Annotated in this window: 45 protein-coding genes (1 of these 45 only partly in view); 25 read left to right on the top strand and 20 right to left on the bottom strand. The window is 71.4% G+C overall.

Going from position 1 to position 57,146, the window contains the following annotated elements:
- Positions 1-175: 175 nt before the first annotated feature.
- Positions 176-721 carry a DUF2058 family protein gene (locus G4D86_RS53040; RefSeq protein ID WP_240360421.1) on the bottom strand — a complete coding sequence of 182 codons (546 nt, stop codon included), beginning with the start codon at positions 719-721 and terminating at the stop codon, positions 176-178.
- A gap of 534 nt (positions 722-1,255) precedes the next feature.
- Here G4D86_RS53040 and G4D86_RS22920 point away from each other — a divergent pair.
- From G4D86_RS22920 to G4D86_RS22910, 3 genes are all read left to right on the top strand, one after another.
- The gene (locus G4D86_RS22920; RefSeq protein WP_163996126.1) at positions 1,256-2,293 is read left to right on the top strand and encodes a hypothetical protein; all 1,038 of its coding nucleotides are present in this window, start codon (positions 1,256-1,258) and stop codon (positions 2,291-2,293) included.
- Between the two features lie 202 nt (positions 2,294-2,495).
- Positions 2,496-3,023, top strand: coding sequence for a hypothetical protein (locus tag G4D86_RS22915; protein ID WP_163996125.1), 528 nt, complete (start codon positions 2,496-2,498; stop codon positions 3,021-3,023).
- 149 nt (positions 3,024-3,172) lie between these two features.
- Complete coding sequence (locus G4D86_RS22910) at positions 3,173-3,538, top strand: hypothetical protein (protein WP_163996124.1); 366 nt, start codon at positions 3,173-3,175, stop codon at positions 3,536-3,538.
- A gap of 19 nt (positions 3,539-3,557) precedes the next feature.
- Here G4D86_RS22910 and G4D86_RS22905 read toward each other — a convergent pair whose 3' ends face one another.
- Positions 3,558-5,078 (bottom strand): gluzincin family metallopeptidase, encoded by a 1,521-nt coding sequence (locus G4D86_RS22905; RefSeq protein ID WP_163996123.1) that lies wholly within the window; start codon positions 5,076-5,078, stop codon positions 3,558-3,560.
- A gap of 191 nt (positions 5,079-5,269) precedes the next feature.
- Here G4D86_RS22905 and G4D86_RS22900 point away from each other — a divergent pair, with 191 nt between their 5' ends.
- On the top strand, positions 5,270-6,208 hold the full coding sequence (locus tag G4D86_RS22900) for an RluA family pseudouridine synthase (protein ID WP_163996122.1): 939 nt from the start codon (positions 5,270-5,272) through the stop codon (positions 6,206-6,208).
- Position 6,209: 1 nt separating this feature from the next.
- On the opposite strand, the gene G4D86_RS22895 is transcribed toward G4D86_RS22900, so the two are convergent.
- Positions 6,210-7,865, bottom strand: a complete 1,656-nt coding sequence (locus tag G4D86_RS22895) for a DUF255 domain-containing protein (protein WP_163996121.1) — start codon at positions 7,863-7,865, stop codon at positions 6,210-6,212.
- A gap of 42 nt (positions 7,866-7,907) precedes the next feature.
- The gene (locus tag G4D86_RS22890; protein WP_163996120.1) at positions 7,908-8,927 is read right to left on the bottom strand and encodes a glycosyltransferase family 2 protein; all 1,020 of its coding nucleotides are present in this window, start codon (positions 8,925-8,927) and stop codon (positions 7,908-7,910) included.
- A gap of 22 nt (positions 8,928-8,949) precedes the next feature.
- Between G4D86_RS22890 and G4D86_RS52195 the strand changes: the two genes are divergently transcribed.
- Positions 8,950-14,079: a hypothetical protein gene (locus G4D86_RS52195; RefSeq protein ID WP_205519691.1), complete on the top strand. Its 5,130-nt coding sequence runs from the start codon at positions 8,950-8,952 to the stop codon at positions 14,077-14,079.
- Position 14,080: 1 nt separating this feature from the next.
- Here the strand turns inward: G4D86_RS52195 and G4D86_RS22880 are convergent, their stop codons facing one another.
- Positions 14,081-14,932, bottom strand: coding sequence for a PorV/PorQ family protein (locus G4D86_RS22880; protein ID WP_163996119.1), 852 nt, complete (start codon positions 14,930-14,932; stop codon positions 14,081-14,083).
- Between the two features lie 146 nt (positions 14,933-15,078).
- Here G4D86_RS22880 and G4D86_RS22875 point away from each other — a divergent pair, with 146 nt between their 5' ends.
- The 5 genes from G4D86_RS22875 (at position 15,079) to def (ending at position 25,518) form a co-directional block, all read left to right on the top strand.
- Positions 15,079-15,834, top strand: a complete 756-nt coding sequence (locus G4D86_RS22875) for a hypothetical protein (protein WP_163996118.1) — start codon at positions 15,079-15,081, stop codon at positions 15,832-15,834.
- 168 nt (positions 15,835-16,002) lie between these two features.
- Positions 16,003-16,626 carry a glutathione S-transferase family protein gene (locus G4D86_RS22870; RefSeq protein ID WP_163996117.1) on the top strand — a complete coding sequence of 208 codons (624 nt, stop codon included), beginning with the start codon at positions 16,003-16,005 and terminating at the stop codon, positions 16,624-16,626.
- Positions 16,627-16,986: 360 nt separating this feature from the next.
- Positions 16,987-19,374, top strand: a complete 2,388-nt coding sequence (gene priA / locus G4D86_RS22865) for a replication restart helicase PriA (protein WP_163996116.1) — start codon at positions 16,987-16,989, stop codon at positions 19,372-19,374.
- A gap of 14 nt (positions 19,375-19,388) precedes the next feature.
- Entirely contained in the window at positions 19,389-24,905 is a 5,517-nt protein-coding gene (locus G4D86_RS22860) for a DnaJ domain-containing protein (protein ID WP_163996115.1), read from the top strand.
- A gap of 85 nt (positions 24,906-24,990) precedes the next feature.
- Positions 24,991-25,518 (top strand): peptide deformylase, encoded by a 528-nt coding sequence (gene def, locus G4D86_RS22855; RefSeq protein ID WP_163996114.1) that lies wholly within the window; start codon positions 24,991-24,993, stop codon positions 25,516-25,518.
- Here the strand turns inward: def and nth are convergent.
- Positions 25,478-26,209 (bottom strand): endonuclease III, encoded by a 732-nt coding sequence (nth, locus tag G4D86_RS22850; protein WP_275899138.1) that lies wholly within the window; start codon positions 26,207-26,209, stop codon positions 25,478-25,480. The two genes, def and nth, sit on opposite strands and share 41 nt — an antisense overlap.
- A gap of 69 nt (positions 26,210-26,278) precedes the next feature.
- On the opposite strand from nth, the gene ltaE reads away from it, so the two are divergent.
- Positions 26,279-27,304, top strand: a complete 1,026-nt coding sequence (ltaE, locus tag G4D86_RS22845; RefSeq protein WP_163996112.1) for a low-specificity L-threonine aldolase — start codon at positions 26,279-26,281, stop codon at positions 27,302-27,304.
- Between the two features lie 286 nt (positions 27,305-27,590).
- The gene (locus G4D86_RS22840) at positions 27,591-28,592 is read left to right on the top strand and encodes a M23 family metallopeptidase (RefSeq protein ID WP_163996111.1); all 1,002 of its coding nucleotides are present in this window, start codon (positions 27,591-27,593) and stop codon (positions 28,590-28,592) included.
- 31 nt (positions 28,593-28,623) lie between these two features.
- On the opposite strand, the gene G4D86_RS22835 is transcribed toward G4D86_RS22840, so the two are convergent.
- A complete protein-coding gene (locus G4D86_RS22835; RefSeq protein ID WP_002635502.1) occupies positions 28,624-28,893 on the bottom strand; it encodes an HU family DNA-binding protein in 270 nt (89 codons plus the stop codon).
- Positions 28,894-29,220: 327 nt separating this feature from the next.
- Between G4D86_RS22835 and G4D86_RS22830 the strand changes: the two genes are divergently transcribed.
- Positions 29,221-30,711, top strand: a complete 1,491-nt coding sequence (locus tag G4D86_RS22830; RefSeq protein WP_240360419.1) for a DUF1565 domain-containing protein — start codon at positions 29,221-29,223, stop codon at positions 30,709-30,711.
- A 36-nt stretch (positions 30,712-30,747) separates the two neighbouring features.
- Here G4D86_RS22830 and G4D86_RS22825 read toward each other — a convergent pair whose 3' ends face one another.
- Entirely contained in the window at positions 30,748-31,866 is a 1,119-nt protein-coding gene (locus tag G4D86_RS22825; protein WP_163996109.1) for an alpha/beta fold hydrolase, read from the bottom strand.
- A 113-nt stretch (positions 31,867-31,979) separates the two neighbouring features.
- Between G4D86_RS22825 and pssA the strand changes: the two genes are divergently transcribed.
- The 4 genes from pssA to G4D86_RS22805 all read left to right on the top strand — a co-directional run bounded on the left by pssA (position 31,980) and on the right by G4D86_RS22805 (position 36,591).
- Positions 31,980-32,855: a CDP-diacylglycerol--serine O-phosphatidyltransferase gene (gene pssA, locus G4D86_RS22820; protein ID WP_163996108.1), complete on the top strand. Its 876-nt coding sequence runs from the start codon at positions 31,980-31,982 to the stop codon at positions 32,853-32,855.
- A 146-nt stretch (positions 32,856-33,001) separates the two neighbouring features.
- Complete coding sequence (locus tag G4D86_RS22815) at positions 33,002-34,273, top strand: CinA family nicotinamide mononucleotide deamidase-related protein (RefSeq protein ID WP_163996107.1); 1,272 nt, start codon at positions 33,002-33,004, stop codon at positions 34,271-34,273.
- A complete protein-coding gene (locus tag G4D86_RS22810; RefSeq protein ID WP_240360418.1) occupies positions 34,270-36,024 on the top strand; it encodes a hypothetical protein in 1,755 nt (584 codons plus the stop codon). The genes G4D86_RS22815 and G4D86_RS22810 overlap by 4 nt, the downstream gene beginning before the upstream one ends.
- A 57-nt stretch (positions 36,025-36,081) precedes the next feature.
- A complete protein-coding gene (locus G4D86_RS22805; protein WP_205519690.1) occupies positions 36,082-36,591 on the top strand; it encodes a DUF1285 domain-containing protein in 510 nt (169 codons plus the stop codon).
- On the opposite strand, the gene recA is transcribed toward G4D86_RS22805, so the two are convergent.
- Positions 36,588-37,616, bottom strand: coding sequence for a recombinase RecA (gene recA, locus G4D86_RS22800; protein WP_163996106.1), 1,029 nt, complete (start codon positions 37,614-37,616; stop codon positions 36,588-36,590). The genes G4D86_RS22805 and recA overlap by 4 nt on opposite strands.
- Before the next feature lie 396 nt (positions 37,617-38,012).
- Here recA and G4D86_RS22795 point away from each other — a divergent pair, with 396 nt between their 5' ends.
- Positions 38,013-39,386, top strand: coding sequence for an NAD(P)/FAD-dependent oxidoreductase (locus G4D86_RS22795; protein ID WP_163996105.1), 1,374 nt, complete (start codon positions 38,013-38,015; stop codon positions 39,384-39,386).
- A 22-nt stretch (positions 39,387-39,408) separates the two neighbouring features.
- Here the strand turns inward: G4D86_RS22795 and G4D86_RS22790 are convergent, their stop codons facing one another.
- Entirely contained in the window at positions 39,409-41,034 is a 1,626-nt protein-coding gene (locus tag G4D86_RS22790; RefSeq protein ID WP_163996104.1) for a YifB family Mg chelatase-like AAA ATPase, read from the bottom strand.
- A gap of 196 nt (positions 41,035-41,230) precedes the next feature.
- On the opposite strand from G4D86_RS22790, the gene G4D86_RS22785 reads away from it, so the two are divergent.
- Positions 41,231-41,902, top strand: a complete 672-nt coding sequence (locus tag G4D86_RS22785) for a hypothetical protein (RefSeq protein WP_163996103.1) — start codon at positions 41,231-41,233, stop codon at positions 41,900-41,902.
- Here G4D86_RS22785 and G4D86_RS22780 read toward each other — a convergent pair.
- The 5 genes from G4D86_RS22780 to G4D86_RS22760 all read right to left on the bottom strand — a co-directional run bounded on the left by G4D86_RS22780 (position 41,803) and on the right by G4D86_RS22760 (position 45,052).
- Positions 41,803-42,426 carry a DUF2378 family protein gene (locus G4D86_RS22780; protein WP_163996102.1) on the bottom strand — a complete coding sequence of 208 codons (624 nt, stop codon included), beginning with the start codon at positions 42,424-42,426 and terminating at the stop codon, positions 41,803-41,805. The two genes, G4D86_RS22785 and G4D86_RS22780, sit on opposite strands and share 100 nt — an antisense overlap.
- An 80-nt stretch (positions 42,427-42,506) precedes the next feature.
- Complete coding sequence (locus tag G4D86_RS22775) at positions 42,507-43,013, bottom strand: ExbD/TolR family protein (protein WP_163996101.1); 507 nt, start codon at positions 43,011-43,013, stop codon at positions 42,507-42,509.
- Positions 43,013-43,426 carry an ExbD/TolR family protein gene (locus G4D86_RS22770; RefSeq protein ID WP_163996100.1) on the bottom strand — a complete coding sequence of 138 codons (414 nt, stop codon included), beginning with the start codon at positions 43,424-43,426 and terminating at the stop codon, positions 43,013-43,015. The genes G4D86_RS22775 and G4D86_RS22770 overlap by 1 nt, the downstream gene beginning before the upstream one ends.
- Before the next feature lie 130 nt (positions 43,427-43,556).
- The gene (locus G4D86_RS22765) at positions 43,557-44,240 is read right to left on the bottom strand and encodes a MotA/TolQ/ExbB proton channel family protein (RefSeq protein ID WP_163996099.1); all 684 of its coding nucleotides are present in this window, start codon (positions 44,238-44,240) and stop codon (positions 43,557-43,559) included.
- Positions 44,241-44,308: 68 nt separating this feature from the next.
- Complete coding sequence (locus G4D86_RS22760; protein WP_163996098.1) at positions 44,309-45,052, bottom strand: energy transducer TonB; 744 nt, start codon at positions 45,050-45,052, stop codon at positions 44,309-44,311.
- A 227-nt stretch (positions 45,053-45,279) separates the two neighbouring features.
- Here G4D86_RS22760 and G4D86_RS22755 point away from each other — a divergent pair, with 227 nt between their 5' ends.
- The 4 genes from G4D86_RS22755 to G4D86_RS22740 all read left to right on the top strand — a co-directional run bounded on the left by G4D86_RS22755 (position 45,280) and on the right by G4D86_RS22740 (position 51,925).
- Positions 45,280-48,492, top strand: coding sequence for a TonB-dependent receptor (locus G4D86_RS22755; RefSeq protein ID WP_205519689.1), 3,213 nt, complete (start codon positions 45,280-45,282; stop codon positions 48,490-48,492).
- Between the two features lie 30 nt (positions 48,493-48,522).
- The gene (locus G4D86_RS22750) at positions 48,523-49,221 is read left to right on the top strand and encodes a hypothetical protein (RefSeq protein ID WP_163996096.1); all 699 of its coding nucleotides are present in this window, start codon (positions 48,523-48,525) and stop codon (positions 49,219-49,221) included.
- A gap of 129 nt (positions 49,222-49,350) precedes the next feature.
- Complete coding sequence (locus tag G4D86_RS22745) at positions 49,351-50,913, top strand: radical SAM protein (protein WP_163996095.1); 1,563 nt, start codon at positions 49,351-49,353, stop codon at positions 50,911-50,913.
- Positions 50,914-51,007: 94 nt separating this feature from the next.
- Positions 51,008-51,925 (top strand): hypothetical protein, encoded by a 918-nt coding sequence (locus G4D86_RS22740; protein ID WP_205519688.1) that lies wholly within the window; start codon positions 51,008-51,010, stop codon positions 51,923-51,925.
- Positions 51,926-52,060: 135 nt separating this feature from the next.
- Here the strand turns inward: G4D86_RS22740 and G4D86_RS22735 are convergent, their stop codons facing one another.
- Together G4D86_RS22735 and G4D86_RS22730 are read right to left on the bottom strand one after the other, a co-directional pair.
- A complete protein-coding gene (locus G4D86_RS22735; protein ID WP_240360416.1) occupies positions 52,061-52,669 on the bottom strand; it encodes a hypothetical protein in 609 nt (202 codons plus the stop codon).
- 9 nt (positions 52,670-52,678) lie between these two features.
- On the bottom strand, positions 52,679-53,236 hold the full coding sequence (locus G4D86_RS22730) for a DUF4920 domain-containing protein (protein WP_163996094.1): 558 nt from the start codon (positions 53,234-53,236) through the stop codon (positions 52,679-52,681).
- An 89-nt stretch (positions 53,237-53,325) separates the two neighbouring features.
- On the opposite strand from G4D86_RS22730, the gene G4D86_RS22725 reads away from it, so the two are divergent.
- Both G4D86_RS22725 and plsY read left to right on the top strand, forming a co-directional pair.
- A complete protein-coding gene (locus G4D86_RS22725) occupies positions 53,326-53,757 on the top strand; it encodes a DUF2752 domain-containing protein (protein ID WP_163996093.1) in 432 nt (143 codons plus the stop codon).
- 9 nt (positions 53,758-53,766) lie between these two features.
- Entirely contained in the window at positions 53,767-54,345 is a 579-nt protein-coding gene (gene plsY, locus G4D86_RS22720; protein ID WP_163996092.1) for a glycerol-3-phosphate 1-O-acyltransferase PlsY, read from the top strand.
- Here the strand turns inward: plsY and G4D86_RS22715 are convergent.
- From G4D86_RS22715 to G4D86_RS22705, 3 genes are all read right to left on the bottom strand, one after another.
- Positions 54,262-55,503, bottom strand: a complete 1,242-nt coding sequence (locus tag G4D86_RS22715) for a THUMP domain-containing class I SAM-dependent RNA methyltransferase (protein ID WP_163996091.1) — start codon at positions 55,501-55,503, stop codon at positions 54,262-54,264. The two genes, plsY and G4D86_RS22715, sit on opposite strands and share 84 nt — an antisense overlap.
- A gap of 51 nt (positions 55,504-55,554) precedes the next feature.
- Positions 55,555-55,839: an antibiotic biosynthesis monooxygenase family protein gene (locus tag G4D86_RS22710; RefSeq protein ID WP_163996090.1), complete on the bottom strand. Its 285-nt coding sequence runs from the start codon at positions 55,837-55,839 to the stop codon at positions 55,555-55,557.
- A 99-nt stretch (positions 55,840-55,938) separates the two neighbouring features.
- Positions 55,939-57,146, bottom strand: partial view of an FtsK/SpoIIIE family DNA translocase gene (locus G4D86_RS22705; protein ID WP_205519687.1) — the 3' end only. The gene runs 1,891 nt beyond the window's last position; the window shows 1,208 of its 3,099 coding nt (coding positions 1,892-3,099); its start codon lies off the right edge, out of view; the stop codon is at positions 55,939-55,941.

The raw sequence follows: 57,146 nt of genomic DNA, 5'->3' as shown, positions 1-57,146 counted from the left end.
AAGGGTTGCGGGGCACCCGAAACGTCACAGGCTGCGGGCATCCGGCCGACATGCACGGGAGCGCTCGAGGTGACGGCAGGGTCCGCACCGGCATCGGCGCATTCCGCCGACGCCGCTCACTGATGCGGTGGGGGTCCCCTCCCCGATGCGAGCAGGGGAGGGGAAGAGGTACGGCTCAGCCGTTGCCGATCTCGTGGCCACCCTCGGGCGTCTGCCCGGAGGACTCCGCGGCGGCGCCCTCGGGAGCGGCTTCGGCCTCGGCGGTGCCTGCAGCCTCAGCGGCCTCGGCACCCTCAGCGGCTTCGCCACCCTCGGCCTCATCCGACAGCTCCGGCGCGGTGCCGGCGGCCTCGGACGCCTGCTGGGCCTTGAGCTCCTCGTCGTTCATGAAGCCGACGGGGTTGTCCTTGCGGTTGAAGAAGCGCACGGCCTTCTTCGACAGCGCGTACATCTGCTCCGCCGCCGCCGCGGGCACCAGCGAGTGCTCGATTTGCGCGGGCTCGGGGCGCTCCACCACGCCGAGCTCCCCGTCCTCGAGCTGCTTGGCCTGCGCCGGGCTCAGCTCCAGCCTGCGCAGCTTGCCCTTGCGGGTCATGAAGTAGAACGCCGTCTCGCCCGCCTCGACAGGCACCTGGGCGCCGAGCACCAGCTCCCTCAGCGCCCGGTCGATTTCCACCTGCTTCTTGGACTCGGCGCGCTGATACGCCTTGGAGCCGGGCATCGGCGGCAGCTTGGGGATGGCCTTCTCGGACGGAGCCGCCGCACCCGGGCGCCCCTGCTGGGGAGGGCCGCCGAAACGCGGGATGGGGCCACCGGGACGGCCACCGCCGCCTCCGGGACGCCCGCCGCCAGGACGGCCACCGCCGCCAGGGCCGAAGCGGCCACCGCCTCCGGGAGGGGGACGGCCGCCGCCCGGACGGCCACCGCTGTCGCGGGGACCGCCCTCTCGGGGACCGCCCTCGCGGCTCGGTGGACCTCCGTGTGTCCGGTTCTCGTCACGTGGAGGGGCCGAACGGTTTCCGCCTGGACGGCCGCCCTCCGGGGGAGGGGACCGTCGGGCTTCCGTCTGGCCGGGCGAGGACTCCACCTTCTTGGTCTGTTCCTCGGTGACGAGGCCCGCCTTCAATAACTTGTCGCGCAGGTTCTGCATGAGATGGGCGTTCTATCCCTTGCACGGCCGCACGCAAGCCACTGCTTGCCGCACCTGTATGCCCCACGTAACTTGCCGGCCCTGTTGTACCCCTCTGGAGGAGCCGTGAGCCGTCTGAAGAAGTCCGCCTTCACCCTCGCCCTGGCGCTGGCCGCCGTGGGCTGTTCCGACCCGGTCGACAAGGCGGCCAAGGCACGCATCTTCTCGCCGGAGGACCCGCCGAAGGTGGTGGCCTCCGCGAAGCAGAAGCTGCCCCCCGAGGATGTCGCCAGCAACCCCCAGGTGGCCCGCCGCATCCTGGGCATGGACGCCGCCGAGGTGACCGAGCGACTGGGCCCCCATCGCTTCCAGTCCAGCGTGTCCTACGAGTGGTCCTCCGACAACTCCAACCCGGTGAAGCTCACCGAGACGCGCACCTTCCGCGCCGGCCCCGGCGGTGTCTCCGGTGACTTCCACGGCGTGCTGGAGAACTCCAGGGACCAGGGCCTGGAGGTCATGCGCGTGGGCGGCCAGGTGTTCGCCCGCAACCGCTACGGCCCGTTCCGCCAGCGCCTGCGCGACCGCGGCATGGCCGAGCGCACCCGCACGGAGCTGACCGGCGCCATCCGCGACTTCGACACCCTCTTCCAGGGCCGCCTCAAGCTGGCCCCCGAGGGCACCATTACCTACGAGGGCCGCACCGCGTGGCGCTACGCCGTGACGCTGGGTCCCGCGTCGGAAGCCGCCGCCTCCCGCGCGCTGCCCGCGGCGTTCGCGCCCAAGGGCAACGTCGACGAGAGCACCCGCCGCCGCGCCGCCTTCTTCGCCCACCGCGTGCCGCGCTCGCTGGACGGCGAGGTGGTGGTGGACGCGGAGACGTCCGTGGTCCTCAAGGCCCGGCTGGATGGCCGCATCGGGGTGCCCTCGGAGAAGACGCCCGAGGCCGCCGAGCTGCGCCTGACGCTGGAGTCCGCCATCAGCGAGCTGGGGCAGGACCCGAAGCTCCAGCCGCCGGAGGACTTCCTCCCCGACGCGGACAAGCCCCAGGGCATCGCCGACGCGCTGGACGCCTTCGGCATCGAGCGCAAGAAGCCCGAGGGCGCCGACAAGGACAAGCCCGGCGCCGAGGCCCCGCCCGAGCCCGAGGAAGAAGAAGCCAACTGATTCGAGGCGTGGGGGCCACCGGGTGCGTTGTGCCTCTGGCCCCCGCGTCATGTGAGCCGCGGCGCGCACGTGCGCAGGAGGCTGCTCGCCCGCCCTGACCGGCCCGCCCGGACGCGGGTGGCAGGGTGCCTCGGCCCGCCCCGCAAGCCCCTGACTTCATTGGACTTCCAGGCATGGCGTAGGCCTTGCTCAACGCCCGGGCATGCGCCGTCTCGCCGCCCTCCTGTCCTGCCTTGCCAGCCTCGTCGCACCCGTGGCGCGCGCCGAGCCGCCCCTGCGCAACCTGGGCGTCACCGTCGCGCCGGTGGGGGCCTACGTCCTGACGGACACGGACGGGGCCCACGAGCGGGGCTACACCGCGAGCCTGGGCTGGGGCTACCGCAAGGAGTACGCCGTCATGGAGGTCGGCGGGCACGTGGCCTCCAGCCGCCGGCGCACCGAGGCCACCCCCATGTCCATCCGGATTACGCCCCCGGGCCCCCGGCGCGTGCGGCCCTACCTGGGCGCCGGGGCCAGCCTGCTGGTGGCCCACGAGAAGCAGGACGTGGCCGCCTCGCGCTCGCTGCAGGTGGGCGCGGAGCTGTGTGGCGGGGTGGGCGTGGAGCTGGGGCGCCAGCTCTTTCTCTCCGCCGAGGCCCGCTACCAGAACTTCTCCGCCGGGGGAGACCCGTTCTCCGGTGAACGGCAGGCTCTGACTTCGGGGTACCTCGGGCTCGGCTTCCGCCTGTAGCGCGAGGCCCCGGGCGCTACAGCCCGGCAGCGACCTGTTGGAAGAAAATTTGCGCTCACTCTTGCGTCCTCTACAATCCTCGACGGTTGCGGCTCGGACGCGTCCGACATGTACGGACGTTCAGCGGGCCACACAGCAAGGGAGCGGCGATGGAGCGCAAGGTGGGAAGTAGCACGGTGACGGCCAAGGAGGTCAAGGCGGCGCTGGAGAAGACGCGCACGCTTTCCGCCGAGGAGGAGAGGGTTCTGCGCATGCGGCACGGTGCCGGCGCTTCCAGCACCCGTGCTCCGCTTCCCCGCGCCGCGGGTGACAACGAGGAGCTTGGCGACGAGCTTCTCGTCATCGAGATGCAGCTGCTCAAGGCCATGCGCGCCCGTGCGGGCGGCAAGACGGTGGCCAGCGGCAACAACAAGCAGGTGATGACGCCTGCGCCCGCGCCCGCGCCCGCGCCCGCCAAGGCGTCGGCGAACGCGACGAAGGACAAGATCGTCCGGGCACTCCGCAAGAAGAAGTAGTCCCCTCGCGGAGTCACCACTACCGGTTGAGGATGGCCACGAGGCGCTCCCCGGCCTCGGGCACAGCCAGCGGCGTGCCCGAGACCTCTGTGGCCAATCCTTCCGCGTCGTCCGTACCTCCCCGCGCGAACAGCCCCCTGAGCCAGGCGGCGGCGGCGGGATTCCTCCAATAGTCCTCGTTGAAGCGCTCCGTGAGACGGGCGGTGAGCCGCGTCTCCAGCGCCCACGCGCGCAGGTAGTGCGCCGTGTACAGCTGCGGGTCCACGTCGTGGAGGAAGAAGCCCGGGTGCGGCTCGACGAAGAGTGCCTGGCGCTGCCCGTCCGCGTACTCGTCCGCGCGCTCCGCCGAGGGGCCGCGGCGGCTGAGTGACAGCTCGTAGGACAGCTTCGCGCAGTGGCGGCGCAGCACCGCGAGGGCCTGGAACGCGGCCAGCCGCACGGTGTCGCGCGCAGTCACGGTGGGCAGATCCAGGTAGCGCTTGAGCCAGCTGGGGGACAGCAGCAGCCGCTCGAAGAGGGCCGCGTACGCTTCCGTCACGGAAGCGTCGCCCAGCCGGCGCAGCTCCATGGGCAGCGTCTCCGACACGTGGGCGCGGTGCTGCGCGTGGCCCATCTCGTGGAGGAAGCCGGCCAGTGCATCCATGCCGCCGCGCGGCTGAATCACGAGGCGCACCTCGTCCGGCACGCGCACGCTGGCGACGAAGGGGCGGGGCGCCTTGCCGGGGCGCGCCTCGTCGTCGATGCGGATGCGGCCGTTGGCGTTGGGCGTGAGGTCCCACTCGCCGAGCCAGCGCGTCACGGCGGGGAAGGTGTCCTCGCGCCGGAAGAAGGGGAACATCCACGGGGCCTGGAGCGCGTGCTGGAGGTCATGCCGGCGCGCTTCTCCCGCGGGGAACGGGCGCAGCTGCGGGTCCACCTTCTTGAGGACGTAGCCGAGCACGTCGCGGTAGGCGTCCTCGGTGCGCCGGAGCGTCTCCGCGGCAGCTTCCACGAGCTTGCCGTAGGCGATGCCGGTGATGTCCTCGCGCAGGGACGGGTAGTCCTTCGCGCCCAGCCGCTCCGCGGTGATGAGAGCCGCCTCGCGCCTGTCCCCATAGGGGCCGCGGCGCTCCCAGAGGAAGTTGCCGACGGCGCGCTCCAGCAGGGTGCGGCGGTCGCGGTGGGACTCGCGGGGGAGCTCATCGAGCGCCTCGGCGAGGGAGAGCGTCCGGTCGTCCACGGGGAGCTGGGACTGGGCCTCCAGGGTGGCCACGGCCTCGGCGGGACGGGCGCCGAGCGCCTCCTCCACCTGGGTGGCCACCAGCTCGCGGAGCAACTGGAGGCGGCGGACGGCGAGCGGGTCGTCCTTGGTGCGGGCCTTGGCGAGGGCCTCGTTGGCGGCGGCGAAGGTGTCCGGGGAGGACAGCTCGGGGAAGGAGGCGTAGAGGCTGGAGACGGGCAGCGTCGGCGAGAGGCCGGCGCCATGCCGGTAGTGAAGCGTGGCCAGCTCGGCGAGGAAGTCGTCCAGCCGCGTACGCACGGAGTGCAGGGGACGGTCCATGGGCGCGGAAGGTAACAGGAAGCGGACGGCGCGGAAGGGTGATGCGGGCGTAGAGTGCCGCCGCATGACACCCGCGCCCTGCGCATGGATGGGGCTGAACGTGGATTGCGGCAGCAGGACGGGGTGGCAGGGCCTGCCCGGGTGCATGGTGGCCCTGGCGCATGGGAGTTCTTCGTGAGTGAGGTGCGGCTGTGAAGCGCAGGACGTTCCGCGCGGAGGGCGCGGTGGTGGGGCGGGCCGTGGCGGACGCGGTGGCTTCCGAGCTGGGCATGCCGGAGGCGGAAGCGCGCAAGCTGGTGGACGTGGGCGCCGTGTACATCGCGGGGCGGCGGAGCCGGGACGCGGCGGCGAAGCTCACGGCCGGGCAGGTGGTGATGGTGGTGCTGGAGGAGGGCGGGCAGAGCGCCCTGGCGGAGTCGGTCCCGGCACCGGTGCTGCGCGTGCTCTACGAGGACGCGGACGTCATCGCCGTGGACAAGCCGGCGGGACTGACGGCGCAGCCCACCGAGGGACGCGTGGGCGGGAGCCTGGTGGACCTCGTGAGCGCGCACCTGGGACGCGAGGCGGGGCTGGTCCACCGGCTCGACAGGGAGACATCCGGCGTCACGGTGTTCGGGAAGTCGGCGGACGCCACGTCGGCGCTGGCCGCGGAGTTCCGCGAGGGACGTGCGCGCAAGCGGTACGTGGCGGCCACGGGACCGGGGCTGCCGCCGTCGGGGACGGTGGACCTGCCGCTGTCGAAGGACCCGTCACGCCCCGGACGTTGGCGGGCAACTCGCGCGGCGAATGGCGTGCCCGCGCTGACGGATTTCCGCACGCTCCATTCGGGCCCGGAGTTCTGCGTGGTGGAGTTGCTGCCGCACACGGGCCGCACGCACCAGCTCCGCGCGCACCTGACGGCGCTCGGCGCGCCGATTCTCGGGGACGCGCGCTATGGCGGGGCGAAGAAGGCGGGTGGGATGGAGGCGTCTCGCTGTCTGTTGCACGCGCAGGCGCTGGAGCTGGCACACCCGAGCACGGGACAGGTGCTGCGGGTGGAGGCGGCGGTGCCGGAAGACCTGCTGCGCTTCTTCACGGCGGTGGGTGTCGCGGTTCCACAGGGGCCCATCGGGGGCGCGCAGGGGAGCTGAGTCACGGACTCCGCGCCGTGGCCGAGGGCTCCGACCAGGGCACCACGCCCAGCTCGTCCGCCGCGAGGAGGAAGTCGCCCAGCATCCGGCCCTGGTCGGTCAGCGTCCTCGGCGTTGCCACCGCGGCCAGCAATTCACGTCCGCGCTCGCGCCACGCTGCATCCCCCGTGAGCACGTGCAGCGCCGCGAGGAAGCGCGCCGCCGCGACGTTGTGGACGAACGGCCGCTCCCTTCGCGCGAACACGCCGACGGCATCCGAGTCAGGCGTCATCTCGTGGAGCGCGCCGCCTTCCGCGCTGGCGAAGTCCGCCATCATCTTTCGAGCCACCTGCTCGGCGGCCTCGCGGTAGCGCGCCTCTCCCGTCACCCGCGCCAGCACCGCCAGCGCCCGGCCGAGCGCCGCCGCGTCCGCGAGGAAGCGCGGCCCCGAGCGCGTGCCCTTCTCCCGCCACACCGCGCCTCCCACCACGTGGCTGCCGAGCAACACGTCCATGGCCCGGCGCGCACGCTCCAGAGGTGCCGCATCCCCCGTCACCTCGTGCAGCGCCATGAGGGCGGAGATGGCCAGCCCGTTCTCCCGCGCGTACACATGCGAGTCCACCCAGGGCAGGCCCAGCGCGCGGCGGCCCGCGTCGTCCTTCGCGTAGTACACGTGCCCGTCCACGAAGGGCACGCTCCGGTCATGCGCGCCCACGTCCGCGTCCTGGTTCGTGAAGAACGTCCCATCCGGTGCGCCGAGGAAGCCCTCCATGTAGCGCGCGATGCCCCGCGCATCCGCCAGCAGCGCCGGCTCACGCGTGAGCGCCCACGCGCGCGCATATGCCTCCAGGTTCGGTGCCTGCATCACCATCAGCTTCTCGAAGTGCGGGTCCGTCCAGTCCTTCCCGGCCGAGTACTGGTAGACGCCGCCCCACACCGGGTCCAGCACCGCGCGCTGGCGCCCCAACGTGAAGACCACCCGCTGCCGTGCCGCGGTGTCGCCTCGCGCCGCCCGTCGCACCTCGAACTCCGTATTGCCACCCAGTGGCAACTTCTGGAAGTCGCCCCAGCCGCCCTCGCGCGCGTCGTACCAACCGTCCAGCGCGAGCACCGTGCGCGCCGCCACCCAGGGCAGCAACCCTGGCGTCGCCGGCACGTCGACCACATGCGCTCCCGAGGATTCACGGGTCTCGCGAGACAGCGCCTCCACGCGCTGGAGCAGCGGTCGCAGGCGCTCCGGCGGCAGGTAGCCGCGATACTTGCCCACCTCCTCCGCGTCCGGCGTGAGCAGGATGGTGGCGGGCCAGCCGTAGTCCACCCAGCGCTCCGCCAGGTCGGGGCGCGCGTCCACGTCCACGCGGATGGTGACGAAGCGCTCGCGCAGCAGTCGGCCCACCTCCGCGTCCCGATAGGTCGTCTCGTCCATGACGTGGCACCAGTGGCACCACTCCGCCGCGCCATCGACGAGGATGTACCGGCCCTCGCGCTTCGCCCGCGCGAAGGCCTCCGGGCCCCACGACTCCCACTGGAAGGCCTGCTCCAGTCCCTGGTCGCGAGCCTGGACGATGTCCACGCGCGCCGGTGTCCCCGGCCGGACGAGCCCGCGCGAAGGCGCCACCGTGGCGGGGTGGCAGGCGACTGTCAGCAGCAGGAGGACCCACGGCGGGACGCGGTGCATATGCCCCCTGTACGGCCATGCCGCCCGGGTGGTTTCGCCCCGTCACGCCGCGCAGGTGAAGTCCTGCCCCTCCACCCAGCCTCGCGAGGTCAGGTCCGCGCGAATCTCCTCTCGCGCCCAGCGCACGCCGACGCAGACCAGCAGGTGGCTTTGTCCGGGCGGGCCCAGGGCGTTGGCTGACACCACGGGCGTGTCCTGGATGCGCGTGCCCACCTTGCGCGGGTGGACCTCCACGAAGCGCTCCACCGTCGCTCCCTCTTCGCGGAGGAAGCGCGCCAGCGTCTTGCCGCTCGGGCCCGCGCCCCACACGGTGCAGGGACGCCCGTCCGCCAGTGGCCCCCGCCCGCGCACGAGGTAGTGCGCCTTCGTCCAGGTGAAGCGCCGCACCGCGTAGCGAGGGTCCGTCCACGTCAGCCGCTGGCTGCTGTCCCGCCAGCGCAGCAGCACCTCCGCGACGTTGCGCAGGCCGTGGCCCCTGTCCATCAGCTCCAGCCACAGCGCGTAGTCCTCGGGGAAGTCTCCGTGACGCCAGCCGCCCGCGGCCACCACGGCGTCGCGGCGCAGGCACACCGAGGGGTGGCACACGGGGCTCTCGATGAAGCGCTCGCGGTAGAGACGCTCGGCGGAGGTGAGCCCGTTGAGCCATGCCGCGTACGCCTGGAAGGAGGGGCTCACCGGCTGGTCCTCGCGGAACACCTCCACGCCCGTGCCCACGCCGGCGAGGTGGGGCTCGGCGTCGAGGGCCTCCACGCTCGCCTCCAGCCGGCGGGGCAGGGCCTCGTCGTCCGCGTCCATCCGGGCCACGTAGGGCGAGGTGGCTGCGCCCAGTCCCAGGTTCAGGGCCGCCACCAGCCCTCGGCCCCCGCCGTCAAGTACCTCCACCCGGGCATCCCGAGCAGCCAGCCCCTCCAGCACCCCGCGCGTACCGTCGGTGGAACCGTCATCCACGGCGAGAATGCGGACGTCCCGGAGGGTGCCTGCCAGGAGGCTCTCCACGGCCCGGGCCACGGTGGACTCGGCATTTCTTGCAGGGAGAAGGACGGTGACAACCGGGAGGGGCATCGTTGTGTAGACTGCCGCACCCATGGGTGGCGTGAGAAACGGCAAGAGCGCCGGCACGCCGGAGCCCGCAGCCGCCCGACAGGACGCGCTGCGAGCCGGCGCGCCCGACGTGAGGCCGGAGGAGGCTGCGCGAGACACGGTGGACCGGCAACTGCGGTCCGCCCTGGACATGTTGCGCGAAGGCTCCGCCGCCCGTGCCTTCGGTCAGCTCGCCCGCGCCAGCCACACCGAGCCGATGACGCCGCGCCTGGCCGCCGCGCTCGTGCGCTTCGCCCTGCTCGCCGGTACCGAGGCCGCCGCGATTACCCTCCTGGATGCCACGCCGGGGCAGACGCCCGACGTCCGCCGCGCGGTGCAACGGCAGCTCGCGCGAGTGCTGCGGCGGGTGGGGCAGGTGCCTCGCGCCATTGCCGCGCTGGAAGCCGTGCTGGCGGAGCGCCCGGATGACCGGCGGGCCCGGCGCGTGCTCCAGGTGCTCCGGGAGCGCGAGCTTCGGGGCGGCACGGAGGCACAGCCGGCGGCGGCGGGTGGGCCTGCTGCCAGCGCTGTGCTGGGGAAGCTGCCGACCTTGAAGTCCGGAGTCCAGGCCCCCGCCGTCTGGGACGAGGGCTCCAGCAGCTACCGGGAGCACACGCTCCTCGAGTCGGCCTCCAGTGCGTCGCAGAAGGCCGTGCCTCGCGAGAAGACGGCGGTGGCCTTCCCCACGGCGGCGCCCGCCGAGCCCCGGGAAAAGACGGCAGTGGCCTTCCCCGCGGCACCGCCGCCCGTTCCGCATGTGCCCTGGTCCTCGCCAGGACGGATGCCCGACGCGTCCCAGGCCGAGTCGCGCACGAGGACGGAGGTGGAGATGCCAGCGGTCGGCTCGGCGCTGGCGGAGTCGCGCTCGAAGACGGAGGTGGAGATGCCGGCGGTGGTTGGCGCCGCGAACCCGCCCGTTCCCGAGTCGCGGCCGACGGTGGTGGAGATGCCCGCCGTGGGTGTGTCCTCGGATGAGCCCACTTCTCCTGCGCGTCCGACGGCGGGGGCGGCTTCGAACGAGCCAGCTCCCAAAGCGCGTTCGACGGCGGGTGAGATGCCTGCGGTGAGCGCGGCTTCGCGCGTGCCCGCATTCGAGTCGCGGCCGACGTTGTTGGAGATGCCCGCCATCGTGGTGCCTTCGGGCGCACCGTCCTCCGAGTCGCGCAAGCCAGCGGAGGAGCTGCCCCGCTTGGGCGAGTCAGTGAGCCCGACCGCTCCCTCGCAGCCTGCTGGTGGTTCACAGCATCTGTCCGTTCCGTGGGCGGAGTCCCCCTCGGAGCTCGAGGAGCGGCCTCCAGCGAGGGACGGCCGTGCGCAGGTTCCTCGCGCCAATCCCTGGGCGGATGACGAGCCGACGAGCGAGCTCACGTTCGAAGCTCCGCCAGTCCCCCCGAACGATGCATCTCGCGGAGCTCCTCCGGAAGCGAAGCCGTCGGAGAAGGGGACGCCTCGGACAGCGGAAGCATCTCCCGAGCGCGTGGAGCGAACGCAGGCGCCCGCCACGAGCGCTCCCGAGAAGCACGCTGCTGTTCCGGCGGCGTCGCCCGTGGATACGCAGGAAGTCTCCATGGCGGACCTGGAGGCCGCGCTCTCGGGCTCCGCTTCCGCCCGCGTCGGTGCTCCTCCGCCGGGACAGGCCACGCCTCCAGCCGCCTCCGCATCTGCCGCTCAAGGCGCGAGCGCGGCGACGGGGCGGGCTCGAACGGACGGCGCGGATACACAGGCTTCGGGGGCCGCTCGTGCCGCCGCGCCGGGCCCGCGCGCCGAGGACTCGGAGGAGCTGGCCCGCTCGCAGAAGCTGGAGGCCCAGCTCATCGCGCGTCAGGCCTGGCGCGAGCTGGCGCAGCTCTACCTCAAGCGCGCGGACCGGGCGAAGGACGCGACCGTGCGCGCGGAGGCCCTGACGCGCCTCGCGGAGGTGATGGAGAACGAGCTCCAGGACCCTTCCGGGGCCGCGCGCATGTACCGGGAAATCGTCGAGCTGACTGGCGACCGCACCGCGCTCCGTGAGCAGGTCCGGCTGCTATCCACGCGCGGCGATGCGTCGCTGGTGCGGCGCGCGCTCGATGAGGCCATCCAGCGGGCCCGCACGGCCCGGGCTCGCGCCGGTGCGCTCCTGACTCGCGGGGAGCGCTGGCTCCACATGGGCGAGCCGGGCAGGGCGCGCTCGGACTTCGAGGCGGCGGAGGCGCTCGCGCCGGGGATGTTGCCCGTGCTCGCGGGGCTGCTTCGCTGTGTCGCCGATGCGGAGCGTCCCGCCATCGCCGAGCGGCTCCGACTCGCGCTCGCCACGGCTCCCCGCCGCGCGCTGGACCGGCTCGAAGGGCTGCGCATGCTCGCGCAGGTGGCGGAGGAGTCCCTGGGTGACCTGCGCCTGGCGCAGTGGGCCTGGACGGAGGTGCTCGCGGAGAGCCCCGACAGCGAGCATGCCCGCACACAGTTGGTGGCGCTCGCGCGGAAGCTGGGCGACTCGAAGACGCTCGGCCAGCACCTCCGGGCCCAGCTTGCCCGGGAGTCGCGAGGCCCCGCCGCCCGTCAGGCCCGGCTGGAGCTGGTGGACACGCTGGACGCGCAGGGCGACGCCGAGGCCGCGCTGAACGAGCTGCGCCAGGCGGTGCGCTACGAGCCCGGCCACAAGGAGGCGTGGCTGCTGCTGGTGGACCGCCTCACCGCGCGCGGGAACATGGGCGAAGCGGCCTGGGCGCTCGAACATGCGGCGACGGCCACCGAGGACGAAGCGGAGCGCGAGCAGGCCTGGGAGCGGCTCGCGCGGCTCTGGCGGGACGTCCTGCGCAATCCCGAGCGTGCGCAGGTCTACGCGCGTCGTGCGGAGGGCCTGCGACAGGCGCGCGAGGAGCGCGAGCTTCCGCCTCCGGAGCCGCCTCGCAGCGCCACGCCCCGGCGTGAGCCGAGCGGGCCGAAGTCGCCGCTCGTCCCGGCTCCCGCGACGCTGTCCCTCACGCCCTCGGGCATCGAGGCGCTCGCCAACGAAATCACCTCCAACACGGACGTCATCGTCCCGCCCTCTGCTGCCGAGGCACAGGCCTCCAACAAGAAAGAGGCAGGCGCGAAGGGACGCGGCGGCGACGTGTCTCCGGCGTCCAGTGACGGGGCCGCACCGGGGCCTTCCGCGCGTTCGCGGAAACGGGCTGAGAAGGCCTCGGCGTCTCCAGCGGGGAAGGCCGCGCAGTCCAAGGACAAGGACGCTCCGGCGTCACGTGCGGAGCGCTCGGCGGCTGCAGCTGGAGCCAGTGCGGCCTCCTCCGCGGCCGGTGCCGCGTCACCACGTGGCGAGCGCACGTCCGCGCCCCCAGTCGAGCCGCGTGCTCCCGCGTCAGGTGGAGTCGCTCCCGCAGGTTCGCCGGCTGCCCGTTCGGAGCAGCGTGCCTCCGCGTCAGGTGGCGCGTCTCCCGCTCCGGGGTCGCAAGCAGCGCCCGCAAACCGCGCTGAGCAGCGTGCCTCCGCGTCAGGCGGTGCAGCTTCCGCTCCGGGTTCACCGGCCGCGTCGCCCGCCCGTTCCGAGCAGCGTGCACCCGCGCCCCCCGTGTCCGCATCACCCTCGGCCCGAGCCGAGCAACGCGCTTCCGCGTCAGGTGGAGCAGCTCCCGTCGCCGCTGCGCCGTCGGCCCGCGCCGAACAACGTTCCGCGCCTGTGGGCGCCGCGTCTCTGCTAGGTGCTCCAGCCGCCTCTCCGGGTCGTCCCGAGCCACGCTCCACGGCCCCCGCCGCCGCGGGCCCCGCCCCAACTGCGCAAGCCTCGCCGCCATCGCGCGACCCCGCGGCGAAGTCCCGCAACCCGGCCGCGCGTGCAGACAAGGCCGCACCTCCGCCCGCCGCTCCCATGCTGGGCGACGACGAGCCCATCGCGCCGACCCGGGCCCTCGGCTTCAATGCCCGTTCCGCCCCCCGTCCAGGTACCGCCGACACCGAGCCACCGGCCCGCGCCGCGAAGGCCACGGACCTCATGGGTGAAGAAGAGTCCATGGAGCTGGGCTCCGAGGAGCCGGTCGCCAACACCCGCGTCATCTCCTGGGAAGCGCCTCCCGGCCGCATGGACCCGGTGCGCCGCATCGTCCGCGCGCGCGGGGAGGGCACCGTCTCCGCGCCCGCCCCGGCCCGCCCCGCCGCCGCGAAGCCTCCCGAGCCCGCGGCCCGCGTCGGCCCCGGCGCCTCCGAGACGCGCGAGGCTCCCGCCGTCTCCGAGCCGTCCCCCGACACCGAGCCCAACTTCTTCCGGCACCTCCGCGAGCGCCCGCTCGACCCGAAGCCCTACCGCGAGTCCGCCGAGTACTTCGACAGCCGCGGAGACGCCGGCCGCGCCTCGCTGATGCGCGAAATCGCCGACGCGCTCGAAGGCCGCGAGTCCCCGGCATCCCCCCCGCGCCCTCAGCGCCAGCCGCTCACCTCCGAGGAGCGCGCCGGCCTGCGCCACCCCGGCCTCCGCACGCCCTCGGGAGAGCTGCTCGCGTGCACCGGCATCGCCCTCTGCCGCCTCTTCCCCGCCCAGGGGCGCGCCGCCGGCACCACCGCGCCCCTGCGCGCCGCCTCCGGCCCTGGCGCCCCCGCCGTCCTCGACGCGCTCCACACCGCCGCGCGTCTGCTCGACGTCCACCTGCCCGAGCTCGTCCTCGCCGAGGACGAGGGCCCGCCCTTCACCGCCGTCCACGTGGGCCAGCCGCGCCTGCTCGTGGGGCGGCTCACCATCCAGCAGCCTCCGTCCGCCGCCGAGCTGCGCTTCCACGCCGGCCGCGCGCTGCTGTCGCTGTCCCCGGACCTGCTCGCCCTGCGCGCCCTCAAGGGCGGCCAGCTCCTGCGCGCCCTGGCCCTGCTGTCCACCATCCTGAAGGACCCGCGCGCCTCCAGCTCCGACGCCCGCGTGGTGCGCGAGTCCCTGTCGCCTCGTGCCCTGGAGCGCGCCGTCGCGCTGCTGGACGTCGGCACCCGCGACTTCAACGCCTCCTCGCTCGCGGACGCGGCGCGCGACTCCGCCAACCGCGCGGGGCTCGTCGCCTGCGGGAGCGTGGGCCCGGCGCTCGCCGTCCTGCGCGCGCGCCACAACCCGGATGCGGAGCTGGTGGAGTTGCTGCGCTTCGCCGCGTCCGAGCGCTACCTCGAGCTGCGCGCGCCGCGCTGACTCACTTCATCTGCAGGCGGATGGTGAGCGCGAGCAGCCGGCCATCCCCACTGCCCAGGTCGTGACGGTAGGCGATGTCCAACCCGCCGCCGCTCTCCGTCACGAAGCCCAGGCCCGTGCTCAGCTGGGAAACCTTGTTGAAGCCGTCGTACGAGTAGCCCGCGCGCACCGGCAGCACCTGCCCGAAGAGGTACTCCAGGCCCGTGTTGTACGTGAAGGTGCTCTTGTCATTGGTGACGAAGTCCGCGCGCACGTCGGCGGCCACCGTCAGTTGCTGCGTCAGGAAGCCCAGGTGCCCCGAGAAGTAGCGCGTCAGCTCCGAGTTCCCGGTGTTGATGAGGTTGTGCGCGGACACGCCCGCCATGAACGACGGCGACAGCCGCAAGAGCAGGCCCGCGTCCGCGGTGACGGAGTTGACGTACCGCGACTCACCGCTCAGCCGCAGGTAGCGCGCCACCGCGCCCAGCATCACCGCCTGGCTCAGGGGCAGCCCCACGCCCAGCGAGCTCAGGTGGGCGCTGGAGCGCGCGCCGCCACTGCCCAGGCTCACCCAGTGGTAGTCGACGCCCATGGCCAGCCGGCTGGTGGCCGCGTCGAGCACGGAGATGCCCAGCAGGCCCTCCTTGGTGACGGCATTCCAGGCGCCCGTGCCCTCCACCCGGTAGGAGGGGAAGAGGGCCATGGCGGCGGGGTTGCCCAGGATGGACTCGGTGCCCAGGCCCAGCGCCCGGTAGGCGCCGCCCATGCCGTAGGCCCGGGCGCTCATCACGTCCCGCAGGTCCTCCGCGGGCTGAGCCAGGGCGGCGGTGGACACACACAGCGCAATCAGCAGGACAGTCGAGCGGAGCGGCATGACGTTGGCATCCTATCCAGCTTGATGGGGGCGGGTGCCATCAATACATTCCGGACCCCAAAGTGGGCTATCTGACCCATTCCGCCTCCGTGCCCGGGTGCCCTTGGTGGCCCGAATCCCCGAGAGGTCGTCAAGACGGAGAAGCCGTGAAGCGAGCCGCCGCACTTCTGGCAGTCCTGGTTTCCTTCGCCGCGGGCGCGTACGTGCTGCCCGGAGGCTCCATCCTCCGTCGCATGGTCGCCGAGCGTGACGAGCTCAAGCTGTCCTCACTCCGCGTGGAGGGCTCGCTCAGCTTCAGCGGCCCCGCCGTGAAGGAAGCGGGCGCGGCGCTGGGCACGCCCACGGACCGCCCGGAGGTGCAGGGCGACGGCGTCCTCTCCATCCGCGTGCCGGGGCGCTGCCGCTTCGACGCCTCCGTGCCCGACGGCAACGCGCGCGCCGCCGCCATCCAGGCCGGGGGCCGCCGCCGCGCGGAGGGCACCGAGGTGCCGTCCATGTCGGTGCTCGTCTCCCAGGTGTGTCCGATTCTGGCCGCGGGCGGCGGCAACGTGCAGGACCTCAAGGAGGCCCTGCAGCAGCACCTCCAGACGCTGGGCGTGGAGACGGGGCGCACCGGGCTGGCGCGCTTCGGCGGCGAGGTGGCGTACGTCATCGGCGAGATGGCCGAGGGCCGCCCGCAGTTCTGGGTCTACAAGGACTCCTTCCGGCCGGCGCGGCTGCGCTACACGGACACCGCCAACACCGCCTGGGACATCCGCTTCCTCGACTACACGTCGCCCGCCACCGGCGAGTGGATGCCGCGCACCATCGAGGTCTGGCGCGGTGGCCAGCGCGCCCTGCGCTTCACCGCGCTCAAGGGCGACAGCCGCGCCACGCTGGCGGACAAGCTCTTCACGCCGTAGTCGTTTCGTCACACTCGAGTGCCATTGACGCGGCCCGACGTGCGGGCCGCGGTGTGCGCCGCCGTACCTCTCGTGTCTGGACGCTTGCGGTGCGTGTGGCCGCCGATGAAGAGTCCGCCCGCGCCCGGCCGGGGCTCCACCCGGCCCGCCACACAAGAGGAGTGCCACATGAAGCTGTACGGCCACCCGATGAGCACCTGTACGCGCAAGGTCCTCACCACCCTGGCGGAGAAGGGCCAGGAGGCCCAGTTCGTCCTCGTGGACCTGATGAAGGGCGAGCACAAGCAGCCCGCGCACCTGGCGCGCCAGCCGTTCGGCGTCATCCCGGCGCTCGAGGACGACGGCAACATGCTCTACGAGTCGCGCGCCATCATGCGCTACCTGGACCGCAAGCTGCCGGGCACGTCGCTCACGCCGACGGACCATCGCGCCTACGGGCTGATGGAGCAGTACATCAGCGTGGAGCAGTCCTACTTCACGCCCGCGGCGATGAAGGTCATCATGGAGCGCCTCTTCAAGCCGCACATGGGCGGCGGCGCGCCGGACGAGGCCCGCGTCGCGGAAGGTCTCCAGGGCGCGGACAAGGTCTTCGGCATCATCGACCCGGTGCTGGGCAAGCAGCAGTACCTCGCGGGTGACACCTTCTCCCTCGCCGAGGTGTCCTGGCTGCCGTACATGGAGTTCTTCGTGGCCTCCGGCGGCGCGGACGTCATGAACAAGCACAAGAACGTGGCCGCCTGGTGGAACCGCATCAGCAGCCGCCCGTCGTGGAAGAAGGCCGCCGGCAAGTAGTCCGCGGCCGGTGCTTCGCGGCACGGGTGGTGCGCTGTCCACGCCATCCGTGCCCCTGGCGATACCGTCGAGGCCCAGGCCTCCGGTGTCCGACAGCCGCTCGAAGGGCACTGCCCTCGCGGCCCGTCTTCAGCTCCATGTCCCGCGCTCGCGGCCTGTCTCCAGTTCCGCTTCCAGGCTGTTCGCTCGCTTGAAGGCCCCCGGCATGACAGCCGCTAGTCACGCGTGTGCCCGGAGGCAAGGGCGACACGAAAGTCGTGCCCGCACCGGAGGACCCGGCAGGGCATGTCAGACCCTCGGGGCACTGTGTCACTGGGTAGCAGGACGGAAGGGGATGGGGTGGCGGTTGAAGGGAGCATCATGGAGCAGCAAGCCTTGTGGGACGACGCGCACGCGGAGCGGACGGAGGCCTCCCCCACCCGGGGTTCCATGTCCGTGCGTACCTCCCGTGCGAGGAGTCGCCGGGAACTGTCCGAGCCCGAAGGCGCCGCTACAGTGGGCGCCGCAGTGAGCCCTCCCGTCCTGGCCTCCATCGCCGTTGGCCGCCCCGTCCGGGGCGAGTTCACCTACTCGGTGCCGGACGCGCTCGCCGGCCACCTGTCGCCGGGCCAGCGCGTGCTGGTGCCCTTCGGCCGGGGCACCGCGCTGGGCTTCTACCTCGGGCCCGCCTCCCCTCCGGCCGAGGAGGGCGTGAAGCTCAAGCCCATCCAGCGCGTGCTGGAGGACTCGCCGTCGCTGCCCAAGGACCTCATCGCCCTGCTGCGCTTCGCGGCCGTGCACTACCGCTACCCGCTGGGCGAGGTCATCCGCGGCGCGCTGCCACCCGGCCTGTCCAAGGCCGTGGACGAGAAGGAAGCGAAGCCGGACGTGCAGCTCTTCGCGGTGGCCCTCATCAACGAGGTGCCCCCGGAGCTCCACCGCGCTCCCGCCCAGTCCGCCGCGCTCGCCTACCTGCTGGCCGTGGGAGGGCGCGCGCCGCTGGAGGAGGTCTCCCACGCGATTCCGGGCGCGCGCGAGACGCTGAAGAAGCTCGCCGCGCGCGGCATGGCGCGGATTGAAGAGAAGAAGCTGGAGGCCGGCGTGAAGGACGGCCTCATGCAGGGCCGCCCCGAGCGCCTCACCCGGGAGCAGGACACCTCCGTGACGGAGCTGCGCGCGGCCCTGGACACGGGTGAGTTCCAGCCGTTCCTCCTGCACGGCGTCACCGGCAGCGGGAAGACGGAGGTGTACCTGCGCGCGGCGGAGCATGCGCTGGCGCAGGGCAAGGGCAGCCTCATCCTCGTGCCGGAAATCGCGCTGACGCCGCAGCTCGTGGGCCGCTTCCGCAGCCGCTTCGGCGCGGAGGTGGCGGTGCTGCACTCGGCGCTGAAGGACCGCGAGCGGCTCTTCCACTGGCAGGCGCTGCGCCGGGGCGACGTGAAGATTGCCGTCGGCGTGCGCTCGGCGGTGTTCGCCCCGGTGGACAACCTGGGGCTCATCGTCGTGGACGAGGAGCACGACCCCTCCTTCAAGCAGGAGGAGAAGTTGCGCTACCAGGCGAGAGACCTCGCCGTGGTGCGCGGCAAGCAGGCCAACGCGGTGGTGGTGCTGGGCTCGGCCACGCCGTCGCTGGAGACGCTGGAGAACGTGCGGCGCGGGCGCTACCGGCTCCTGGAGTTGAAGAACCGCGTGGACGACCGGCCCATGCCCACCATCGAATTGGTGGACCTGCGCGTGGAGCGTCCCCGCGAGGGCGTGGTGACGGAGGAGGCGCCCATCCTCAGCCCTCCGCTGCTGGCGGCGATGGAGGAGACGATTGGCCGCGGGCAGCAGGTCATCCTCTTCCTCAACCGGCGCGGCCACAGCACGGTGCTGCTGTGCGAGGTGTGCGGCTTGTCGCTCAAGTGCAGCGAGTGCGACGTGTGTCTCACGCACCACCGCTCGCAGAACCGGGTGGTGTGCCACTACTGCGGGCTGGCCATGCCGGTGCCGGAGCGGTGCACGGAGTGCACCGGCCCCCTGCTCAAGCTGGGCATCGGCACGGAGAAGGTGGAAGCCGAGGTCCTGGAGCGCATCCCCACCGCGCGCGTGGCGCGGCTGGACAGGGACTCGGCCACCAGCGCGGAGCGGCTGACGGAGATGCTGGCCTCGTTCGCCCGCCGCGAGTTGGACGTGCTGGTGGGCACGCAGATGGTGGCCAAGGGGCATGACTTCCCGGGCGTGACGCTGGTGTGCGTGGTCATGGCGGACACGTCGCTGGCCATCCCGGACTTCCGCGCCTCCGAGCGCACCTTCCACCTGCTCACCCAGGTGTCCGGGCGCGCGGGACGGGGCAAGGACCCGGGGCGCGTGCTGGTGCAGACGTACAACCCGGACGCGGAGCCGGTGAGGCGCGTGCTGGCCCACGACTTCGACGGCTTCGCGAAGCAGGAACTGGACTGGCGCAAGGCGCTGGCGTACCCGCCCTACTCGCGCATGGCGGCCATCCGCCTGGAGGGCGAGCACCCCGAGCAGGTGGCCAGCGTGGCGCGGCACCTGGGCAACCTCGTCTCGCGGCACATGCCGCCTGCCTCGGCGGGGGTGCGCCTGCTGGGGCCGGCCCTGGCGCCCATCTCCCGCATCCGGGGGAAGACGCGCTGGCAGTTGCTCGTGAAGGGGCCGACGCATGCGTCGCTTGCCCCGCTGCTCGGCCGGATGGAGGCGGCCCTGGGGGACCTACCGTCCGGGGTGAAGGTCGTGATCGACGTGGATCCGGGGGCCATGCTGTAGACTCGTTGCCCCCCATGGGCGCACCGGTCCTCCTCGTTCACGACGACATCGCCACCATCGCCGCGGTGCGGCGTCTGCTCACGCGTGAAGGGTACGAGGTCATCCTCGCCACCTCCGCCGCGGACGCCCTCATCGGCTTCGGTCACCACCAGCCCGTGCTCGTCGTGCTCGCTCCGGGGGTGGAGAGCGGGCGCGGCCACGTGGTGCTGGAAGAGTTGCTCCAGCATCCGGATGGAAAGAAGGCCCGCGTGCTGCTGCTGGGCGAGCCGATTCCCGGCTTCAGCGCCCCGGTGGCCACGCTGCCGCTGGACGGCACGGGCTTCATGGCCCTGGTGACTTCACTCCTCCGCGCGCCGACGGAAGCGGACGCCTGGCACGTGGTGGAGAACCGCAGCCTGCCCGCGTCTGGCGCTGAGACCCAGGCGGATGACGGCGAGGCGTGGCACGCGACGGCGCCGCGCCCGGTGGCGGGAGACCCCGCGCTGGCGAACGCGCTCTTCGGCGACCTGGCACCGCTGCACCAGACGGACTGGGAGCTGGCGGCGATGACGCGCGAGGAGCGCAGCGCGCACGAGGAGGCCCGGCAGCGCGACCACCAGACGACGCTCGTCATGTTCTCCGCCATGGAGCTGGCGCACCAGGAGGTGGAGGCGCAGGCGATGGCTTCCATCGACTCGGCGCTCGCGTCGGGTGGCGCGGAGTCGGCGGACGGCTGGGGCGAGGGAACGCCCGAGGCCCCCGCAGAGGACTGGGCGGCGGCGGTGGATGGGGCGGGGGCGTCCGGTGCGGAGCATGCGTCCGGGAGCGGTGACGTGGACGCGGAGGTCCGCGCGGAGACGGAGCGCCTGGCGCAGCTGGAGATTGACGCGGCACTGGCGCGGGAGCAGGCGGAGCTGGAGTCGGGGCTTGCGCCGCCACCGGGTCAGCTCGCGTGGACGGAGGAGCCCGTGTCGCAGTCCGCGGCGCGGCCGGTGACTCCGACACCGCGGCTGGGGGACGAGGGATTCTTCGACGTCGACACGCCGGGGGCCGAGCAGGGCGTTGGGCTCTCCGACGTGACGCCGGGAGAGCAGCCCTTCGCGGCGGCCGCGGCGGAGCCGCCGTCGTGGATGGAGCTGCCTCCGGACCCGGAGATGGAGAACACCGCGAGGATGGCGGTGGGGTGGGGCGAGACGGCTCCGGCAGGTGTGGCCGCCAGAGGAAACGCGAGCGGCGCCCTGACGGCGGATGCGTCCTCCAGCGAGCAGGGCTCGGAGTGGGGGACGGAGGCCGAGCTGGGCGAGGAGCCCTCCACGGCGGGAGCGCCGGATGGAACTGGCGCTGCCGAAGGGAGTGCTCCGGCGGATGGGGACCTTGCGGAGGGCGCGGGTGACGAGGAGGCCGTGCCGTCGGCCTGGGATGTGTTGGAGGCGGAGCTGCAGGCCTCGGCGCGGGCTCGCGAGGCGGAGGAGGCCGGCACGTCCGCCTCCGATGCGGGCGAGACGGCTCCGGCTGTGGACCCCGATGATGATTGGAGCAGCGCGGAGCCTGACGACATCGCGGGCGAGGCTCCGATTGCGGCGGAGGGCTCAAGCGACTCCGAGGCGTCTGGTGCCGTAGCGCCTGGGGCGGGCGAGGCTGCCGGGTGGAGCGATGCGGAAGCGGCGGGTGCCGCGGCGCCTGGGACGGACGAGGCCTCGACGTGGAGCGACTCGGACGCGGCCGGTCCTGAAGCGTCCGGTATGGGCGCTGAGTCGGAGTGGGGCTCTTCCGATTCGGCCAGCACCGCCGCGCCGGACATGGGTGCGGCAGCTGAGTGGAGCGACGCGGATTCGGCCAGCGCCGATGCTTCGGCCACGGGTGCGGACCCGAGCGGCAGCGCCCCAGAAGTCACGAACACCGTTGCGCCGGGCAGCAGCGCGGGTGAGGACTGGTTCGACTCGGACGCGGACGTTGCCGCAGCCGCATCGACCGGGCCGACGACACTCCTGGAGTGGCCGGCGTCCGGAATGGAGCACGAGGCCCCGGCCCTCCCGTCGGATGGGATGGACGCGGACGGCTCCGGTCTCTCCGAATCGGACGCGCCGAGCTACCCGGATGAGACCTCCTTCGCGGAGCAGTCGCTGGCCCCCGTGGAGGAGCCCGCTGTAGCGCTCCCCGGTGCCGCGCCTTCCGCGCTGTTGGCGCAGTGGCAGGCACAGCAGGAGGAAGCGGAGCGCCAGCTCGAAGAGGCGCACGAGCGGGTGCACTCGGTGCGGGCCGAGCTGGAGAAGGAAATCGCACTCCGCCTCGAGACGGAACAGCAGGTCGTGGAGGCGCGCGAGCTGAGCGAGTCGCTGCGCGGCGTCCTGGACCGCGAGGCCGCGCTGCGAGTCGAGGCGGAGGCCGCGCGGGAGCAGGAGGCGTCACTCCGGCTCGTGGCACAGGAGCTGGCGGAGGCGGCCCGTGAGCGGGAGCAGACGTTCGACGAGGAGCGCTCGCGCGAGACAGCGCTGCGGCTCGAAGCGGAGCACCAGGTCCACGCTCTTCAGGAGCGGCTCGCGGCGCTGGAAGAGGAGCACTCGCGAGCCGAGCTGCTGCGCCGGGAGGCCGAGGCGCAGCTCGAGGTCGTCCAGCAGCGTGACTCCGGGCAGGAGTCCGAGCGGGCCGGAGAGCTGGAGCAACTGCGCGAGCAGGTGACCACGCTCCAGGCGCAGCTCGACGAGGCGGAGACCCGAGCCGGCTCCGAGGCTCGCGAGCGCGCCACCGTGGACGCCGCCGCGAGGGCGGCGCTGGGACGCATCGAGGCGCGCGAGCACGACTTCGCCGAGCTGCGCGGGCAACTCGACGCGCTGAAGGCGGAGGTGCAGGAGCAGGCCCGCCTCCGCGACGAGGCGCAGGCGCGTGCGGAGGAGGCTGCGGACCGGGCCCGCGAGGAAGCGGAAGCGCGCGCCGAGGTGGAGACCCGCGCCATCGACGCGGAAGCGCGAGCCGAAGCGCAGGAGCGGGCCCGGGTGGAAGCGGAGGTCCGGGCACAAGACGCCTCGTCGGCCAGCGATGAAGCCCGGGTGCGCTCCGATGCGGAGGCGCTGGCGCGCAGCGAGCTGCAGGTGCGCATCGAGAAGCTGGAGGCGCGACTCCGGGAGGAGACGAAGGCCCGCACCGGGGCGGAGACTCGCGCCAAGGCGGCGATGCAGGCGCTGAAGGAAATCGAGACGAGGCTCGAGTCCGAGGCCGCCGGGCGCGTCGAGGCCGAAGGTCGCGCCGAGGCGGCGGCGAAGGCCCGTCGCGACGCGGACTCCCGCGCCGAGTCGGCGGAGACGGCTACCTCCGCAGCGGAGGACCGGGCGGATGCGGAGATTCGCGCCCGTGAGGCCGCGGAGTCGCGAGCGGAGGCCGAGGCGGAGGCCCGGCTCGCGGCGGAGACCCGGGCGACGTCCGAAGCCAGCGCCCGAGCCGAGGCAGAGGTCCGCGCGGAGCTGGCGACGCAGGCACAGTCCGAGGCGGAGGAGCGCGCGGAGTCCGAGGCGAAGGCCCACGCGGAGGCCGAGGAGCGCGCCAGCACGGAAGCTCGCCTCCGTGAGGCCGCGGAGTCGCGTGTCGCTGCGGAGTCGAAGCGGCGCGCGGAGGCGGAAGCCCGCGCCGAAGCCGAAGCCGGCCTGCGTGAACAGGCCGAGGCCCGCGCCGAGGCGGAGTCGACGAAGCGCATCGAGGCGGAAGCCAGCGCCGAGGCGGAAGCGAAGCAACGTGCCGAAGCCGAAGCCCGCGCTGACGCCGAGGCCCGCGCCCGTGTTGAATTCGAGGCCCGCGCCGAAGCCGGAGCGACCTCCAGCACCGAGGCAGAGGCCCGCGCCGAGTCCGAGGCGAAGCATCGCGCCGACGCGGAAGCCCGCGCCGAAGTCGAAGCGAAGCATCGCGCCGAAGCCGAAGCCCGCGCCGAGTCCGAAGCGAAGCAGCGCGCCGAAGCCGAGGCCCGTGCTGACGCCGAAGCGAAGCACCGTGCAGAGTCGGACGCGCGCGCCGAAGCCGAGGCAAAGCGCCGTGCCGAGGCCGAGGCCCTCGCGGAGTCCGAGTCCAAGGCCCGTGCGGAAGCCGAGGCTCGCGTGCAGCAGGCCGCGCAGGCCGCAACCGAAGCGGCCGCCCGCGCGAAGGCCGAGGGCCGTCACCGCACCGCCCTGGAAGTCCGCCTCGACGCAGAGACCAACCAGCGCGCGGCCGCGGAGACTCGAATCGAAGAAGAGGTCCGCGCCAGGAACGCCGCCGAGTCGCAGCTCGCCACCTTCCAGGGGCGGCTCGAACAGGCCCGCCAGGCCTCCGAGAGCATCCGCCAGGAGCTCGCACGCGAGCGCGAGGCACGCGAGGCCGTCGAGAAGGCAATGGAAGTCCTGCGAGCGGAGAAGGCCCAGCTGGAAGCCGACTCCATCGAGCAGCGCGCCCAGGCCGAGCGCGAGCGCCACGAGCTGGAAGAGCGCGGGCACCGCGAAGCCGAAGAAGCCGCCGCGCAGGCCCGGGCCGCGCTCCTCCCGCTGGAGGCCCCGCCCGGCCGGCCCGAACTGGCGGTGGCCCGCAGCGGCAGCGTCACCCAGGACGGCCTCGCGAAGCTGGTGCTCCGGCTCTGCGAGGCGCGCATGGAGATGCGCCTGGAACTGAAGGTGATGAACGCCCTGCGCGTCCTCTGGCTGCGGGACGGCGCGCTCGTCGGAGCCGTCTCCTCCGCGCCGGGGGAGTCGCTCATCGACCGGGCCCGCGCGGATGGCCTCATCGACGCGCGCCAGGAAGGCGAGCTGCGCCTGGTGCGCAGCGCCACCACCGGCGCGCTGCTGGACGCGCTCCGAGGCCGCGGCTACCTGCGCGAGTCCGAGTCCGTGCCGCTCGTGCAGCGCTACACGGAACAGGTCTTCCTCGACGCGCTCGCCGAGCCCTCCACGCTCTACCGGCTGGTGCCGGAGCCCGCGCCGCACGAGGTGGCGCTCGCCGCCGCCACGCGCCCGCCACTGCACCTGCTGGCGGAGGCGCTGCGCAACACGCTCTCCGCCGAGTCCCTGCTGGCGGCCGCCGGCAGCCTGCGCACCCGCGTCACCCGGGGCGACCTCCACCTGGCTCCCGACGACTTCGGCCTGTCCTCCCGTGACTTGCAGCTCCTGTCGCAGGTGGACGGCGAGCACACGCTGGAGGCGTTGCTGCTCGGCGCGGGGCTGCCGCAGGAGTCCGCCCTCAAGTCGCTCGCGGTGGCGCGGACGCTCGGCCTCATCACGCTCCAGGACGCTGGCGACGAGGACAGCGGCGAGCTGCCCCCGGAGCTGGACGTGCGCCGCCTGGAGGCGAAGTTCGAGGAGATTCAGGACGCCGACTACTTCACCGTGCTGGGGCTGGCCCGCACGGCGGGCAGCGAGGAGGTCAAGCGCGCGTACGAGCTGCTGGCCGCCGAGTTCCACCCGCTGCGCTTCGCCGGCCACCCGGACCCGGCGCTCCAGCACCGCGCGCAGCAGATTCGCAGCGTGCTCTCCGAGGCCGCCCAGGCGCTGGGGGATGACCGGCTGCGCGCGGAGTACGCCCGCAGCCTGCTCGACTGACGCACGGTGGCACGCCGTGCACTCGGCGGCACGGGGCCGTCACCTACGGTTGCCCGGCCGCTCCGGTGGAGTTAAGACGGCCCCCATGGTTCGCGAGATCCTGATCTGGCCCGACCCTGTCCTGAAGCAGAAGGCCCGGCCCGTGGCGAAGGTGGACGAAGCCGTCCGAGTCCTCGTGAAGGACATGTTCGAGACGATGTACTCCGCCGAAGGCGTGGGGCTCGCCGCCCCGCAGGTGGGCGTGCTCCAGCGCATCATCGTCCTGGACACCACCCCCAGCCAGCCCGAGTCCAAGCCCATCGCGATGATCAACCCGGAGCTCATCGCGATGGAGGGCGAGACGACCTACAACGAGGGTTGTCTCTCCATCCCCGGTGAGTCCGAGGACGTGGACCGGGCCGCCGTCGTCACGGTGAAGTTCCTCGACGTGGAGGGCCAGGAGCAGACGCTGCGCTGCGACGGGCTGCTCGCCATCGCCGTGCAGCACGAGACGGACCACCTCAACGGCACCGTCTTCGTGGACCACGTCTCCACGCTGAAGCGCGAGCTCATCCGCAAGCGGATGAAGCGCCTCAAGACCTCGCGCGAGACGGGCGCGCAGGCTTCGCGGTAGCAACACCCGCGGCCGGGGCCTTGCGAGGCTCCGCCGCCGCGCGCACGCCCTTCTTCGGACACAGGTCCGCGACGACGCAGCGCCCGCACTCGGGTGAGCGCGCGAAGCACGTCCGCCGTCCATGCCACACCAGGAGCTGGTGCCCCAGGGTCCACCGCTCCGGAGGCAGCACGGCCTGCATGTCCAGCTCCACCTTGTCCGGGTCCTCCTGCGTGGTGAAGCCGAGCCGGTACGCCAGCCGCTTCACATGCGTGTCCACGGGGAAGGCCGCGTCGCCGCCCAGGTGGATGCACACCACGCCGGCCGTCTTGCGGCCCACGCCCGGCAGTTGCTCCAGCACGTCGCGCTGGAGGGGGACCTGGCCGGCGTGCTCCTGCACGAGCGCCCGGGCGGCGGCGACGATGTTCTTCGCCTTGGCGCGGTACAGCCCGCAGGTGCGGATGAACGGCTCCACGTCCGTCGGTTCTGCTCCGGCGTATGCCCGGGCGTCGGGGAAGCGCTGGAAGAGGGCGGGGGTGACCATGTTGACCCGCTTGTCGGTGCACTGCGCGGAGAGGATGACCGCCACCAGCAAGTCGAGGGGCGTCCGGTAGTCCAGCTCGATGCGGGCGTCCGGCATGTCGGCCTGCAACCGGTCCATCACCGCCACCGCGCGCTTGCGCTTCTCCGCTGCGTTCTCACGTCCTGGCACGCGGCCGTTGTATGTCACCCCTGACGCGAGCCCAAGCACCGGCCAGGGCCCACCCTTTTCGAGAGACCCATGAAGCCCATCGACTTCCGCTCCGATACCGTCACGAAGCCCACCCCCGCCATGCGCCGCGCCATCGCCGAGGCCGAGGTGGGAGACGACGTCTATGGCGAGGACCCCACCGTGCTCCGCCTGGAAGCACGGGTGGCGGAGCGGCTCGGGCTGGAGGCGGCCGTCTTCGTTCCGTCGGGAACGCAGGCCAACCAGATTGCCATCGGCGCACACTGCCGCCAGGGCGACGAGGTCCTCACCGAGGCGGGCAGCCACATCATCCAGTACGAGGGCGGCGCGGTGCCGGCGCTGTGGGGCGTGCAGCCGGCGCAGCTGCCGGGGCAGCGCGGCCTCTTGACGCCGGAGCAGGTGACGGAGGCGGTGCGCGCGGAGAACATCCACGCGCCGCGCACGCGACTGCTGTCGCTGGAGAACACGCACAACCGCGGGGGCGGCTCGGTGTGGCCGGTGGAGCGCTTCCGCGCGGTGGTGGAGGCGGCGCGCCAGGCGAAGCTGGCGGTGCACCTGGACGGCGCGCGCCTGTTCAACGCCGAGGTGGCCGCGGGCGTGCCGGTGTCCACGTGGTCGAAGCTGACGGACTCGACGTCGGTGTGCTTCTCGAAGGGGCTGGGCGCGCCGGTGGGCTCGGTGCTGGCGGGCCGGGCGGACGTCATCCTCGAGGCGCGGCGGCTGCGCAAGCGGCTGGGCGGCGGCATGCGGCAGGCGGGGATGCTGGCGGCGGCGGCGCTGTACGCGCTCGACAACCACGTGGCCCGGCTCGCCGAGGACCATGCGAACGCGCGCCGGCTGGCGGCGGGGCTGGCGGAAATCCCGGGCGTGAAGGTGGACGCGGCGCAGGTGGAGACCAACATGGTCTTCGCGGAGTTCTCGAAGCCCGCGTCGGAGATGGTGGCGCTGCTGTCGAAGCAGGCCGTGCTGACGAATCCCGCGGGCGGTCCGCGCACGCTGCGCCTCGTGACCCACCTGGACGTGTCCGCCGCGGACATCGACGAGGCCGTGGCCCGCATCCGTCGCGCTGTCGCCTGATTCACGACGCGGGAAGGCATGAAGCCCGCCCAGCCGGAGACGGGTTCCTGGAAGGAACGTTCCTTCCGCGGCCCGATGCGGCCGGCTCGGGGCGTCCCGCTTCGCCCCGCTGGGGTGGGTTCCTGGAAGGAACGTTCCTTCCGCGGGCCGATGCGGCCGGGACCGAGCCTCCTCGCCAGGCCGCGCTCCCACGCCCCGTGAAACGCGGACTGTTCGACACCCCCCGGTGCCCCACTCCCGCAGCGTGAGGAGGAGCCCGGGCGGGGCGTGGTAGGCTCACCGTGCCGTGCGTCGCTTCAGCCTCCTCGTCCTCCTCACTGCTTGCGCCTGCGCCGCGCCGCGCGCGGAGCCGAAGATGAGCTTCGACGAGCTCTACGGCTCCCCGGGCCCGGACGACGAGCGCTCGCCGTCCTCTGCCAGCCAGGGGCTCGCGGTGCACGAGCCTGCCCCTGAATCCTCCGGGGAGCTCGAAGCCGTGCTCGCCGCGTTCACCGAGCGGGCCCGGGCATACCGTGCCCAGGTGGCGCGGGGCGGGGCGATGCCGGCGTCACAGGCCCAGAACTGGGAGGCGATGAACCGCGCGCTGGACGGCTTCCTGGCGCGGCCGGTGAAGGGCACGGACGCTCGCGACGTGCTCCGGGCGCGCAGTGTGCTGGAGGCCGAGCTGGAGCAGGACGGACGGACCTACGGCGACATGCCGGGCGCGCTGGCGGAGGCGGTGGTGCTGCGCGTGGGCCGGCTCGCCGTGCGCATGGCGGAGCTGCGCCGCCTGGAGCACCCGGCCGAAACGGATGGGCTCCCGCGTCTGGCGTGGCCCCTGGCGCCCGTTTCCATCACCAGCCTCTTCGGTCAGCGCTGGCACCCGATACTGGGGGAGAGCCGCCGCCACCTGGGCGTGGACCTGGCCGCGCAGCAGGGACAGGTCATCTACACCGCCGAGAAGGGCGTGGTGCTGCGCGCGGGGTGGAACGGCGACCACGGCAACCAGGTGGAGGTTCAGCACGCGGGCCGCTGGGTGACGCGCTACAGTCACCTGTCGCGCGTGCTGGTGGAGCCGGGCGAAATCCTGGAGCGAGGCGATGCGCTGGGCCTCGCCGGAGAGACGGGGCTCGCTACGGGCGTCCACCTCCACTTCGAGCTGTGGCGTGACGGCCAGGCCTTGGACCCGCTGGACGCGCTGGGCGGCGACGAGGAGTCCCCGGTGGAGGGCCCGCCCATGGCGCGGGGCCACGTGCTGGCGGACCCCGCAACGCATCAGGGGCGCCGACCGCCAGGTCAGCGCCCCTGAACGAGGACCGGGGCCGCCGCGGCCAGACGGCTCAGAGCGAGTTCTTCAGCTCCTTGGCGGGCCGGAAGCCGATGGTCTTCGAGGCCTTCAGCTTCATCATCTCGTTCGTCTGCGGGTTGCGGATCTTCCGCGCCTTGCGCGAGCGCACCGACCAGGTGCCGAAGCCGGGGTAGCTGAAGCGGGCGTCCTTCTTCACCGCCTTGCCGATGTTGGTGAAGACGATGTCGAGGATCTGCGCCGCGGACTTCTTGGTGAGACGTGTCTGCGCCGCCACCACCTCGACGAGCTCTGCCTTGGTCATTACGCCCCTCCGTCCTTGCGTTGTCTGTTCTTGAAAGTGCTTAACCCGAACGGTGGTAACAAATCGCTCTTTTCCCTGTCAATGCTGGCCGCGCTCCGAGGCCGGAAAATCGGCCTCGGGACGAAAAGTTGGCTCTCTGAAACAGCGGGCTTACAGAGGAGAAGTCCGTCGCGCGTGTCACATTCCAACACTCCACCCGCAGTGAGGTTTTGAGTGGGGTGTGTGATCGTGATTGGAGGAAAGTCTTTGGAATATTGATCACTTGGCGGGTAGTGCTGATCGCATTCCCGCGTGACCGTGCGGGGAGGCGCTAGAGTGCCCGACTGCGTGCGCTTCCGAACGGTCCTCCCGCTGATCCTCATGTTGTGTACCTGCCGGGCCCCGTCGCCCCGCGAGGTGATCCGTCCTGGCGGGGAGACCCGCACCCACGTGTGGGTGGACGCGGCGGGTAGCGGGCCCGGGGATGGCACGCGGGAGCAGCCCCTCCGCTCGCTGGCCGAGGCGCTGATCCGGCCCGGTCCGCTCACGGTGCATCTGGGGGCGGGGACGTACACGGGCCCCTTCACGCTGCCGGAGGGCGTACGGCTGGAGGGGCAGGGGCCGGCCTCGGTGCTGGCCACGGAAGGGGCGGAAGCACCGGTGCTGCGGGCGAGCCGGGACGCGGCGCTCGTGGACCTCGCGGTGCGGGGAGGGGGCTGGGGGCTGGAGGTGGGGGGCGGGCGGGTGCGGCTGGAGCGGGTGGGCTTCAGCGGACAACGGACGGGTGCGGTGCGGGTGGAGGCCGGGCGACTGGAGGTGCAGGCGGGCCGCTTCGAGGCGACCGAATCGGGAGGCACCGGGGTGCTGCTGGAGGCCGCTCCACGCGCACCCGAGTCCCAGGCCCATGCGGTCGAGGCACGCATCACCGCCAGCGCCTTCAACGGGCCCTACCGGCGCGCGGTGCGGGTGCGCGGGGCCGGGGCCCGCGTGGAGCTGGAGGACGTGAAGTTCTTCGGCCCGGACTCGGCGCTCGGCGTGGACGGAGGGCACGCGGACGTACGGCACGCAGTGGCGGAGGGAGGCAAGGGCTCCGCCTTCTCCGTCGTGGACGGAGTGCTGCTCCTCGAGGACGCGCAGGTAACGGGGCACGAGTACGCCCTGTCGGCCACCCGGGCGATGAGGTTGGAAGTGCGGCGCTTCACCTCGGTGCGTGCCGTCCGCGCCGGCCTGGGCGTGGTGGGCTCCAAGGGCGTGCTGGAGGACGTGGTGGTGCGGGACAGCGGCGACTATGGCGGGCTCCAGCTCGTGGGTGGGGACCTCCAGGTCCAGCGCTTCCGCGTGGACGGCTCCGCCGAGTACGGCCTGTCGGCCCTGCACGGAAGGCTGCGGCTGCGCGATGGCACCATCCTCCGGGTGCGCTCGGCGGATGGCTCGGCCGGGGATGGCCTGCAGCTCCGCGAGGTGGAGGCGGACGTGGAGGGCGTGGTGGTGCGCGACGTGGAGGGCTCGTGCATCCTGGCGGCACAGGCGGCCCACGTGAAGCTGCGCGACGCGGAGCTGCGCGGGTGCCGGTACTCGGGACTGGCGGTGGACACGCAGGCCCGGCTGGAGGCCACGGAGGTGGTCATCGACGGCGCCGGAGCGGCCATGACGGCCATGGGCCAGGGTGAGCTGCGGGTGGACGTGCTCACCGCGAGCGGACTCGCGGACGGGCTCGTCTGGGCCGACTGCCAGGGCACCACGCGCGTGAGTCTGGAGCGCGTGCGCTCGGAGGACGCGCGGGGCCTGCCGTCCTCCTGCGTCGCGGGCCGTGCGGAGAAGCCAGCCGCGCCACGCTGAGCACTGCGCGCGGTCAGCGGATGAACGGTGCGGACCTCAGGCCGGAGGCGGCACGTCCTCGGAGGGAAGCCGCGTGGCATGGCGCTCCAGCCACTCGCGGATGAGCGGGTAGACCTCCTGGGGCGCACCGGCGCCGAAGATGAGGTCGCCGTGCCCGTAGTCCATCTTGTCGCCGCGGTCCTTCCCGAAGATGTGCAGCGCGCGGTCCGGAGCGGTGGCAAGCGCGAACTGGGACTCCACGTTCTCCGCCGTGGCCAGCCGGTCCGAGCTGCCGCCCATGACGAGCAGCGGAAGCTGCAAGCGAGAGATGCCCGCGCGCCAGTCCGTGGCGCGGTCGAAGGAGCGGAACGCGTCGTGCTCTATCCAGTCCTGGAACTGGAGCAGCACCTTGCGGCTCATCGACGCCATCATGTTCGCGTAGACCTGCCGCTGGATGCGCGGGGGGATGTGCGCGGGGTTCACCATCAGGTCCGAGAGGGGCAGGGTGATGTAGCCGAGGAAGGGCGCGAGGCTGGCGCTCATCCACTCCTGCCGGAAGCGCGCGGGCCACGCGGCGCGCACACCCAGGGAGATGAGCGCGCGCATCAGGGGCCCGGACTTGAAGTGCACGGGGGCGCCCAGGGTGAGCAGTCCGGCCAGCTTCGGCCCCTCGGGTCCCTGCGCCACCCCGTAGCCCACCAGCCCCCCCAGCGAGTGGCCGAGCCAGAAGGCCCGCTTCGCCCCCGTCTCCTTCAACGCCAATTCCAGCAGCGCCGGCCCGTCATGGAGGATGTGGTCGTCGATGGTGAAGTCCGTGTACCGCCGGCCCTGGGGCGGCTGGCGCGAGTGCCCGGTGCCGCGCCACTCGACGCTGAAGCAGTCGAAGCCGGCGTCGGCCAGGTAGTGGGCCACGGAGTAGGGGGGCTCGAAGTCGAAGGTGAACCGGTTGGCGGCCAGCCCATGGCACAGCAGCACCGGCTCCTCGAAGCGGCGCACCGGCGCGCGCCGCGCGTGGATGGTCAGCTCCCAGCCGTCGTCGCACCGCACGCGGAGGGTCTGGGGCGGCTCCGCCCTGAGGCGGTACCACCGCCGGACGGCCGCGACCCACACGACGTTCCATAGCACCAGGGCGAGCACGGCGACCAGCACCCACACGCCCCACCGCCAAGCATCCATTCCGCCTCCATAACGGACCCCAGGGTGACGTTGGCGCAAATAAAACCCTGCTAAGGTCGGTTCACCCGCCGTCCTGTTGCCGGAACTCACGGGCATCAGAGGAAGTCGAGGGAATGATGAAGCTGCGGAAACTGATGTTCGTGCTCCCGAACCTTTTCACCGTCACGTCCATCTTCTGTGGCTTCTATGCCATCACCCTGTGCACGGGCGAGGCCGGCCCCGTGCAGCTCTACCAGGCGGCCCTGGCCATCTTCTTCGCCATGTTCTTCGACGGGTGCGACGGCCGGGTGGCCCGCCTGACGAAGACGCAGAGCGACTTCGGCGTGCAGCTCGACAGCCTGGCGGACGTCATCTCGTTCGGAGCCGCGCCGGGCCTGCTGGTCTACAAGTGGGCGCTCGCGCCGCTGGGCTTCGCGGGCCTGTTCATCTCCTTCGCGTTCGCCGCGTGCGGCGCGATGCGGCTGGCGCGCTTCAACGTGCTGGCGGCGCGCAACCCGCACGGCGGCGGTGGGCGCTTCTTCGTGGGGCTGCCCATCCCGGTGGCCGCGGGCATGCTGGTGTCGGTCATCATCTCCCACCACGCGGCGGCGGGCGGTGCGCCCCTGGGCGAGGCCGCCGCCACGCCGATGGCCGTGGCCGTGGCCGGGCTGTCGCTGCTGATGGTGTCGACGGTGCGCTACCGCACCTTCAAGGACACGCGGCCGAACCGGAAGAGCGCGCTGGCCTTCATGCTGGTGGTGCTCGGCGGCGTGGTGATTGCCACGCAGTTCCACCCGGCCTGGGTGCTGGTGGCTTGCTGCGGCGCCTACCTGGCGGTGGGCCTGGTGGAGTCCGCGGTGCACGTGCGCAGCCACCTGGTGGCGCGCAAGGTGGCCGCCGGCTCGGTGGCCGCGGTGGCCGTGGCCTCCGTCATCGACGACGAGGAAGAGGACGAAGAGGACGCCGAGGAAGACGCCGGCCCGGGCAACGACGGTCCCGCGTACCTGTAGTCCCTTCGGAAGGGGCACCGCTGTCGGTGCCGCTCGGTGGAACAGGCCGGATTCCGAGCGGCTCCTGTGCCGGTGGTCGCTGGGGCACGGAGGGTGCTCCTTCAATCCGTGCCGCCGCCGCCCGCTGCCGCTAGGATGCGCGGCCCATGCGCGTCGAGCTGCTGTGCACCGGTGACGAGCTCGTCACCGGCCTCATCACGGACACGAACAGCACGTACCTGGAGGCCCGCCTCTTCGACCTGGGAGTGAAGGTCGAGCGCGTGGTGCTCGTAGGTGACGTGCGGCCGGACATCACCCATGCGCTCCTGGCCGCGGCTTCGCGCGCGGACGTGGTGGTGGTGTCCGGAGGACTGGGCCCCACGGCGGACGACTTCACGCTCGAGTGTGCCGCCGCCGCCGCGGGCGTGCCCATGGATGAGGACGCCCGGGTGCTCGGCTGGCTGCGCGAGCGCTACGCCGAGCGGGGCATGTCCTCCAACCTCAACGCGGGGCAGCTGCGCATGGCCCGCATCCCCCGGGGCTCCGAGCCGGTGCGCAACCCGGCGGGCTCCGCGCCCCTCGTCATCCTCACGCTGGGCCGCTGCCGGCTGTTCTTCCTCCCCGGCGTGCCGCGCGAGTACCGGGCCCTGCTGGACGGCGAGGTGCTGCCGCGCATCCGCGCGTGGGTGGAGGCGGAGCCCGGCCGCATGCACCGCGCCTTCCGGCTGCTGCGCACGGTGGGCATGGGCGAGTCGGTGTTGGACCAGCGGGTGATGCCCCTTGCCCCGAGCCACCCCCGGGTGGTGTTCGGCTTCCGCACGCACGCACCGGAGAACCACCTCAAGTTGATGGCTGAGGCGCCCTCGCAGTCCGAGGCCGACGCCGCGCTCGCCGCCGCGGAGGCGGACTGCCGTCGGGTATTGGGCGCGAGCGTGTTCGGCGCGGACGCGGAGGAGTACGCGTCGGCGCTGCTCGAAAAGCTCGGACGCGCGAAGGCCACGCTGGCGGCGGCGGAGAGCTGCACGGGCGGCCTCATCGCCCAGCAACTCACCGCGGTGCCGGGGGCCAGCAGCGTCTTCATCGGCGGCGCGGTGGTGTACTCGGAGAAGATGAAGACCGCGTGGGTGGGCGTTCCGCCCGCGGTGCTGGAGCGCCACACGGCGGTGTCCCGCGAGACGGCCATCGCCATGGCCGAGGGCGTCCGCGTCGTCTGTGGCACCACGTATGGCCTGTCGGTGACGGGCTATGCCGGCCCGGGCGGAGGCACGCCGGAGGACCCGGTGGGCACCGTGTACTGTGCGCTGGCGGGCGAGGGGATGCCCACCCGCTGCGAGCGCCTCACCCTCTCCGGCGACCGCGACCGCGTGCGCCTGTTCGCCGCTTCCCACACGCTGGAGATGCTGCGGCAGCACCTGCTCGCCGCGGCCGCCACCTCATGAGCCGCTCCAAGTCCAAGCGCCCCCGTCCGTCCTCCCCCGCGCGCCCGGCCGGCACCTCCGAGCCCACCGAGGGGAAGGGTACGCCCGCGCCAGCATCCGCTTCCGATTCGCGCGCTGCCGGTACGGGGGGCAAGGCCGCACCGGCGTCTGCGTCCGAGCACGGGCAGGCCGGCACGAGCGGCACGTCGGCGCCGAAGTCCGTTCCCGAGCACGCCGGCACGGGAGGCACGGCCGCGTCGGAGTCCGCGCTCACGAAGGGCGGCAGCGTCGTGCCGGAGTCCACTTCCGCGCACGCTCATGCCGACACGGGTGCCAACGCCGGGGCCGGCACGGCGACCCCGTCGCCCTCCGCGTCCGGGCACGGCGATGCCGGCGCGAGCCCGGCCTCCGGCTCCGCCCTCCCGCCGCGAGGCACGACTCCGGCGCCCTCGGGAGGCCTGCCGCTGAACATCCTGCGCGTGTGGCTGTCCGCCTACCGCGTGGAGGTGGTGCTGTTCCTCGTGTCCTTCGTGGTGCTGGCCAGCTTCAGCTCGCAGCGGTTCCTGCGCCAGAGCGCGGCGCCGCACTTCATCTACCAGGCTCAGTCGTGGCTGGACGGCCGGCTGGACATCGACCCGCAGGTGCTGCCGAACCTGGAGGACTGGGCCTGTGTGCGGCTGGTGGACGGAGAGAAGGTCCGCTGCGAGGGCCGGCCGCTCCCGAGCGACCGCTGGTTCGTGAGCTTCCCGTCCTTCCCCGCCGTGGTCATGCTGCCCTTCGTCGCGCTGCACGGCTACCAGTTCAACGACACCTCCTTCGGCGTCATCGTCGGCGCGCTGGCGGTTGCGCTCTTCTATTCGCTGCTGCGCTTCCTCGCGAAGGAGGGCGAGACGGCTCGCACCCGCGACGAGAACATCGCCCTCTCGCTCATCCTCGCCTTCGGCACCCTGTTCTTCTACTGCGCCATCCGCGGTGAGGTCTGGTTCAGCGCCGAGGTCATGGGCGTGGCCTTCACCTGTCTCTACGTGCGCAACGCGGCGCGCGCCCACCGGCCCGTGCTCGCCGGCCTGTTCTTCTCCATGGCCACGCTGACCCGCACGCCGCTGTTCTTCACTGGCGTCTTCTTCGTCATGGAGGCCCTGTGTCCCGGGCCGGAGTCCCGCCTGGAGCAGCTCAAGGCGCTGGGCCGCGACTGGAAGCCCGCGGCGCGCAAGGTGGGCCTGTTCGCCCTGGGAGCCGCGCCCCTCGGGTTGCTCGCGGCCGCGTACAACGTCTACCGCTTCGGCCGTCCCGGAGAGTTCGGTCATCGCTTCCTCTTCAACAACCGCGTCAACGCGGACATCGACCACTGGGGCCTGTTCCATTGGGAGTACCTGCCGCGCAACCTGGAGGCCGCGTTCCTCAAGCTGCCGAAGGTGTCGTTGGAGCCGCTGCGCCTCGCCTATGACCCGTATGGCCTGACGCTGTTGCTGACGCTGCCGCTGCTCGTCTTCCTGCTCATCCCGAAGACGCGTCCGCGCCTGCACTGGCCGCTGTGGCTCACCGTGGCGGCGTGCGCGTTGCCGGGCCTGCTGTACCAGAACACCGGCTACATGCAGTTCGGCTTCCGCTTCAGCCTCGACTACACGCCCTACCTCCTGTTGCTCTTTGCCGTTGGCGGCTGGTCGCTGCGCAACCGCGCGGTGCTGGCCGCGGTGGCGCTCGGCGTGCTGGTGAACTTCTGGGGCGCCGTGGCCTTCCGTGGCTACACGGAGCTTGTCCGGAACTGGTAGGCGCCCGGGGTCCACGGGCTTGAATCCTCCGCGCCCCGCGCGCACATAAGAGAGGCCATGCAACCTCCCACCGGACAGCCTCCTCCTGGCAAGCGCTGGCACACCCGCGAGGACAGCGGCATCCGCCTCGACGCCACGCTGCGCTGGTGGCACGACGACGAGCCCATCCAGCACCCGAAAATCATCGAGCTCTTCAACAGCTCCCTGGTGCTGGACGAGGAGGGCCGCTACCAGCTGCGCATCGGCAAGGACTGGTGCTTCGTCCAGGTGGAGGGCGCCGCCTACGAGGTGCGCACGGTGGACGTCACCCCGGACGAGCGGGTCTCCGTTCGCTTGAGCGACCGCACCGCCGAGGCGCTGGAGCCCTCCACCGTGCACGTGGACCCTGACGGCGTCCTGTCCTGCATGGTGAAGCAGGGCCGGGCCCGGGCGCGCTTCTCCCGCGACGCCCAGTACCAGCTCGGTCAGCTCCTGGAGGAAGGGGCAGACGGTGGCCTCGTGCTGTGCGCGGGCCAGCGCCGGATGCCCCTCCCGGTGTCCCTGGACGCGCTGCAGGCCTCGTCCTAGGCGGCGGCCTCCGTGGAGGCGGGAGGGCAGGGGAGGGCCGTCGTGCCCGTGAGCTCCCGGCCGAGCGCCTCCAGCACGTCCGGGTGCTCGCGCAGCCACTCCGCGGCGCGCTCGCGGCCCTGGCCGATGCGCTCCCCGCGCAGGCTGAAGTGGCTGCCCGACTTCTCGATGAGGCCCGTGGCCACGCCCAGGTCCAGCACCTCGCCCGTGCGGTGGATGCCGGTGCCGTACAGCAGGTCGAACTCGGCCTCCTGGAAGGGCGGCGCCATCTTGTTCTTCACCACCTTCACCCGCGCTCGCGAGCCGACCACCGCGTCCCCGTCCTTGAGGTTGCCCGTGCGGCGAATCTCCAGCCGCACCGACGCGTAGAACTTCAGCGCGTTGCCGCCCGTCGTCGTCTCCGGGTTGCCGAACATCACGCCAATCTTCATGCGAATCTGGTTGATGAAGATGATGCACGTGCCGGAGCGGCTCACCGCGCCGGTGAGCTTGCGCAGCGCCTGGCTCATCAGCCGCGCCTGCACGCCCATGTGCGCGTCCCCCATCTCCCCCTCGATTTCGGCCCTCGGCACCAGCGCCGCCACCGAGTCCACCACGATGAGGTCCACCGCCCCCGAGCGCACCAGCTGCTCCGTGATTTCCAGCGCCTGCTCGCCGGTGTCCGGCTGCGCCACCAGCAGCTCCTCCACCTTCACGCCCAGCTTGCGCGCGTAGGACACGTCCAGCGCGTGCTCCGCGTCGATGAAGGCCGCCACGCCGCCCACGGCCTGCACCTGCGCAATCGCATGCAGCGTGAGCGTCGTCTTGCCCGAGGACTCGTTGCCGAACACCTCCACCACCCGGCCACGCGGGTAGCCGCCCACGCCGAGCGCCCGGTCCACTCCCACCGAGCCCGAGGGGATGACCGCCACCTTCTGCTCCCGGCCCTCACCCCCGAGCGTCATCACCGCGCCCCGGCCGAACTGCTTCTCGATTGACGCCACCGCCGCCGCCACCGCCTTCAGCTTCTCCGTGAGCTTGCTCATCGCGTCCTCGGCTCCCTCGCCGCCCTGCCTGTGAGTGGGTGCTGCGCCACGTGCGCGGCCTCGAGCCGCGGGCCGGGCGCATCGGACGGGCAGATGAGCAACGGCCATGCCGGGCCGTGCACACTCGGAAGCGAAGCCACGGAGCCGTCCACGCGCGTGGCCGGAGTCCCGCGCGGCGGAGGGTGCTGGCCGCGTCAGGGATTGAAGGCGGGCATCGCGCCGTGGGAGCCCGCCGGGCCAGCACCATGCTCAGCGCCAGAGGGGGTTCCCGTCCTACATCGGCGCAGTGCCTTGTCACCTCTACTTCTGGATGCCTCCAGGGGGGCGCCCGGCTGGTCGCTCGCGAGTTGGCGCTTCGCGTTGAAGTTTGGGGGGGAGGGTATGAATTTCTTCCGCGTGAGCCCGAAACGCGAAGACCTGCCCCATGTGGTCATCCTCGGCGGAGGTTTCGCCGGTCTCTACGCCGCGAAGCACCTCTACAAGCGGCCCGTGCGCGTGACGGTGGTGGACCGGCACAACCACCACCTCTTCCAGCCGCTGCTGTACCAGGTGGCCACCGCGACGCTCAGCCCGAGCGAGATTGCCGCGCCCCTGCGCGGGCTGCTGGGCCCCCACAACGTGGGCGTGGTGCTGGCGGAGGTGACAGGGGTGGACACGGTCGGCAAGCGCGTGCTGCTGACGGATGGCGAGCTGAAGTACGACTACCTCGTCATCGCCACCGGGGCCACGCACTCCTACTTCGGCAATGACCACTGGGCCCGGTTCGCTCCGGGGCTGAAGTCCATCGAGGACGCGGTGGAAATCCGCCGCCGCATCCTGATGGCCTTCGAGCTGGCCGAGCGCGAGACCGACCTGGAGGCCCGCCGCGCGCTGATGAACTTCGTCATCATCGGCGCGGGCCCCACCGGCGTGGAGCTCGCGGGCTCGCTGGCGGAGATCAGCCGCCATTCCCTGCCCGGTGACTTCCAGAACATCGACCCTCGCGACGCGCGCATCATCCTCATCGAGGGGGTGAGCAACGTGCTGCCCGTCTATCCCGAGGATTTGTCCCTCAAGGCGCGTCGCACGCTGGAGAAGCTGGGCGTCGAGGTCCGCACGGGCGCCCGTGTCACCAACATCGACGAGACGGGCGTGTTCATCGGCGCCGAGCACATTCCTGCCCGCACGGTGCTGTGGGCGGCGGGGGTGGCCGCCTCTCCGGTGGCTCGCACGCTGGGCGTGGAGCTGGACCGCGCCGGCCGCGTGCTGGTGACGCCCGAGCTGACGGTGCCCGGGCACGACGACATCTTCGTCGCTGGAGACCTCGCCTCCGTGATGGGGGACGATGGAAAGCCCGTCCCGGGGCTCGCGCCCGCGGCGATGCAGATGGGCAAGCAGGTTGCCCTCAACATCCGCCACCGGCTGATGGGCAAGCCCTTGCAGCCCTTCAAGTACTGGGACCGCGGCTCCTACGCGGTGATTGGCCGCGGGCATGCGGTGGGCATCGCCTTCCGCCGCTTCAAGCAGTCCGGCTTCCCCGCCTGGGCCGCCTGGCTGCTCATCCACATCACCTTCCTCATAGGCTTCCGCAGCCGGCTGGCGGTGCTGCTCGACTGGGCGTACTCGTACCTGACGTTCTCCAAGTCGGCCCGCATCATCACCGGCCCCACGCCGCGGCTGGACCGGCCGCCCGCGCTGCTGGGGCTTCCGGATGGCGACGCGATGAAGGTCGACGCCGCCACCCGGGCCGCCGTCACTCGCCAGGAGCCCACCGCGCCCGTGAGGCACTGACGCCCCGGCGGAGTCCCCAGCGTCACTCCCGGGGACTCGCCGGCCCGGACGCACCGGCCGGACGGAAGGTGGGCTCCGCCTGGGAAGCGCGGGGCCCCTGTGTACTGGCGTGCGGATGGTTCACCCGGTCCAGCATCCGGAAGTCGATGGCGAGCTGGATGTCCACCTCCTCGATGCGTGCATGCCCTTCGAGGTCCGTGCGGGTGAGGGCGACCTTGAGGATGCGGTCATGGGCACGCGCGGACAGTCCGTATTTGCGCACCGCCCGCTCCAGCATCACCTCGGCGCGCCGGCTCATGACGCAGTGGCGGCGCAGCAGGTGGGGCGGCAGTTGCGCGTTGCAGTGCACGCCCGGCTCATCGCGGTAGCGGTCCCGCTGGCGCTCGCGCGCGGCCTGGACCCGCTCGCGGTAGTAGCGGCTCGTCGGCTCCCTCGCCTCCGCGGGGGCCAGGTGCTGGTACTCCACCGGCCGCGTCTGCAGGGTCATGTCGATGCGGTCCAGGAGGGGACCACTCACCCGGGTGTTGTATTCGAAGCGGCGGTAGTCCGCGCAGGTACAGACGCGCCCGGCGACGCCGTAGTAGCCGCAGGGACACGGGTTCATCGCCGCCACCAGCATCACCCGGCACGGGTAGGTGATGTGCTGGTTGGCCCGCGCCAGGTGGATGACGCCTTCCTCCAGCGGCTGGCGGAGCACTTCGAGCACGTTCTTCCGGAACTCCGGCAGCTCGTCGAGGAAGAGCACCCCGTTATGCGCCAGGGACAGCTCACCGGGCCGCGCCGCCGCGCCACCGCCCACCAGCCCCGCGTCCGAGAGGGTGTGGTGCGGCGCCCGGAAGGGCCGCTCGCGCATCAGCGCGTGCCCCTCCGCCAGCAGGCCCAGCACCGAGTAGACCTTCGTCACCTCCAGCGCCTCGGGGAAGGTCATCTCCGGGAGGATGCCGGGCAGCCGCCGCGCCAGCATGGTCTTCCCGGAGCCGGGCGGTCCGCTGAGCAGCAGGTTGTGGCCTCCGGCGGCCGCCATCTCCAGGGCCAGCTTCAGCTCCGGCTGGCCTCGCACGTCCGCCATGTCCGGCCCCGTCCCGTCCCGTCCGGGCACGTCGGGGGCCTCCTCCCGGACGTAGGGTGTCACCGGCCTTGCCCCCGTCAGGTGGTCCACCGCCTCGCGCAGGTGCGTCACCGGGAGGACGCGCAGTCCCTCCACCAGCGCCGCCTCGGGCGCGTTGGCCGCCGGCAGCATGACGCCCTCGAAGCCGTGGTTGCGCGCCGCCACGGCCAGCGGCAACGCGCCCTTGATGGGCCGGAGCGCGCCGTCCAGCGACAGCTCCCCGCCAAAGAGCAGGCGCGCCACGGAGGCCTCCTCCAGTTGCTTCGCCGCCACCAGCACGCCCAGGGCAATGGGCAGCTCGAAGGCTGCTCCCTCCTTCTTCAGGTCGGCGGGAGCCAGATTCACGGTGACGCGCTTCTGGGGCAGCTCGAAGCCCGTGTTCTTCAGCGCGGAGATGACGCGCACCTTCGACTCCCGCACCGCCCCTTCCGCCTGCCCCACGACGTTGAAGTAGGGGAGGCCGAGCGCCATGTCGACCTCGCACTCCACCACCACCGCGTCGATACCCAGCAACGCCCCCGACCGCACCCGCGCCAGCATGTCCCGTCCTTCCCCGAAGCCACCGCCTCCCTCTCAGCAATGCGCATACCGGCACCTACCCGAGGCGGAGGGCCCCACCACCCAATCCACCGCGGTGGATGCCCGTCCCGGCACCGGGAACGTCAATTCCAGGGGGACCGGATTAATGCAGCGGGGTCTGGTCAGAACCGGATGAGTCCGGTACCTTGCCCCGGACGTGGGGAACGCAATGGGGGCAGAGGCCACAGTGGATACCGAGACTCGTCAACGCCGTCCGGTCCGCATCCGCCGAGCGGACATGAAGCGCGGCCAGCGCATGAAGCTGGCCTTCGGGGTGTTCCGCTTCTGTCTCTACGGGATGATGGGTCTCAGCTCCGAAATCTTCTTCTACAACCTGGTGCGCATTGCCCGGCACGTGCCCGTGCTGGAGGCGTTCTTCCGGTTCCAGTGGCGCGTGGATGATCGGCTCGGGCTCAACGCCATCTGGGACACCCCCGTCGTCACCGCGTACGGCCAGTGCTCGCTGTGGATGTTCCTCATCTACGGCGTGGCGTGCTTCTGCTTCATCGAGCCGCTGTACCGGTGGATGCTGTACCAGCACACCGGCCTGCGCGCCGCCATCTACGGCATCGTCATCCTGCTCTTCGAGGGCTTCACCGGCCTGGTGCTGGAGCGGCTCACCGGCTACCGCATCTGGTACTACGGGGACGCGGGCGCCATTCTCGGGGAGATGACGTCGCTCTACATCCTGCCCGTCTGGATGGTGACGGGCCTCATCGCCGAGTTCATCTACAGGGAGATGATGGACCCGGACCTCTTGGCCGCCTTGGAGTCCCCGCTGCCCGCCACGCCCGAGGAGACCGAGGCCTCGCTCCAGTTGATGCGGTAGGTGCAGGCGTGGCCGTCGTAGCCGGACGTCTCGATGAAGATGGCCTGCGCGCCGGCCACCCGCAGCCCCGCGTGGATGATGCCCGCGGTGAAGGAGGGGTAGGGGCCCACCTCGTTCATCCACAGCTCGAACTGCGCGGGCCCCAGCTCCTTCAGCTTGGACTCCGTGTAGTTGTTGCCGGCGCGGAAGTTCTGCGTGGCGCGCATCAGCGCCCGCCGGGGGCCCAGCACGCGCAGCAGTGACAGCACGGCGCGCCCCAGCATCGTCTCCCGGAAGCCTTCGATATAGGCCTCGCCCAGCTTCCAGGTGCCCTGCTCCAGCGGCTCACCGGGGAAGAGCTCCTCCGCGGTGATGCGCAGGAAGCTCATCCAGGAGTCGAAGGGGTAGGCCGGCCGGAGCTTCTGGTCCACGTCCAGGCCGGCCTGGCGCAGCCGCGCCTTGCACTCGGGCGTCAGCCGCCCGCTCAGCGCGCGCAGGAACAGAGCTTCGATGGTCTGCTCAAAGATGAGAAGCTCGTCGGCCATGAGTCGTGGACTCTAGCCGACGAGCTTCTCGAAGTGAACCGCGACCCCAACCCGGAGCGTAGGCTACAGGGAGGAGGCTCTCAGGGAGCGGGCGCGGGGGCAGGCGGCGTGGCGCCGGTGTCGACCTCGGTGCCCTGGATGACGGCGTTCTGCGGCAGCTCGGTGGCCATGGCGAGCACCTTCGCTCCGGCGGCCTTCGCACCATCCAGCGCTACGATGAGGCGCCCGTAGTTGGTGGCGTCGTCCGCCATGAAGAAGACGATCTTCTCGTCCGGCTTCTTGGCCGCCAGCATGCGCTTGATGCGGCTGACGTAGTCCGCCGGCTGGATCTTCTCCGTGTTGATGGAGTAGCCGCCATCCTTGTCCAGCTGGACGACCAGCTGCTGGTCGTTCGGATCCGGAGGCTGCGGTTCCTCCTCCACCTCCGTGTCGGGCACGCGCACCAGGATGTCCTTCTCCAGGAGCGGCGTCACCACCATGAAGATGATGAGGAGCACGAGCACCACGTCGACGAGCGGCGTGACGTTGATTTCCGAGTTCGGCGGGGTGGCGGGCTTCACCCACTGCCGCTGCTTGCGTCCGGACATTACTTCTTCTCCTCTACGCCGAGCGCGATCTGCTTCGCCTTGGACTTGCGGGCCACGTCCAGCACCTTGCGCACGTCGCCGACGTTCAGCGTGTTGTCACCCTTGAGCAGGATCTTCTTGCCCGGGTCCTTCGCCAGCTCCTCCGACAGCTTCGCCTGGAGTGCCTGATCATCCACCTGATCATTCTCCACGAACACCTTCTTGTCCGGGGTGATGGAGAGGACGATGGGGTCTGCGTCTTTGCCCCCCTCCTTCTCGATTTCGGTGGCCTTCGGCAGCTCCACGGACTTGCCGCGCTGGAGCATGGGGGTGACGACCATGAAGATGATGAGGAGCACCAGCACCACGTCCACCAGGGGCGTGACGTTGATGTCGCTCTTGATGCCCCCCTTGGGGCCTGCTGACATTCCCATGCGTGTACCTTGCTTCCTGGATGGAGGCGCCCGCCCTCACCTGGGGTGCCCCAACCTCCTTGCTGGGAGGTGGAGCCTGGTCAGATGAAGGGCGGGCCTCGGGTCGTCCCCGGGGCTCGCCGGTGAATGCTCAGGCCGCGTGCGAGGAGTGCGCGCCGCCGCCCAGATGGCGGGCCACCACGTCCAGGAACTCGTTGGACGACTCGGAGATGTCCACCGAGCGCGCGTCCACCCAACCCTGGAGGAAGTTGTAGGCCATCACCGCGGGGATGGCCACCAGCAGGCCGAACGCCGTGGTGATGAGCGCCTCGGCGATACCGGCCGAGATGGTGCCCAGACCGCCGGAGCCGGCGGCCGCCATCAGCTGGAACGCGTTGACGATACCCATCGTCGTGCCGAGCAGACCCACGAACGGCGCCGTGGAGCCGACCGTCGCCAGCAGGCCGAGGCCGCGCTTCATGCTCTGCACCTCACGCTGCGCCTGACGCTCGAGCGCGCGCGCCACCGACTCCACCGCCACGTCCTTGTTGTTGGGGCTGATGCGGTACGCCGTCAGGCCGGAGTTGATCACCCGTCCGAGGTGGCCCACGTCCTTGCCCAGGTTGGTGTTGGCGGCCGTGCTCAGGTCGCCCTTGGCCAGGATGGCCCCCATCTTCGCGGCGAAGTTGCGGCTGTCGGCGCGGGTCTTGCGGAAGACGAGCATCCGCTCCGCCATCACGACCAGCGACGCCACCGACATGATGGCCAGGGTAAAGATGATGCAACGAGCAAAGAGGCCCGTGTGCGCCCAGATATCTGCGAGAGTGAATTGCATGGTGGGTTTGAGCGCTCCTCCTCACGAGCGCGGGGTAGTCTGCGGTGCTTCGGTTCGGCGTGCCTGGATCAGCGCGGCAGCTTGAAGTTCAGTGTGAAGGTGTAGTCCACCTGGACCGGACGGCCCTGGAAGGTGACCGGCTTGTAACGTGACGAAGTCAGGGCGTCCATGACGGCCTTGTCCATGTGGGGCAGGGGCTTGATGATCCGGCAGCGCTCCACACGACCTTCCACGGTGACGACGCACTTGACGATCATGGTGCCCGCAACCCGGGCCTCCAGCGCCTCGCGCGTATACTCCGGCTGCGGACCGGAGATCTTCTCCGGGCGCGTCATGCCCGCGCCGAAGGGGAGCACGTCCGTGCCCGTACCGCCCAGCTGACCGCCCACCACACCACCAATCACACCACCCACCACGCCGCCCACCACACCACCGGCGACGCCTCCTTCAACCCCGCCCTCGACCTCCTCCTCGGTGGCCTCTTCCTGGGGCTCCTCGGTCGGCTCGACCTCCGGGGGAACCTCCTTCGGGACCTCCTTCGGCTGGACGATCTGGTCCGGCTTCTTGGGCTTCTTCTGCTGCGTCTTCGGCTTGGAGGAAGAGGCAGGAGGAGGCGGAGGCGGAGGCGGAGGCGGAGGGGCCATGGTGGCCTTCAGCGTGACCTCGATCTCCTTCTCCTCGACGGGCGGCGGCCGCGTCGACAGCCAGAGCGCGAGGCCGAAGAGCCCCACATGGAGGATGACCGAGATGGTGGCCCCGACGCCGAACTTCGGCTTGGGCCCCTGACCACGGTCAAGGACTGAATCGAACATGAACTAGACTCCTCTAACCAGTGGACACCGACACGCCCTGCCGGGTGAAAGGGCGCGTCACCATACAGAAACCGGTTCCGGGTTCAAGCAGGCGTGTCGAGTGCTTCCGACCTGATCGCGCAATTGCCCCACTGGTCACCAAAAAGCAACGGTCTATTGACAACTGCCCGACCTCGGATATTTTCCCGAGTCATTTTCGGTTGCAGCCCACCTTGGAGGGGTATGGTATGCACTTGAACCGAGTGCTCCGGGAAACCGGAGTTGTCCTGGCCGCAGGTCTGCTTTACGGATCGGCGGCTTTCGCGCAGTCGAGCACGATGATCGGTACGATCATCGACGCTCAGAGTCGGCAGCCTGTTCCTGACGTCGTTGTTACCGCGACCTCGCCCAACCTTCAGGGTGAGCAGACCGTGGTTTCTGACGCACAGGGCAACTACCGTATTCCCCAGCTTCCGCCGGGTGTGTACACCCTGCGGTTCGAGAAGGAGCAGTTCCGGCCCTACGCCCGGGCCGATGTCCAGTTGCGCCTCAACCGCACCATCCGCGTGAACGTGGAGCTGCTCCCCGAGTCGCTCGGTGAGGTGGTTGAGATCACGGGTACCCCGCCGACGATCGACGTGGGCTCCACGACCACGGGCGTCAACGTGGATCAGGAGTTCATCAAGCGCATCGCGGTGGCCCGTCCGGGTGGCAAGGGCGGCGCTGCTCGCTCCTTCGAGTCCCTGGCCGAGCTGGCGCCTGGCGCCCAGACGGACAACTACGGCGTGTCGATCAACGGCGCGACCTCGCCTGAGAACGGGTACGTGGTGGACGGTCTGTCCACGAACGACCCGGCCTACGGCGTGAACGCCAGCCCGCTGTCCATCGAGTTCGTGCAGGACGTGAACATCATCACCGGCGGCTACATGCCGGAGTTCGGTCGCTCCACGGGCGGCGTCATCAACGCGGTCACCCGCTCGGGCTCCAACGAGTTCCACGGCTCCGTGTTCGCCAACTGGACCCCGGGCACCCTCGAGGGTGACCGCAAGCTGGTCCGCGAGGAAGGCACGGTCATCACCGGGCTCAACGAGCTGCAGAACCTCGGTGACTTCGGCGCCACCCTCGGCGGTCCCATCCTCAAGGACAAGCTGTGGTTCTTCGCCGGCTTCGCGCCGTCGTTCACGCGCTACCAGCACACGCGCGCGCTCAACGCCCTGGCGATCGACACGTCGAAGAACGACTACGCGACGGACGAGAACGGCTTCACGGTCGCCAATCTCATCCCCGGCTCGGAGCGTCAGTACTACGCTGACTCCCGCTCCGTGCAGTTCATGGGCAAGCTGACGTACCTCATCAACCAGGACCACAACGTCTCGTTCGCCCTGAACGGCACCCCGTCCTCGACGGGTGGCCTGGGCAAGCTGACGCTGGATCCGCGCACGGGCCTGCTGCCGGGCGCCCTGACGTCGCGTCCTGGCGACTTCGGCCTGACGGAGGGCAACAACAACACCACGTCGCTCGGCCTGAAGTACGCCGGTGCGTTCATGGACAAGAAGGTCCTGGTCGACGCCAACGTCGGTTGGTTCCACCAGACCGCCTCCACCCTGCCCGCGGACGGCAGCAAGCTGGGCAGCAGCACGGGCCTGGCGGGCTACTCCCGCATGAACTACACGCTCGAGCGCCCGCTGACGGCGTTCGAGGGCCTGCCCTCCGGGCAGGAGGGTGCCTGCGATCCGTACACCTTCACGGATGCGACCGGTACGCACACGCTGGAGCGCTGCCCGGTCACCGGCTACGCGGTGGGCGGCCCGGCCTTCATGAGCGACGCGAAGCTGGACCGTTACCAGATCAACGCGAAGGCCACGTACCTGCTGAACGCCATCGGCACCCACGTGCTGAAGGCTGGCGTGGACACCGAGTTCCTGGTGTACGACCAGACGAAGGCGTACGGCGGCGGCGTGTTCTACCAGGAGAACGGATCGGGTGGCACCCTGAGCGACTTCCGTCGCTACGGCTACCAGACGGGCCCTGACACGCCGATCACCCAGCTGACCCAGCAGTCGAAGTCCACCGGCACCACGGTGGGCGGCTTCGTGCAGGACTCCTGGTCCATCGCGAACCGCGTCACGCTGAACCTCGGCGTGCGCTACGACGTGCAGGCCATGTACGGCGGCAACGGCGACCTCGCCCTCATCCTGGGCAATCAGTGGTCGCCTCGCGTGGGCGCCATCCTCGACCCGTTCGCCAACGGTCGCGCCAAGTTCTTCGTGAACTTCGCCCGTTACTACGAGGCCGTTCCGCTCAACCTGCTCGACCGCAGCTTCCCGCCCGAGCGCCGCATCGGTGCGACCCGCGTCCTCGCGGAGCCCGGCAGCGGTGAGGAAGGGTGCGATCCGTCCAGCCGTGAGAGCCAGGGCACCGCGTGCCAGTCCACGGACTACGTGGTCGGCATCCCGGAGACCAGCCGCAACCCGAACCGTCTCTACACGGGCGGCAAGACGGAGAGCACGCCGGTTGACCCGGACATCACCCCGCAGTCCTCCGACGAAGTCGTCGTGGGCGGCGAGTACGAGGTCCTGGCCAACACCCGCGTGGGCGCCAGCTACACGCACCGCGACATGAACTCGGTCATCGAGGACATGAGCCGCGACGACGGCAACACGTACTTCCTCGGCAACCCGGGCTCGGGCTTCGCCAAGGAGTTCCCGAAGCCGGAGCGTAACTACGACGCCGTCACCGTCTACCTGAACCGCACCTTCGCGGACGGGTGGCTCGCCCAGGGTAGCTACACCTGGTCGCGTCTGTACGGTAACTACCCCGGCCTGTTCCGTCCTGAGACGGCGCAGCTCGACCCGAACATTCTCTCGGACTTCGACCTCGTCAGCCTCCTTGAGAACCGCACGGGCCTGCTGCCCTTCGACCGCACGCACGCCATCAAGGTGTTCGGCGCGAAGGAGTTCAACGTCACGAGCGCGCTGTCCGCGAGCGTCGGCGTGTCCTACCGCGGCAACTCGGGTACGCCGATCAACTACTTCGGCGCGCACGCGGCCTACGGCACGGACGAGTCCTTCGTCCTTCCCCGCGGCTCCGGTGGCCGGACCCCGTGGATCAACACCATCGACTCCAACATTGGTGTGAACTACCGCGTCAGCAAGGACAGCGTCGTCTCCTTCACCCTGGACGTGTTCAACCTGTTCAACTTCCAGGGCGTTGACCTGGTGGACCAGACCTACACGACCCTCAACGCGCAGCCCATTCCCAACGGCAAGCCGGGCGACATCGAGAACCCGGTCGGCGTGGTGGGCTGGCAGGAGGGCTCGGAGCGTGAGGACGACCCGGACACGCAGGTCGACGAGTCGCTGTTCGGCAACGTGGACGGCGACGTGAACAAGAACTTCAAGAACCCCACCCGCTACCAGCCGCCCCGTCAGGTGCGCTTCGGTATCCGGTACACGTTCTAATCCCAAGCCATCCACGGAATCCCAAGTCACATGACCAAGAACATCTTCAAGACTGCGCTGGCCGTTATCAGCGTGGGCAGCCTGATGTCGGGCTGCGACTTCGAGCAGCCGGTGGCCGGGTGCTTCGTCCAGGACTCCTCTAACTGGGCGATGAAGTACGACCTGGTGGACGAGCCGAAGCTGGTGGAGGGCGGCGGCGCCTGCACGGCGGTGCCTCCTGATGCCGAGCGCGTGGGCGTGTTCAAGTTCGTCGACCCCGACCACCCCGAGAACGCCATCCTGACCCTCCGTCCCGCGGCCCTCGTGGCGCTCTCGGGCCGGGACTCGGGTTCGCCGTCGCGCCAGACGGCGACGGGCAAGCTCGCGGCGGAGCCGGATGCGAACGACTTCTGCGCGGCGACGGACTTCTCCGTCGCTACCGTGGAGGCCGCGGCCACCAGCACGGCGGCGAAGACCACGGTGACGTACGAGTTCAGCAACTGGCGGGTGTACTCGGCGCCGAGCGCGCCGGGCACGCAGATGACCGGTGAGCTGAAGTACACGAAGGACGGGTGCGTTTCGACCTACGTCGTGCGCGGCCTGTGGCCGACCATCCCCTGCGATCCGGACTCGGACGAGCCTGCTGAGAACTGCGGTGAGGGCTCCGGCCTGAACCCGGACTTCGCGGCCACGTGCGCGCCGGTCAGCCACATCTGCGTCCCTGCGAAGTCCGTCCCCTCGTTCAACTAGAGCGAGAACCAGGCTCCAGTTGAGCCGAGCCACCCCAGGGTGGCGCAACGCGGCCCCGGCAGCCCTCCCCCACGTGGGAGTGGCGACCGGGGCCGCGGTGTTTACAGAGCTGTACCTTGCTGGAGGCACATGGAGGGTCGCTACTCACTGATTGAGCACGTCAGCTCGCTGCTGGCGGACGAGCAGGGCACGCTCTACAAGGCGGCGCCCTACCGGGTGGCCCTCTGCTACCCAAGCCCCTACCACGTGGGCATGAGCTCGCTCGGCTACCAGGCCATCTACCGGGAGCTGCACGAGCACCCCGGGGCCACCGCCGAGCGCGTCTTCCTTCCGGACGACGTGGAGGCCTTCAAGCGCACGCGCACGCCGCTGTTCACCTGGGAGTCGCAGAACCCCGTCTCCAGCTTCGACATGCTGGCCTTCTCCGTGGCCTACGAGCTGGAGGTGACGGGCCTCTTCTCGCTGCTGGAGCTGGCCGGCCTTCCCCTGCTGGCAGAGGAGCGCCGCGACGGCGGCTACCCGCTCATTGTCGCCGGTGGGCCGCTGACATTCTCCAATCCCGACCCGCTCGAGCCCTTCGTGGACGTGCTCGTCCAGGGCGAGGCCGAGGACCTCATCCACGTCCTGGTGGACGCGGCGGCCTCCATCGACGACCGGGACGCGCTGCTGTCGCACCTGGCGCGCATCCCCGGCTTCCGGGTGCCCGGACGCGGTGGGGCGCGGTACTACGTCGCCAAGGCGACGGACGCCCGGCTGCCCGCCCGCACGCAGATTGTCACGCCCCATACCGAGCTGCGCTCCATGTTCCTCATCGAGCCGGAGCGGGGCTGCTCCCGGGGCTGCCATTACTGCGTCATGCGGCGCACCACCAACGGGGGCATGCGGACGGTGCCGCCGGAGCGCGTGCTGTCCCTCATCCCGGAGACGGCGAAGCGGGTGGGCCTCGTGGGCGCCGCGGTGACGGATCATCCGCGCATCGTGGAGCTGCTGCGCACCATCGTCGACTCGGGCCGCGAGGTGGGCGTGTCCTCGCTGCGGGCGGATCGGCTGACGCAGGAGCTGGTGGATCAGCTCCGCCGCGGCGGGGCGACCAACCTCACGGTGGCGGCGGACGGGGCCTCGCAGCGGATGCGGGACCTGGTGGACCGCAAGCACTCGGAAGAGCAGATTGTCCGGGCCGCCACCTTCGCCAGGACGGCGGGGATGAAGCAGCTCAAGGTCTACAACGTGGTGGGCCTGCCCTTCGAGGGCGACGAGGACATCGACGAGCTGATCCGCTTCACCGCGGAGCTGTCGCGCATCCTCCCGGTGGCGCTGGGCGTGGCCCCCTTCGTCGCGAAGCGGAACACGCCGCTGGACGGGGCGCCCTTCGCGGGCATCCGCGAGGTGGAGAATCGGCTGGAGCGCCTGCGCAAGGGCTTGCGGGGCCGCGCCGAGGTGCGTCCCACCTCCGCGCGCTGGGCGTGGGTGGAGTACATGCTGGCCCAGTGCGGCCCGGAAGGCGGGCTGGCGGCCATGGACGCCTGGCGCGCCGGGGGCAGCTTCGCGGCCTGGAAGCGCGCCTTCGAGGCGCGGGGCTGCGAGCCGTACCTCGCCCGCCGGGTGGAGGACGGGCGGCGCAACCCCGTGGTGTGGCCCACCGTCCCCAAGGTGGCGCCCCCGGAAGTCTCCCCGCCGGCGTCCGCCGCCTGACGGGGAAGGCGATGTGGGCGGTGCACGGCTGCCCCGAGTTCCGCTAGAAGGCCGCTGGCGCCGATGGCCGGCGTCCAGGGCAGCGGAGAACCGTGTGAGCGCGCAGCGTGTGGACAAGGCGTGGCAGCAGAAGGGCCTGAAGGAGTACTCGACGGAGGCCCTGCTGGGGACGCTCGGCCACTACGGGCTTCCCGTGGGCGAAGAGGACTTCCGCAAGCTGGCGGAGACGACCTTCCCCCTGGGAATCGCCCAGGAGTGGCGGCCGAAGTGGAAGGGCACCGGCCCCTTCAAGGACTTCATGGTGGCGGCGGCCGTGGAGCTGTGGCGCCGTTGGCTGCCGGACCGGGTGGCGCCCATGGAGCTGGCCGACACGCTCACCGGGCTCATGCACGCGTGCGCGCTGCTGCTGGACGGCAAGCAGGACGCGCCGGTGGCGGCCGCCCTCGAGAAGATGAACGGCCTGCGCTCGCGCATGCCGCTGGATGAGCGCGGCGCCCCGCAGGAGCGCTTCATGCGCGAGGCGCTCGCGCCCTTCACGGAGAAGCAGGCCGAGGTGTTCGACAGCCTCGCCGAGGCGCTCGCGTCCGCGGGCCACGCCGCCCATGCGGAGGCCTTCGCCGACGTGGAGGAGTTCCTCCTGCCGGACCGCAAGGGCATCTCCCGCGCCATGGTCCGCGCCGCGCGCGGCGAGCTGGAGGGCGCCACGGACGACCTGGCGAAGCTCACCGAGGACACCTCGCGCAGCCCCATTGCCCGCCTGCTCGCCGTGGACGGCCTCATCCACGTGAAGGCCCACGGCCGCGCGGCCGCGGCGGCCCGCACGCTGCTGGAGTCGGCGGAGCAGGGTGGGGATTTGCACCTCGCGCTGGACCTCGTCCCGCGCCTGGAGCACATCTACAAGGCGCAGAACGACCGTGAGTCGCTGCTGGACCTGATGCGCATCTCCGAGCGCCTCGAGACGGCCCACGACAAGATTCACCCCGGCCACCGGCGTCACCGCCACGGCCGCTGAAGAACCCTGAAGGAACTGGCACGGTGGGTGGGCCTGAAGCGGGCCCACCTCTCGCGTCCGCTTCAGCCCAGCCCGTCCGGGCCGCGCCCTTGAGGGCGGAGGTGGACGGGCGCGGCGCTGGCGCACTCCCGCGTCTCAGCCCAGCCCGTCGGGCCCGCCGGCCTCGTCCTTGGCCGCCGAGACGGGCACGAGCGACGCCTCCAGTCCGGCGACACCTTCCTCCTTCGCCGCGCCCGCGGTGCGCTTCAGCGGCACACGCAGGACGCCGGGCACGCCTTCCGACACGTCGCGCACGGACACCACCGCGCCCACCGTCGTGTAGCGGATGGCGCCCGTCTGCGTGAAGGCGTGCTTGAGCGGGTACTCCTTCGCGCGGGGGAGGAACCACTCGCGCGTGGCCCGCATGGGCAGCACGTGCAGCTCGCCCTGCGAGAGGAAGACGTACACCAGCAGGTCCGCGCCGCTGTAGAGGAAGCAGCCCGGGGTGTCCTTCTCCAGGTTGGACACCAGCTCGAAGAAGTAGCGGCGGCGGGTGGCGTTGCGGTCGCCCTTCACCTCGATGCCGCGCACCTCTCCCGAGGGTAGCTCCCAGAGGAGGTCCACCCCGCGGTGCTGGAAGCGCGGGTCCGCCTGCACGTCGTGCACGCGTGAGTCCGGCTCCGTCTGCAAAAGCCACGTGCGGGCGTGCTGGACGGCGCGGTCCGCCGCGCCCTGCACGCCCCGCATGCTGAAGCTTCGCGCCATGTCGTCAGGTCAGCGGCGCAGCTCGACGCCGGTGGCCACCAGCTGCACCTCGCGCGGCTTGCCGTCCGCGCCGCGGGGGACGATGGCGCCCTCGGACTCGTAGTGCTGCGCGTTGCCGTCGCTCAGCTCGGCGACCTTCACCACGCCCTCCACGCGCGCCTTCGAGCCGGCCGAGTCCAGCGGGACGAAGAAGCCGTAGTCCTTGAACGTCACCCGGACGCCCGGGCTCTTGTCCTGGGTGTCCGCCGCCAGCTCCATCCAGCAGCCCTTGCGCTCGCACGCCTTGCGCACGGTGCCCTCCACCAGCACCGTCTTCCCGTCGTGCGCCTGCGGCTTCGCCAGCACGTCCGCCAGCTTCACCGCCTGGGTGCCCTTGATGGGCTCTCCCCGGGTGAGCTTCCAGCCATCCTGGGAGGCGGGCGCGGCGGCCGGTGCCTCGGCCTTGGCGGGGTGGTGGCAGTCGCCCTCGGCGGCCTTGGGGGCCGCCTTGGCGGGCGTCTTGTCACCCGCGAGCGCAACCAGGGGAACGGCGACCAGCAGCATCAGGGACGTGCGGAGCGAGTTCATGGGTCGTACGCTTAGCCAGAAGTCCTTGCTCCGGCAAGCCGGCGTCCGTACTAGAGTCCTCCTGTCCCGCACCGTCCGGTGAGGCGTGCATGAAAGTCCTCATCCCCCCCCGCAACCGCAGCTTCGGCACCGTGGATGCCCTGGGCATCGCCGGCATCGTCGGTCTGCTCGTGGCCCGCTACATCCCCGTGGCCCGCCTCATCCCGTTCTGGGGCTGTGTGCTGCGCGAGCGGACGGGCTGGCCCTGCCTCGGCTGCGGGCTGACGCGGGTGGCGGACCGGGTGGCGCACTTCAACTTCGTCGGAGCCTGGGAGGCCAACCCCCTGGGGACGGTGGCCGCCCTCCTGTTCGCCCTGGCAGCGGTGGTCATGGTGCTGCACCTGGTCTTCGCCATGCCCATTCCGGAAATCCAGCTCTCCCCCCGGGAGTGGACCGTGGTGCGGGTGGCGCTGCCCATGCTCCTGCTCGTCAATTACGCCTACGTGGTGGTGAAGACGCGCTTCCCCCACCTGCTGCTGTAGCCTCCCTTCGTGCCATACGCGCTCGTCGTGCTGGGCTACCTCGCCGGCTCCATTCCCTTCGGTGTGTTGCTGACGCGGTGGCTGCGTGGCGTGGACGTGCGCCAGAAGGGCAGCGGCAACATCGGCGCCACCAACGTCACCCGCGTGGCGGGCAAGAAGCTGGGCGCGGTGGTGCTGCTGCTGGACGCCCTCAAGGGCGCGCTCCCCGTGGCGCTGGCGCTGCGGCTGTTGCCGGGACAGCCCACGCTGCACGTGCTGGTGGGCCTGTCCGCGGTGCTCGGCCACGTCTACCCGGTGTGGCTGAAGCTGCACGGCGGCAAGGGCGTGGCCACAGCGCTGGGCGTGCTGGTGGTGCTGGTGCCCCTCGCGGCGCTGGCTGCCGCGCTGGTGTACGCGGTCATCCTCGCGGTGTGGCGCGTCAGCTCGCTCGGCTCGCTGGCCGCGGGGGCCACGGCGGTGGGCACGTCGGCCTTCACCGCCCGGGAGGTGGAGTACGCCGGCCTCTCAGCCGTTCTCTTCGTCCTCATGCTGTGGACGCACCGGGGCAACATCGACCGGCTCCTGCGGCGCACCGAGCGGCGCTTCTGAGCCGTCCCCCATGGAGCCGCCCGTGGCCCGGTAGCCCAGCAGCGTGCAGGCGATGGGGCCGTTCCACATGTCCCGCTTCATGGTCGGACGCGCATGGAAGGCGCTCTCGAAGGCCGGGTTGCCGGAGAGCACCCAGATGCGCCAGCCCGGCACGCGGAGCGACTCGCCCAGCTTGTAATAGAAGCTCTTCATGCCCTTCTGCCCACCCGAGCCCAGCCGGTCTCCATAGGGCGGGTTGGTGATGAGCAGGCCGCCCATGGCGGGCAGCGGCGGGAGCTTCGTCGCGTCGCCCTCGGCGAGCTGGATTTCCTCCGACAGCTTCGCCGCGCGCACGTTGCGGATGGCGGCATCCAGCGCCTCCGGGTCCTTGTCGAAGCCCAGGAGCGGCACCGTCACCTTGCGCTCGTTGCGCCGCGCGTCCGCGCGCAGGTCCGCGAGCAGCTCGCGCGCTCGCGTGCCCAGCTCCGGCCAGCGCTCCACCGCGAAGTCGCGGTTGAGGCCCGGCGCGCGCTTCCTCGCGATGAGGCCCGCCTCGATGAGGAGCGTGCCGGAGCCGCACATCGGGTCCACCAGCGCCTCCTCGCCCGTATAGCTCGCGGCGCGCAGCAGGGCCGCGGCCAGCGTCTCCTTGAGGGGCGCCGGGGTGGGGCGCACGCGGTAGCCGCGCCGGTGCAGGGGCTCGCCGCACAAGTCGAGCGAGAGCGAGAGCGTCTCGCGCGCCAGGTGCGCCACCACGCGCACGTCCGGGTCTCGGGTATTCACGTCCGGCCGGGCGCCCACCGCGTTTCGGATGCGGTCGACAATCGCGTCCTTCACCTTGAGGGCCACGAAGCCCGAGTGGCTGTGCTCGCTGTCCTTCAGCGTGGCATCCACCGCGAAGGTGGTGTCCGGGTTGAGGTGCTCCTCCCAGGGGATGCTCACGGCGGCTTCGTAGAGGCCTTCCGCGCCGTGGGCCTCGAAGGCGCCCAGCGGGTAGAGCACGCGCATGGCGATGCGGGACCAGAGGCACACCATCAGCGCCTCGTCGAGCGTGGCCATGAAGCGCACGCCGCCGCGGTCCTGGCGGATGCGGCGGGCGCCGAGCTCCTTCAATTCATCCGCGAGGAGGTCCTCGGTGCCGCGAGCGGCGGTGGCGTACAGGGCAATGCGTTCAGCCATGGGATACCGCCCATAGACGACGTGGGCCCGCTTGGGAACCGGCAACGCACATCAAGTGCCCACCACCTCGTAGATGGCGAAGGTGGCGCCCTCCTGCTCGGCGCTGGCCTCCTTCGCCCGCCGGAAGTCCTCTGACTGGAAGTAGGCACGCATCGCCTCCCTGTCCCGCCAGCGCGTCACCAGCAGCAGCTCGGGCGAGCGCTCGAAGGACCGCAGCACTTCCAGGCCCAGGAAGCCCTCGTACGCATCCACGCGCCGGGCGCGCTCCTGGAAGCGGGCGACCAGGGCGTCCGCCTCTTCGGGCGCGGGGCGGAAGCGGGAGATGGCGACAATCATGGTCACACGTTCCTGAACCTCGAACGCCCCCGTGAGGAACAACCGCTCCGGCCGCCGCGCCCGTTCCCGGAACGCGACGGCCCTGGGAGGCCCCTGCCGCTACATGGCCCCGGCGCCGGGCATGTCGCCCACGCCGCGGATGAGCACCTCGCGGGGCTTGGCGCCGTCCGCCGCGCCCACCACGCCGTCGCGCTCCATGCGCTCAATCATGCGCGCCGCGCGGTTGTAGCCGATGCGCATCTTGCGCTGGAGCATGGAGATGGAGACGGCCCGCATCTCGCTGACCGTCGCGAGCGCCTGGTCGTACAGCTCGTCGGACAGCTCGTCCTCCTCGCCGCCGCCACCTTCGCCTTCCTCGTCGCGCGGCTTGAGGATGGACTCGTCGTAGACGGGCTTGCCCTGGGCCTTGAGGTGGTCCACGGCGCGCTTGATTTCGGTCTCCGACACGAAGGCGCCGTGCACGCGCTGCAGGTGCGCGCTGGTGGGCGGCATGATGAGCATGTCGCCCATGCCCAGCAGGGCCTCGGCGCCCACCGTGCCCAGAATCGTCATCGAGTCCGGCTTCGAGCGCAGCATGAAGCTGACGCGCGTGGGGAAGTTGGCCTTGATGACGCCGGTGACGACGTCCGTGGACGGACGCTGCGTCGCCACCATCAGGTGGATGCCGGACGCACGCGCCATCTGCGCCAGGCGGGCCACGTACGTCTCCACCTCGCGGCTGGCCACCATCATCAGGTCCGCCAGTTCGTCGATGATGACCACGATGTACGGCAGCTTCTGGCGCTGCTTCTTCTCCGCCTTCTCCGCGGCGGCTTCGAGTGCCTCATCGGCGTCCTCCGCCTCGGCCTCCACCTCGGGCACCTCGGCGGACTCCTCGGACACCACCGCCTCGCGCATGTCCTCGTCGTCGTCGCGGGGCGCGGCCACGCCCATGCCCTCGCTGCCCGTGGCGGGCGCGTCCAGCACGAGCACGTTCTTGGGCTTGGACTTCTTCTTCGGGGCGGGCTCGGCGGCCGCGTCCTTCACCTCGGTGGCGGTGCTCTCCACCAGCTTGTTGTAGCCGCCGATGTTGCGCACGCCGGCCTCGGACAGCAACTGGTAGCGGCGCTCCATCTCCTCCACGGCCCAGCGCAGCGCGAGCGCCGCCTTCTTCGGGTCCGTCACCACCGGCAGGAGCAGGTGGGGGATGCCCTCGTAGACGGACAGCTCGAGCATCTTCGGGTCCACCATGATGAAGCGGACCTCCTCGGGCGTGGCCTTGAGGAGGATGCTCATGATCATGGAGTTCACGGCCACCGACTTACCGG

Source organism: Pyxidicoccus caerfyrddinensis, from assembly GCF_010894405.1.
GTDB lineage: Bacteria > Myxococcota > Myxococcia > Myxococcales > Myxococcaceae > Myxococcus > Myxococcus caerfyrddinensis.
Note: the sequence above shows the minus strand (reverse complement) of the source record. Positions and strands in the feature narration are given on the sequence as shown.

Excerpts from the sequence above, each read along its gene's own strand:
- G4D86_RS22910 (WP_163996124.1), top strand. The coding sequence starts at position 3,173 with ATGGAGCGCAAGGTGGGAAGTAGCACGGTGACGGCCAAGGAGGTCAAG.
- G4D86_RS22880 (WP_163996119.1), bottom strand. The coding sequence starts at position 14,932 with ATGCCGCTCCGCTCGACTGTCCTGCTGATTGCGCTGTGTGTGTCCACC.
- G4D86_RS22745 (WP_163996095.1), top strand. The coding sequence starts at position 49,351 with ATGGAGGGTCGCTACTCACTGATTGAGCACGTCAGCTCGCTGCTGGCG.
- G4D86_RS22765 (WP_163996099.1), bottom strand. The coding sequence starts at position 44,240 with ATGCAATTCACTCTCGCAGATATCTGGGCGCACACGGGCCTCTTTGCT.
- G4D86_RS22905 (WP_163996123.1), bottom strand. The coding sequence starts at position 5,078 with ATGGACCGTCCCCTGCACTCCGTGCGTACGCGGCTGGACGACTTCCTC.
- G4D86_RS22725 (WP_163996093.1), top strand. The coding sequence starts at position 53,326 with ATGAAAGTCCTCATCCCCCCCCGCAACCGCAGCTTCGGCACCGTGGAT.
- G4D86_RS22735 (WP_240360416.1), bottom strand. The coding sequence starts at position 52,669 with ATGGCGCGAAGCTTCAGCATGCGGGGCGTGCAGGGCGCGGCGGACCGC.
- G4D86_RS22870 (WP_163996117.1), top strand. The coding sequence starts at position 16,003 with ATGAAGCTGTACGGCCACCCGATGAGCACCTGTACGCGCAAGGTCCTC.
- recA (WP_163996106.1), bottom strand. The coding sequence starts at position 37,616 with ATGAGCAAGCTCACGGAGAAGCTGAAGGCGGTGGCGGCGGCGGTGGCG.
- G4D86_RS22895 (WP_163996121.1), bottom strand. The coding sequence starts at position 7,865 with ATGCACCGCGTCCCGCCGTGGGTCCTCCTGCTGCTGACAGTCGCCTGC.
- G4D86_RS22750 (WP_163996096.1), top strand. The coding sequence starts at position 48,523 with ATGACCAAGAACATCTTCAAGACTGCGCTGGCCGTTATCAGCGTGGGC.
- ltaE (WP_163996112.1), top strand. The coding sequence starts at position 26,279 with ATGAAGCCCATCGACTTCCGCTCCGATACCGTCACGAAGCCCACCCCC.
- G4D86_RS22760 (WP_163996098.1), bottom strand. The coding sequence starts at position 45,052 with ATGTTCGATTCAGTCCTTGACCGTGGTCAGGGGCCCAAGCCGAAGTTC.
- G4D86_RS22775 (WP_163996101.1), bottom strand. The coding sequence starts at position 43,013 with ATGTCCGGACGCAAGCAGCGGCAGTGGGTGAAGCCCGCCACCCCGCCG.
- G4D86_RS22730 (WP_163996094.1), bottom strand. The coding sequence starts at position 53,236 with ATGAACTCGCTCCGCACGTCCCTGATGCTGCTGGTCGCCGTTCCCCTG.
- G4D86_RS22755 (WP_205519689.1), top strand. The coding sequence starts at position 45,280 with ATGCACTTGAACCGAGTGCTCCGGGAAACCGGAGTTGTCCTGGCCGCA.
- G4D86_RS22860 (WP_163996115.1), top strand. The coding sequence starts at position 19,389 with ATGGGCGCACCGGTCCTCCTCGTTCACGACGACATCGCCACCATCGCC.
- G4D86_RS22810 (WP_240360418.1), top strand. The coding sequence starts at position 34,270 with ATGAGCCGCTCCAAGTCCAAGCGCCCCCGTCCGTCCTCCCCCGCGCGC.
- G4D86_RS22825 (WP_163996109.1), bottom strand. The coding sequence starts at position 31,866 with ATGGATGCTTGGCGGTGGGGCGTGTGGGTGCTGGTCGCCGTGCTCGCC.
- G4D86_RS53040 (WP_240360421.1), bottom strand. The coding sequence starts at position 721 with ATGCCCGGCTCCAAGGCGTATCAGCGCGCCGAGTCCAAGAAGCAGGTG.
- G4D86_RS22710 (WP_163996090.1), bottom strand. The coding sequence starts at position 55,839 with ATGATTGTCGCCATCTCCCGCTTCCGCCCCGCGCCCGAAGAGGCGGAC.
- G4D86_RS52195 (WP_205519691.1), top strand. The coding sequence starts at position 8,950 with ATGGGTGGCGTGAGAAACGGCAAGAGCGCCGGCACGCCGGAGCCCGCA.
- G4D86_RS22715 (WP_163996091.1), bottom strand. The coding sequence starts at position 55,503 with ATGGCTGAACGCATTGCCCTGTACGCCACCGCCGCTCGCGGCACCGAG.
- def (WP_163996114.1), top strand. The coding sequence starts at position 24,991 with ATGGTTCGCGAGATCCTGATCTGGCCCGACCCTGTCCTGAAGCAGAAG.
- G4D86_RS22835 (WP_002635502.1), bottom strand. The coding sequence starts at position 28,893 with ATGACCAAGGCAGAGCTCGTCGAGGTGGTGGCGGCGCAGACACGTCTC.
- G4D86_RS22890 (WP_163996120.1), bottom strand. The coding sequence starts at position 8,927 with ATGCCCCTCCCGGTTGTCACCGTCCTTCTCCCTGCAAGAAATGCCGAG.
- G4D86_RS22915 (WP_163996125.1), top strand. The coding sequence starts at position 2,496 with ATGCGCCGTCTCGCCGCCCTCCTGTCCTGCCTTGCCAGCCTCGTCGCA.
- pssA (WP_163996108.1), top strand. The coding sequence starts at position 31,980 with ATGATGAAGCTGCGGAAACTGATGTTCGTGCTCCCGAACCTTTTCACC.
- G4D86_RS22815 (WP_163996107.1), top strand. The coding sequence starts at position 33,002 with ATGCGCGTCGAGCTGCTGTGCACCGGTGACGAGCTCGTCACCGGCCTC.
- priA (WP_163996116.1), top strand. The coding sequence starts at position 16,987 with ATGGAGCAGCAAGCCTTGTGGGACGACGCGCACGCGGAGCGGACGGAG.
- G4D86_RS22790 (WP_163996104.1), bottom strand. The coding sequence starts at position 41,034 with ATGCTGGCGCGGGTGCGGTCGGGGGCGTTGCTGGGTATCGACGCGGTG.
- G4D86_RS22805 (WP_205519690.1), top strand. The coding sequence starts at position 36,082 with ATGCAACCTCCCACCGGACAGCCTCCTCCTGGCAAGCGCTGGCACACC.
- G4D86_RS22770 (WP_163996100.1), bottom strand. The coding sequence starts at position 43,426 with ATGGGAATGTCAGCAGGCCCCAAGGGGGGCATCAAGAGCGACATCAAC.
- G4D86_RS22780 (WP_163996102.1), bottom strand. The coding sequence starts at position 42,426 with ATGGCCGACGAGCTTCTCATCTTTGAGCAGACCATCGAAGCTCTGTTC.